Below are 45,514 nucleotides of genomic sequence, written 5' to 3' on the forward strand. Positions count from 1 at the left end.
GAATTTGATATTCAAGTAAACTCCGTAACCCGTTGCGCGGTCACGACCTTCCGAACCACCAGCGCCTACAGGCTTTCCGGTAACCACGTGAAGATTGCTAGAACGCTCGTTGGGAGACTTGGTAGACATATAGGTGTCCAAAATCCAAGCCATCGTTTGAGGGTTAGTATTCACATCAGGAGCAGGAATATCCAACTCGGGCCCGATGTTATCCCCAAGTGCATAAGTGAAACGTCGGGTGATACGCTCCAGTTCGGATGCTGAATACTTAGACGGGTCTAACTGTATCCCTCCTTTGGCGCCTCCTAAGGGAAGTCCTGCCAATGAGGTCTTCCAAGTCATCCACATCGCCAAAGCTCGCGCTGCGTCGATGTCTACCGTAGGGTGATAACGAAGCCCTCCCTTGTACGGTCCTAAGGCATTGTTGTGCTGTACACGATAGCCTGTAAATACCTCGACCTCTCCATTGTCCATCTTTACAGGAAAGTGAACCACCAACTCGTTGTTGGTGATACCAAGTATCTTGCGAATGTTAGAGTTCAACCCGATGATATCGGAGGCGTGATTAAACTGACGCATCACATTATCGAGCATACTCTGCTTCTTTTGTTGTTCTTCTTTTGCAATCATCGTTTTGTGTGTTGTGTAATATTTAATAGATTAATTTTTCAACTTATAATCTTTTAATCAAACCCAAATCAGGTCTTAGATCAACTACAAAATAATTTAAATATTATCTATATTTGACATTCCAATTCTTTTTTTAGAGACATACCAATCATGTATTATAATTTCAAAAATCTGCTTTTTAAAGACGGTTTTACAGAGCCCAATGGCAAAAGTGTCTACTACAACCTCTACAGCGCATTGAAAAATGCTATAATGAGTAAAGAAATACCTGATAATTTTAAGTTACCTCCTTCCCGAGTACTGGCAAACGATTTGAATTTATCTAGGAGTACTGTAATCAAGGCTTATGAGCTACTTGTATTAGAGCATCTGATTGTCTCTAGGCAAGGATCGGGTTATTACACCAACAAACTTCAGGACAATCTCGATCATAGAGAGGGAATAAGGCTTCAAAAAAAAAGCCCTAAGGTATATCCTAAAATTTCCAAACTCGGCAAATCCTTTATTCAGCATTCGGAATTCAATGTGGGAGAAACTTATTTGGAACCGGTTTGTTTCAGACCCGGCCTACCTCCTTTAGACCTGTTTCCCACAACGGTATGGCAAAAACTGACCAACGAATACTGGAAACACGTAAAATACTCCGATTTATCTTATTCCGATTCCCTCGGAATGGAGCCGCTCCGAACCAATATTGCAAAGTACTTAAAAATTTACAGAAACATCACCTGCGACCCCGATCAAATTGTAATAACTACCGGCTCTTTGCACTCGCTCTACTTGATTTCTACAGCCCTGCTAAACGCCAACGATCCGGTGATACTCGAAAACCCGACATACAAAAAAGCCTACAACCTCTTCAAGAGCTTAAAGGCCAATGTTCAAACTGCAGGTTTGAGTGACGACGATTTTGACATCTCTTCGCTAAACGAAATAGCCGCTAAGCTGTTGTACGTTATACCCTCTAACCAATATCCTTCCGGAAAGAGAATGTCGCTACACCGCAGAAGTGAATTGTTGGATTTTGCGACGAAAAAAAACATTCTCATAGTAGAAGATGACTACGACCACGAATTTAGCAACTGGGACAACCCTATTTCATCCATATTCAGTCTAGACATCAACGACAGCGTGGTTTACCTCGGAACTTTCAACAAATTGCTACACCCTTCACTGCGTTTGGGTTATATGATTATTCCCAAATTCCTGATTAGCCCTATAACCGCAATAAGCAAACAGACGTTTCGGTTTGTACCACCAAGTCTACAGAATGTAATGGCAGAGTTTATCTCACACGACTACCTAAACAAACACCTCAGAAAAGTAATCAAAACCTCCAACCAGAGAAAACAGGTATTTATCAATCACTTCGAGACCTTGTTTAAAGACGAGATAAGCCTAGAAGTAAACAATACCGGACTACATGTTATCGCCATACTAAAAGACGAGGTCAAAGATTTCGAATTCTGTAATTACCTGTTGAAGAACAACATTATCACCTTCCCTTTGAGCAGTTATTACGTAAGCGAAAACTACCGTAGAAACGGACTGGTAATGGGGTATTGTTCGGTAAATAAGACCTGGATAAAGAGAAACTTAGACAAGATGCACACCCTTTATTTTCAATACTTATCAGAAAATACCTGAGCACAGGCGTACAATACAAGCTTGTTGTTAATCTTCGGAGACCTTAGGGTCGTTCAGTTTCCCTACCGACTTAGCCACTACAGTAGCTACGGCGGCATCACCGGTAATATTAATGGTAGTTCTGCACATATCCAATATACGATCTACCGACAGTATCAACGCAATACCCACAGGAAGTTTTTCCGGAGGAAAATTGATGGATTGCAACACGATAATAAGCATAATCATTCCCACTCCCGGTACACCAGCAGTACCAATAGACGCCAGTAATGCTGTAAATACTATGGTCAGCTGATCGCCAAAAGTGATGTCAAAATGCAGGGCTTCGCAAATAAAGATGGTAGCCACGGCTTGGTAAAGACTGGTACCGTCCATGTTTATAGTAGCCCCTACGGGAAGTACAAAGCTACTCACCTCTTCATCCACACCTATATGTTCGTGTACCCTTTCCATATTTACCGGAAGGGCCGCTGCACTCGAACTGGTGGAAAAAGCGAGAAGTTGTACAGGACTCATCTTTTTCAAAAACCAGATGGGGTTCTTTTTAGCATACAGGCTTACCATAAGCATATACACCACCACCATCAATGCCAAACCGGCAAGTACTGTAAACGAATACTTGAGTAGTGCCAGCAATACATCTACGTCGTCGGTGCCTACCACCACATTGGCGAGCAGGGCAAATACAGCAATAGGTGCTATTTTGATAATCAGATCTACCATTTTCAACACCGCATCGTTAAGACTGTCGAAAAAGCGCTTAAGAGGAGCTGCCTTCTCATCCCCTATAATCAACAGGCTAATCCCGAGCAGCATCGTAAAGAAGATGACTTGCAGCATTTGGTTGTTGTCTCCCAAAGCCGAAAAAATATTATCCGGCACTATACTCACAAGGTATTCTACAAAGTTGGTGTCTTGAGCTTCACTGTCGCTTATCCTTTGGCTTACTATACTAGTGGTCTCCGCATCGCTAGTAAGCTGTGCGATAGTCTCTTCTGATATTCCAGAGCCCGGTTTTACTATATTGGCAATAGTTAAACCTATCACTATGGCACAGGTTGTAGTAAAGATGTACAACGCCATAGTGCGTATCCCAATACTAGACAGCTTGGAGATATCTTGCATATCGCAAATCCCCTTGATAAGTGAAGCTACTATAAGTGGGATGGCTATCAGTTTCAACAAATTGATAAACAACTCACCAAAAGGATAAATCCAGTTTTCTATAAAGGGTTTTCCCCAATCAAAATTTGCTAAGAGGGCACCAAACACACCTCCTAAAACCATTCCTATAATAATCTGCCAATGTAGTGCTAATTTAATTTTCATGTTGTTTTGATATTGCTATTTATTCCAAAAACTTACCCCTGCTTTTCCCATTTGTAAAAAGCAGGGATAAGCGGAATTCCACAAAGATAATATTATCTTTATTTCTTTAACTGCTTGTTAAAAAAATCTACAGTCGCCTTACTTATTTTTAACAAATTTTCATGTCGCATCCAGTGGTGAGTGTCGTTGGGAATAATCAGGCTTTCGAAATATACTCCTTTTCTTTTCAGTCGCTGCGAGAGATCTACACTGTGTGAAAACCCTACATTGCGGTCTTCATCGGCGTGAATCAAGAGCACCGGAGAAGTCCAGTCTTTCACATATGCATTGGGAGAAGACTTCCAAGAAACGCGATCTACGAGTTCTTTATCGGGTGTACTTTTATAAACAGATTTCGGCACCCTGTTATGCACTCCGTGTATGTCTACTCCGGCAGCAAACAAATCTGAATTTTTACCGAGAGCCAGTGCGGTCAGGTATCCACCATAAGACCCACCATAAACTCCTATTTTTTTAGCATCTACGTCTTTTTGTTCCGCCAACCACTCTCCTGCAGCCTGTATATCCTGATATTCGGATGCTCCGTATCTACCGGCTTTTTTAGGGTTGTCGAAGTCGTAACCATATCCTATACCGAGCCTGTAGTTTACAGAGAGTACCACATAACCTTGATTTGCCAGATACTGGTTTAGGGCATAGGTGTGTGCGTAATACCCGCGATGATCCCAAGCCAGGAACATCTGTCGCGAAGGTCCGCCATGTATAAACAGTATAGCAGGTTTTTTACCACTGCTGTTTTTACTTTTAAACAACTGCCCGTGTACCTTTGTCCCATCTTTAGATATGATAATTACCTGCTCTGGTGTCACCATCTTGTCCTGAGGCAGTGTAGCTGGTATATTTTCGGCAGCTATAAGCGTTATTTTGCCGTCTTTTAAATATGCAGGCACTGCAGGACGGCTGGTGGTTGAGCTCAGGAAGGCAACGGTATTCTCCAGAAAAACCGGACTTGATTCCACACCCTCTCCTTCGGTCAGGAGAGTCATATCGGCCTTGTTTACAGATACTATACCGATATGCCTTCTATCTATATCTTTCTCATCTTTACCGGTATTTGTACTAAATATCAGCTTATCTCCTTTTGCATTCAGGCTCACCTCTTCTACCATAAAATTTCCGGGAGTGAGCAATAGCTCTTTCCCTCCACTTGCAGGCACCGAGTACAAATGTTGTCTGCCGTCTAAATAAGATCGGAATACTATACTGTTGTTGGCTGCCCACTGTATTGAGTTTCCTACAGCATTTTTAAACCCAGCTTTACGTGTTTTTGGAGCCTTCCAAATCACCTTAGACCCTTCCCCGGAAAGATCGGCAACCCTCAGTTCCCAAACATAGGAGCTGTACTTCAACTTCACATTCCCCGGTCTTCGTACAAAGACCAGCGATTTGCCGTCGGGAGACCATTTGGGGAACATATCTCTTGAAAAATCGGGAGAAACCCACTTGAGCGAACGCGCCCCAAATTCGTATACCCCGATAAAAGAATGCGTCCCTCTGTGGGAAGTAAATGCTATTTTTTTACCGTCTGGCGACCAGCTCAAATGCCTTACATTTCCGTTATCTGCAAAGAGTTTTCTCGCCTCTCCACTGCCATCGATATTCACTACCCATCTTTCGCCCAATTTAGTAAAGACAACCTTGTCGCTATTGGGTGACACTGAGATAAAGCTTCCTCTTTCCGACAGTAGCTTTGGCTCACCTCCGGCAAAAGGCACGCTCCACACCTGTACTGCAGCTCCATCTACATCGGAGGTCGCATTTACCGGTTGCGAGCCCGACCAGTTACCCCCGTGGTCTCCACCTCTTACGTATACCACCCATTTTCCGTCGTTGGAAATAGATAGTTGAGTGATTTCCTGCCCGTCGTCTTCGAGATAGGGAGTCAATCGCCTCGGCTTAAAATCGGGTGCTTCAGCCACATATACATTTCGCTTCCCTTCTTCGTTGAAAGTCCAAGCGAGCTTGTTGTTACTACTAGTCAGGTTTCCCGGCTCCGGATAGCTCAAAAAAGCATCTAGGTCAGTCTGCCCAAACAGGCAGCTTATTCCCATAAACAGGAATACGCTAAAGAGCATCTGCCTTAGGTGTAAACTGTGATTGTTCATTTTTTAAATTTTGGTTTAATGTTACTTTTATTACTTATTTAAAGAAACTCCCTTCTTTTAAATCAACTTGAGCTGATTTATAATATTCTGGAGGGAATCTTTGGCATCTCCAAACAGCAGGCTACAGTTGTCCATACCAAAAAGATCATTGGAGACCCCTGCATAGCCCTTACTCATTCCTCTTTTCATAACCACTACCTGTTTGCTTTGATAAGCTTTTACAATTGGCATCCCGAATATCGGACTGTCGGGGTTATTTTCTGCAGCCGGATTTACCACGTCGTTTGCCCCGATAATCAGCACTGTATCGTAATGAGCCATATCGCTATTTACCTCGTCCATTTCTTTCAGGTGCTCGTAATCTATATTAGCTTCTGCCAGCAAGACGTTCATATGTCCGGGCATTCGTCCAGCAACGGGGTGAATGATAAAATCTACTTGGGTCTCTCTCTTTGCCAGCAATTGCTGCAATTGTCCGCAGAGGTGTTGTGCTTGCGCCACTGCTAGTCCATAACCAGGAATTATGGCTATCTTACTGGCAAAAGACAGCTGCATGGCAGTTTCGGAAACAGTGATTTCCTTGATATTTTGAACTTCGGTATCGGCGCTTGCCTTAGTCTTTTTAAACTTCCCTGCAAGTACTTTTATCAGAGATCTGTTCATCGCCTTACACATCAAGAGGGTAAGCAAAATACCCGCTGCACCTACAAATATACCCCCTGAAATCATCGCCTTGTTTCCGTAAACAAAACCTGCAAGCGCTGTAGCTATACCGGTTATAGAGTTTAAGAGTGAGATTACCACCGGCATATCGGCACCGCCTATAGGTAGAACAAATACCACCCCGTATACCAGAGCGATAATCGCCAACGCGTAGGCAGTAGACTCAAAAGAAATAGGTAACAGCCCTACAAAATACAGAAGGGGTAACAACAAAATAAGCCCTAAGAGTATTCTAGAACCGAATACAACGGCAGCTCCTTTGTTGTCTTTGGTTTTCCCTGCGAGTTTGCCGTAAGCTATCGCACTCCCGGAAGCGGCAACAGCCCCGGTAACCAATCCTAAGAGCAATAAGAGTTGCATTCCGATGTTCGGATCGCCTATTCCCTGTTGTTTGGCTTCTACAACGCCCAGTAACACGGCACATCCACCTCCGGCACCGTTAAACAGCGATATCAATTGCGGCATAGCAGTCATTTCCACCTTGTCGGCCATCAACTTCCCTATCACAGTTCCCAGTACAATGGCCACAGCAATAACGATGATATTTGTGGTCGGTACGGTTTGTGTTTTAAGGGCGATAAACGTACATAAAACAGCGAGTATCATTCCTATAGCTGCCACGCTATTACCCAGTCTAGCACTCTTTGGAGAACTCATAAACTTCAATCCACCCAAAAAGGAAACAGTGGCTATCAAATAGCCTACATCAACTAATACGTTCATCCTTGCCTATTTTTTGGTATTGAACATTTTTAACATTCTTCCGGTGACAAAAAAGCCTCCGGAAATATTCAGTGCACCGAAAAATACGGCAATTCCGCCCAAAGCGAGAGTGACGTAATTGGTGGGAGGAACCTGAGATATCATAATCACAGCACCTACCATGATGATTCCGCTAATCGCATTAGCTCCCGACATCAAGGGAGTGTGAAGAATAGCCGGAACATTGGCGATTACTTCTATACCGATAAAGACACAAAAGATCACAAAATATATGATCTCAAGATTATTGTGGATAAATTCCATAATTAAACACGTTCTGGTTTGTCAGTTAATAAAGGGTTAGTTATAACTCCGTTGCCAATCACCCTGCTCTTATCCAATAAGAGGTCTTCTTCTTTGGTCGATTGAACTAGGTATTTCAAAAAGTTAAAATAATTGGCAGACAGTAACTGTGAGGCGGCTTGCGACACCTCTCTCGCCAAATGCGAATCGCCTACCACGGTCAATTCGTTGTAGGTAATTGTTTTTCCGGCTTCAGTCACCTCGCAATTTCCTCCCTGTTCGGCGGCCATATCTACAATCACCGATCCGGGATTCATAGCATCAACGGTTGCCTTTGCGAGTAACAAGGGGGCTTTTTTTCCCGGAATATTTGCGGTACAAATCACAATATTGGCATTGCGTGCGCGATCGTGAATGAGTTCCTTTTGCTTTTTCAAGAACTCTTCAGATTGTGCAATGGCATATCCACCTGCATCTTTTGCCTCCTGCGCTCCTTCTACCTCAACAAATTTAGCTCCGAGACTTCTCACCTCTTCTTTGGTAGACGACCTGACATCGAAGGCCTCTACTACAGCACCCAGTCTTCTTGCGGTTGCTATAGCCTGCAAGCCTGCTACACCTGCCCCTAACACCAGTACTTTGGCCGGGGTAAGTGTTCCGGCCGCAGTGGTAAACATAGGGAAGGAGTTTTCGTAATAACCCGCCGCCTTGAGTACTGCCCTATAACCAGCAATAGATGCCATAGACGATAATACGTCCATTGATTGTGCCAGAGTAGTACGGGGCAACAGATCTAAGCTGTATACCGTTGTATTTTTACCGAGATACTTTTCGGTTCGCTCGGGGTAAAACAACATATTGAATATCCCGATCAATACTCGCTGCTCTTCACCAGGAGTAAAGCCTTCAATCTCGTTAATAGTCAAAAGTGTATCTGCAGTACTTAAAACCTCCGCTCGAGATTGCATTTTAACTCCTGCATCTACATAGGCACTATCCGAGATTCCCAAATGCTTCGCATAGCCTTCTTCTATCAAGACCTCCAGCGACAATTGCTTAATAAGGAGTGAAGCTTCTTTGGGTAAAAGACATACCCTAGTTTCAAATTCCGGTTCCTTTACCAGTCCTATAGTTTTCACTTGATATTGGTTAATTTGGTTTGTGGTTTTTAGTTCTTAGTTCGGAGTTCTTAGTTAGTAGTTTGTGGTTTCAAACTACAAATTCATCTACTTTTCGTTTAATTTCAGTGCTTTTCCGGGTAAATTGCCCTGCCATTGGCCGTCTTTTATAACCAGTTTCCCGTTTACAATAACATAAGGAACTCCTGAGGCGAGCACTTCTCCGTTGTCGTAGTTGCTGTTGTCTTTGATGGTGTTGGGATCAAACAATACAACATCGGCATAATACCCTTCCTCTATGGCTCCCCTGTCTTTTATATTCAGTGTTTTTGCCGTGAGATAAGACGATTTGTAAATGGCTTGAGAAACAGACAACACTTTGTCGTCTAAGGCGTATTTTCTGATTTTTCTGGCAAAGGTTCCAAAGCCTCTAGGGTGGCCACTACCTCCGTCAGAGCCTGTCATCACCCAGGGTTGAACCATAAAGTTGTTGATATCTTCGTCTTTCATCATAAACGAATGTACCGAAGGCAGACTGGTAGAACACACTTTAATCACCACTTCTTCGGGCGATATATTCCACTGTTCAGACAGATCTTGAAGCGATTTTCCGTGTAATTCCTTATTTTTTTTACTGGCCAAAACCAACTTAGAAGGATCGGCAGTTCTCGCCTCGATATTTTTGGCAATTCCTTTTAGTATGGAATCTCTCAACTCCGGTTGTAGAAATCTTGCTCGCATGGCCTTAATCCCCCCGTCTCTTACCCAGGGTGGCACCAAGGCCGAGCTAAGTCCGGTTCTCGACGCCTCATAAGGATACTGATTGGCAGTTACTTTAAGTCCTTTGGCCTGCGCTTTCTCGATCATATCGATCAATACATCACTTTTACCCCAGGTTTTTGGCCCAGACACTTTGATATGCGAAATATGGGCGGGAATTCCGGCCTCTTCAGCTATTTTCAACACCTCTTCGGTAGAGGCTACCACCCCTATGCTTTGCGAACCCTCATCTCGTTGGTGGGTGTCGTAGATACCACCGTGTGAAGCTGCCACCTTAGCAAGGGCCACAACCTCATCCAGCTCTGCGTAGTTCCCGGGAGTGTAGAAAAGTCCTGTAGAAAGTCCGAATGCTCCTTCCTTCATCGCGCGATCTACCATATTTTCCATGGTCTTTAATTCGTTTGCTGTAGGCTGTACATCTTCATCACCCAGCACATTTCGCCTTACAGTATTATGCCCAACAAACAATGCGGCATTGGGGCCTATCCCGGTTTCTTTCCATTTGTGCAGGGTTTCCCCTATAGGCCAAGGGCTACCTCCGTCGTTACCTTCAAAAACGGTAGTTACTCCTTGCATTAGTGCTCGGAGAAGCGCGCGTTCTTTCTCATCCTTGTTATTTAGCTGACGTTTGTAATGTGTGTGCGGATCGATAAATCCCGGCGATAAGTATAGCCCAGTACCGTCGATAAGTGTTTTAGCTTTAAACGATTTCGTCGGCTCGCCGACATAAACAATGCGTTCTCCTTTTATCCCTACATCATACAGTACCGAATCTTTTCCGGTACCGTCGAAGACATAGGCTCCCTTGATCAGGATATCAAGCTTTTTAGGTTTGTTGTCTTGAGCCCGTACCGACAGCGACAGCAGACAGACTGCCATCGATGCCAATAAGTGCATGGTAATACGTTTCATGTTTGTTAGTTTGTGTTTAGTGTTTGTGTTTAGTGTTTGTGTTTAGTGTTTGTGTTTAGTGTGAGTTTGTGTGTTTGTTATTAATTATTGAATTAGTACTAATTAGTATCTGGACTATCACCTATATCGTGTGATATTTACACTAAATTACAACTTCAGCTTTTCTACAAAATCGAAATAAGCTTTGGCCACAGATTCAGCAAATATAGTAGTATTTGCTCGTGAATCCCTAGCTTTTCTATAATGCATTTCTATTTGAAACCCAAATACATTAGGATTGTCGGCCGAGGTGTACCTTCTGGTGTTGTATCCTCCGTTAAAAAAAGCCTCTCCCGCCACCGGATGAGGGTCTTGTTTGGCCGGGGTAGCAGGAACACCTTGGTTGTTTACTAAAGTTCCAAAGGCATTTTCACCAAAGAGCAACTCCCAGATATCTGCATCGGGGTTCTTTTTTAGGTAATTTGCCATAGAAGATTTAGCGGCATATTTTTCGAGATCTTCTTTTTTATAGGCCTTTTCCAAATCCTTTCTCCCGAGAGAATATCCGAGCTCTAAGCGCTGATTGAGGTGGCCGTGCCCATGCAAATCGATATAGAGGGCGTAACCGAATTGCTTTTCGGCGTGATCTAAAGCAGCATCGGCGGCATCGTGAAAGTTATACCATGCCTCCTCTCCCTTGGGATCTCCACAAACATATTTAAGCGCCCTGTTTTGGTCTACCTTACGGCGAGCCACGTGATTGATAACCATATAGGGCCGCTTATTGTATTTTTTCACAAAAGCATCCTGAATATAATGGGCTACTTCTACGGTATAGCTGTCAGTTCCTCTTACGATCCGCCCTGCATTATCCTTACAAGTACGGTCGGCCATTCCCTTGGGTCTTTTTGTACCTCCGTGTGGAACCGTGATAACCAGCGGAATGTCTCCTACTATAACCTCTGTCCATTCCCCATCGTCGAAGTGAACCTCTCCCACTACCCACTTGGAAGTGTCCAAATTCATAGTACTCTTCTGCGCCCGAACGGTTGTTAAACTCAACAGGCCTATCATCAACATCAGTATCGATCCGATTTTTATATGCTGTAATGTTTTCATTCTCTATTTAAATTGGTGACAATTGTCTTGTTTTTTTATCTGGTTTCTCTATTCTCCTACTGTAATCAGGTCGAGTTTTATATAGCCTCGATAACCTTCTTTAACTTCAATCACCTTAAAGGCGGCATAAAGGCCTTCCCGGTATCTCGATTTAAAATAGATCAGTTCGTTTTCCTTTAGGCGTCGCAGACGATTACTACTCGGTCCGTGCGATGTCAGTTTGTAATCGGCTCTGTCTTTTACTACTTTCAAACCAGTTTCATAAGCTTCTTTAAGCTCGCCCACCGTCTTTATTTTTTTAAAGGTTTTTTGGTTTTCCTTAGTATCCGGAAGAGCGATAAAGGTTCCTCTGTTAAGTTCGGTCCACTTGTGGAGACTCTCTCGATATGTCTTTCCGAAATAGTCTCTTTGGCGTGAAGATACTGATATAACATTCGATTTGGTGTTTTTTCCATAACCGTAAAGCATATCTATTTGCTCCTGAATATCTGTAGCTTCGTCTAGGGTATACACCTTCCCTTTTTGAAGGTCTACAAAACCGCCATAAGGTGCAGCGCCACTCTTGGCACCCTGTGCTCCTACCATTATCTTTTTTCTGTGCACCGGCTGATCGTCTTGCGCCAAAGCCGGCAAAGACAATAAACAAGTGGTCACAAAGGCTATAATACTGTTGTTTAATAGTTTCATTATTGTTTGTTGTTTGTGGTTTAGTTACTCGCGGCTACTTTAAATTCTATTTTAACCTGACCGGCATATCCTTTGGTGATACTGCTTATACGTCCTATGGCGAGAATTTCCTGCTCCTCCGAATCTACCATAGACAGTATTCCCTTTTCTCTCGAATTGATGAGGAGGAATACAATATCACCTTCTTTAAAGCCGTAAACTCGTGAATTTGGGCCGTGAACGGTGCGCTTGTAGCCTTCTCTGTTTCTCACCTCTTTCAGTGCCTGTTTGTAAGCTTTTCTAAGGTCGATATTGGTTTTGATACCTTTAAACCTCTTGCTGTTGTCGCTGTTCCCTTCCAACAGTAACAATGCACCGTAATTTTTGTGAGCCCAGTCTTCAAAAACTTTCTCTTTGTAAGTCTTTCCAAAAAACTTCAGTCCACTACTGGCCGGAACCATCAAGTTTCCTCCTGTCTTACTGCCGTAGGTATACACTAGATCGGCTTCTTGTTGATGAGCAGAAGCCTCCTCTAAGTCCATCACTTTTTCAGCTTTCAAATCGGCAAAATTGCCTTTGGTCGCCTTTATGCCATGTGCACCCAATACCAAGGTAAAGCTGTTGACATCTGCTTTTTCAGCTGAAGGGGCTTTAGCAGGAGTTTGGCCTATAAAGTGATCGTACAGTATGGCAGTAATACGAGATCTGAAATCGGGATCAGACAACTCAAATCCACTAGCCATCATTACCATACCGAATTTTTTTTCAGGGTCAAACATCATAGCACTCCTCATACCATAGGCGGTACCTCCGTGCCCTATGAGGTCTACTCCCGGCACAATTACCTTGTCGTGCCTCAGGGCAAAGCCGTAGTGCCTGAGACTGTCCATACGAGCGTGAGGTTGCTGCATCAGCTTGGCGCTCTCTTCAGAGATGATTTGCACACCGTCTAGACTACCGTAGTTCATATGCATCATCATATACTTGGCCAAGTCGGGAGCAGAAATCTTCATATTTCCGGTGGGCGACAATTTGGCTGCGCTATAACCCATTTTGTAGTTTTCAAGCCGACTTCTAAGCGAACGATAGGCCGCGGTAGATTTTTTGTTTTTACCGGTTTTAGTGTCATAACGGTAGAGTTGTGCAAATTTACTGGCATCCATCTCTCCTGGAAGATAGCCCCCGTAGAGTTTTAGAGGATCTAAAATATGTTCTTTGATATACAAGTCAAAACGCTGACCCGACACCTTTTCTACGATAGCTCCTATGGTATTGTAACCCAGGTTGCAGTATCTGTATTTTGTTCCAGGAGCGTAATCGGCATAGCTCTTTGCCCAATCGGGATTGGTCTCGGGATTGATGATGTCGAGACTGCTGTACTTCTGTTTATCGGTAAGCGAAGAGGTGTGAGACAACAACATCTTCAAGGTAATCGGCGTATCGGGAAAATTGGGGTTGCGATAGGGAAATCCTATAAGATCGCTCACCTCATCGTCTAACGACAATTTTCCCTGCTCTACCAACTGCATAACTGCGGTAGCTGCAAAAGACTTTGAAAGCGAAGCAATACGGAACACATCGTCCTTCTCCAAAGGTATTTTTGCTTCCAGATCCTTCCATCCAAATTGATTGGCATAGATTATCTCATTGTCTTTTACCACAGCCACCGCAAGGTTTACCGCGTGGTAATCTTCCATTTCTCTTTGGAGTTGCTCTTCAATGCTCTGGGCGTATGTGGCTGTTTGAAAAGCGTATGCCACAGTCATACAAAGCAGCCATTTTCCTGTTTTTTTTAATATGCTCATTTTATCAATATGTTGGTTTTATTCTGTGAATCGCAAATTGTAGACAATTTGCGATTAGAATTAATTTATGGTTCTACCGCAGTTTTAAAATCGATAGTTATTTCTCCACCGAAGCCTTCTTTTAAATTAACTACGCGCCCTACAGCGAGAATTTCCTGCGATTCCGGGCTAGTGATAGACAGTATTCCGTTGTCTCTTGAATTTACGAGCATGAATACGATATCCCCTTCTTGCAAACCGTAAATCCGAGAATTAGGACCGTGTTTTACGCGCCTATAACCTTCTCTGTTTTTCACATCTTTTAAGGTCTGTGCATAAGCTTTCCTCAGGTCGAGATTAGTTTTTACCTTTTTAAACAACTTGTTGTTCTCTTCACTTCCCTCAAGAGCCATCAGCGATCCAAAATTTTTGTGATACCAGTCTTCATATAAGTTCTCTCTGAGTTTCTTTCCAAAAAGTCGCACACTCTCGCTGGAGGGAAGCATCAGGTTGGCAGCTGTTGTCTTTCCGTAGGCATACAACAAATCTGTTTGCTGTTGATGAGCTGAGGCTTCTTTTAAGGTCATCACCTCTTCCTTCTTCAAATCGGCAAAATTACCTTTGGTTGCTTTGGCACCATGGGCACCCAAGATCAAAGTAAACTCATTGACTCTAGCTTTTTTAGCCGAAGGAGCTTGAGCAGGAGTATGCCCTATAAAGTGATCGTACAGTACTGTAGTAATACGCGATCTGAAATCAGGGTTCGACCCCTCAAAACCACTTGCCAACATAACCATTCCGAATTTCTTTTCAGGATCGAACATAAAAGCTCCTTGAAAACCGTAGAGGGTTCCGCTGTGTCCTACCACCTCTACCCCTGGCACTATAATCTTGTCGTGACGCAAGGCAAAGCCATAATGTCTTAAACTATCCATACGGGCATGGGGGTACTGCATCTGCTTGGCACTTTCCTCAGAGATAATTTGCACACCGTCTAGATTGCCGTAGTTCATGTGCATCATCATGTATTTAGTAAGGTCGGAGACCGAAAGTTTCATATTTGCAGTGGGCGACAGTGTAGAGGCGCTGTATCCCATCTTATAATTTTCAAACTTGGGTTTGAGCGAGCGGTATGCTGCCTTAGCTTTTTTATGTGTTTTAGTCTTGCTGTTATAGCGGTAGAACTGTGCAAAGCGAGTGGCGTCGAGCTCGTCGGGAAGATACCCTCCGTACAAGCCGAGAAGATCTAAAATGTGTTTTTTGACGTATTTATCAAAACGCTCACCAGACACCTTTTCTATGATGGCTCCCATGGTGTTGTAACCCAGGTTGCTGTAATAATACTTTGTACCCGGAGCGTATTTGCCAAATCCTTTTGCCCAATCCGGATTGGTCTCAGGGTTGATAATATCCAAGCCTTTAAAAACAGAGGTGACCACCAATGAAGAGGTATGCGTAAGCAACATTTTTACGGTGATGGGAATATCGGGAAATTTAGGGTTGCGAAAAGGAATCCCAAGCAAATCGCTCACATCGTCGTCTAAAGACAGTTTCCCCTGCTCTACCAATTGCATAACCGCAGTAGCCGCAAAAGATTTAGACATAGAAGCAATCACAAAAAGATCGTCTTTCTCCAGCGGAATCTCCTTCTCTTTATCCTTCCATCCAAAACTGTTGGTATAGATAATTTCATTGTCTTTTACAACAGCTACTGCAAGGTTTACCGCGTGGTATTCTTCCATTTCCTTTTGGAGGTGTTCTTCAATGCTCTGTGCATTTACAGCGGTTTGAAAAACACATAGGGCAGCTGTACACAGTAGGCCTTTTAGTATTTTTTTAAATATTTTCATTCTATCAATTTTTTGGTTTTATCCTGTGAATTGCAAATTGTAGTACAATGGCAATGCAACGTCTCTACAATGGCATTGCATTTGTTTGGCGGGGTTTTATCACAGTCCCAGGGTATTGGCAAAATTATAATAGGCTCTACCAAAGGCCTCGGCAAAAAGCTTCATATTGGCTTTGGAATCTCGTACCTTTCTGTAATTTGATTCAATCTGAAAACCAAAAACATTGGGATGCTCAGACGAAGTATATCTCCTAGTGTTGTAGCCTCCACTAAAAAAGCGCTCATCACCTACCGGATGCGGGTCTTGCATGGCCGGAGTGGCGGGAAGTCCTTCTTTACTTATAAATGCTCCAAAACCCTGTGCTCCAAAAAGCAATTCCCATATATCCGTATCGGGATTTTTCGCGATGTAGTTGGACATAGAAGACTTAGCAGCATACTTCTTCAAATCTTCTTTTTTAAAGGCTTTCTGCAATTCCTCTTTAGTGAGATTGTAGCCCAATTCCAGTCGCTGATTCTCATGTCCGTGGGCGTGAAGATCGATATAGAGTGTATGCCCAAATTTCCTCAAGACATCGGCTATGGCCGAATCGGCAGCAATATGGAAATTATTCCAGGCTTCTTCTCCTTTTTCATCGCCACACACGGCTACGATATCTCTGTTCTGATCTACCTTGCGACGGTGTACGTGATTAATTACAAAATAGGGGCTCTTATTGTATTTTTCCAAAAATGCATTTCTTATTGCATGCGCCATATCTGCGGTATACCTATCCCATCCTCTCACCAAACGTCCTTGCTCGTCTTTACAAGTGCGATCGGCCATCTCTTTGGGTTTTTTAGTACCCGAATGTGGCACGGTGATTACCAGCGGAATATCTCCCGCAATCACCTCTGTCCACTCATGTTCGTCAAAATGTGATTCTCCGGCTTTCCAGTTCGGAAAATCAAGTGTAATAGATGTATTTTGCGCTCCGGCAACCGCAACGCTCAACACGGCCAGCAGCGACATTATTACTAAACTTTTTATCTTGTGTTTCATTATTTTAGTTGTTTAAAGATTGGCTGAATGTTCTAAAAGGCCGTCTTATATTTAATTACTCTCGCTAATCAAATCGATTTTTATATAGCCGTTATAGCCCTCCTCAACTTCGAGAATCTCAAAAGCAGCATACATATCCTCATCCCTACCGTAAATAGACTTAAAATAGATGATATCACCTACCTTTACGGTTCTCAAACGGTTTATAGACGGTCCGTGAAGGGTACTTTTGTAACCCGGTCTGTCTTTTACCGTTTTAGCGGCCTGGACATACGCCTCTTTCAATTGCTCGGCTGTCTTTATTTTTTTGAACTGTTTGCGCAATTCTTTATCAGCCGGAAGCGCCACAAACGACCCTCGATTGAGCTCTGTCCATTCATGCATTCTTTTGGTGTAACGAGGACTGAAATAGTTTCTGGTATACGAAGAAAGAGAGATGATATTTCCCTTGGTTTTTTTTCCGTATGAATAGAGCATGTCGATCTGATTTTGAATTCCAGAAGCCTCGTCTATACCGTATACTTTTCCTTTCTTCAAATCTACAAAACTACCGTGCTCTGAACGCGTACCTTGCCCGCCTACAGTTATTGTCTTCCGGTGAACAGGCTGTTTGTCTTGTGCCGAACTAGGTAGGGAAGACAAACAGATCAGTGAAAAACACAGTACATTGATAAATAGCGTTTTCATAATTGTTGTGTTGTTAATAGTTTAAGTCGGCAAATATTTATACTGCCCATTAGGGCTCTACTGCTGTTTTAAAATCTATGGTAATCGTACCCCTATAGCCTTCGTCAATACTCCTCACACGTCCAACAGCGAGAACTTCCTGTTCTTCCGAACTGATATACGACAGTATCTTTTCATCTCTGGAATTGATGAGTAGGAATACGATATCTCCCGGCTGTAATTTGTAAATACGGGTATTGGGTCCGTGAATAGAACGCCGATACCCTTCTCTTTTATCAACCTCTTTCAAGGCTTGGGCATAGGCTTCTCTCAGGTCGATATTGGTTTTGATATCCTTAAACAATTTGCTGCTTTCCCGGCCGCTTTCCAAGGTGAGTAGTTCTCCCAAATTTTTGTGATCCCAAGCTGAATACACTTTCTCCCTATTGGCTTTGCCGTAAAATCGTAAGGATCCACTAGCGGGAACCATCAGAGTAGATCCGGTCGATTTTCCAAAGGCGTATACCAAATCTGTTTCCAACTGATGTGCGGTGGCTTCTTTTAGGTTCATCACCTCCTCTTTTTTTAAGTCGGCAAAGCTCCCTACACCATTCTTGGCACTTTGAGCAGACAGGGTCAATGAAAATTCGTTCACCGGCACTTTTTCGGCTGTGGGTGCCTTGGCCGGAGTTTTCTTGATAAAGTGATTGTACAGTATAACATTAACTCTAAATCTAAAAGTAGGATCAGCGGGAATAAAGCCATTGGTAATCACTACTATCCCATACTTTTCTTCGGGATTGAACATCATACTGCTGTTGAGTCCGTGAGCCGAACCAGTATGCCCTACTATATGAGCACCGGGAATTACAGTTCCGTCGTATATCCCCAAAGCAAAACCGTAGTCGGAGTTTTTGCGTATAGGAGTCTGAGGCTGTTGCATTTGCTTAGAGCTCTCTTCTTTTAGGATTTGTACACTATCTAAACTACCGTAGTTCATGTGCATCATCATATATTTGGCCAAGTCGGTAGCCGACAGCTTCATACCTCCGGTAGGAGAAAGTGCAGCGGCGCTATAACCAATTTTATAATTCTTTAGCACCTCGGCATAACTTTTATAGGCCGCAGCTTGCTTCTTGTACTTTCTGGTCTTCCAGTTATAGCGATACAACTGTGCAAAACGGCCAGCATCGAGCTTCTCAGGCAAATAACCTCCATAAAGTCCGAGAGGATCTAAGATATGCTCTTTGATATACAAATCAAAACGCTGACCGGACACCGCTTCTATAATAGCTCCAACGGTATTGTAGCCTAAGTTGCTGTATTTGTACTGCGTCCCCGGAGCGTAATCGGCATAGCTCTTTGCCCAATCTTCATTGGTTTCTGGATTGATAATATCTAGACTCCCGTAACGCTGTTTGTCGGTAACCGAAGACGTATGTGTGAGCAGCATTCTCAAGGTGATGGGCACATTTGGAAATTTAGGATTGGAATAAGGAATCCCCAACAAATCGCTCACCTTGTCGTCGAGCGACACTTTTCCCTGCTCTATCAGCTGCATAATGGCTGTAGCCGAAAAGGATTTAGAAATAGAGGCGATGCGAAAAACGTCGTCCTTTTCTAGCGGTATTTTTGCCTCAAGATCCTTCCAACCGAATTGGTTGGTATAGATAATCTCGTTGTCTTTTACCACGGCCACAGCCAACCCTACGGCTTCAAATTTTTCCATCTCTTCCTTGAGCCGCTCTTCGATGCTCTGCGCGTAAACCGCAGTTTGAAAAACACATAGGCCTGCTGTATACAACAGCCCTTTTCCTATTTTTTTTAAAATTTTCATCATTTCAGTTTGTTGGTTGTATTCTGTGGATGCCGAACCGTAGAGACGTTGCAGTGCAACGTCTGTACTGCAACGCCTGTACATCCAAAATTTAGGGTGTTATTGCAATTTTAAAATCTATTGCGATTTCACCGTTAAAGCCCTCGGTAATACTGGTTATTTCACCTACCGCGAGAATTTCCTGTTCTTCAGAACCGATAAGTGAAAGTATGCCCTTCTCTCTCGAGTTGATAAGCACAAATACAATATCACCTTCTTTCAATTTGTTCAAACGCGCGTTGGGACCGTGGTCGGCACGGTAGTAATCTTCCCTTTGCTTCACCGCTGTCAAAGCTTTTTCATAAGCTGCCTTCAGCTGCTTGTTAGTCTTGATATCTTTATACAACTGCCTGTTCTCCTTATTGCCTTCCAAGGCTATCAATTTACCCCAGTTTTTATGACTCCAACCTTCGTACACCTGTTCTCTCAGCTTCTTTCCAAAGAAATTCAAGCCTGTACTTATAGGCAGCATCAAGTCGGCCTTTGTACTCTTTCCCCAAGTGTATACAAGATCTACGTCCTTTTGGTTGGCAGAAGCTTCTTTCAGACTCATCACTCTTCCCTTTTTCAGATCGGCAAAACCGCCATGTGTTGCCTGCGAACCCTGTGCTCCCAACACCAGTGAAATCTTATTCACATTTACCTCCTCTTTTGCAGGAATTTCAACAGGGGTTTTTTCGATAAAGTGATCGTAGAGTATGCCCAACACATGGGTTCTAAAGCTGGGATCTCCGGGAAGAAATCCGCTGCTTATCGCTACTAGTCCGAATTTCTTTTCCGGATCAAACATAATAGCACTGTTGAGTCCCGAAGCAGAACCAGTATGTCCTACGAGATCTACACCTGGAATCATTCCTCCCCCATTGTATATTCTCAGCGCATATCCGTAACTGGTCTTTGCATCTATTTTGGCATGTGGCGTTTGCATCTCTTTAGCGCTCTTTTCACTGAGGATTTGCACATCACCTAATCTACCGTAATTCATGTGCAACATCATGTATTTGGCCAAATCGGTTACCGATATTTTCATACCTCCAGTAGGTGAGAGACGTGCACCGTCGTAGCCCAATTTATAGTCTTTAAGTCGGTCGTTGAGCAGACGATATGCTTGGGTCGACTTTTTGTATTTTCCTGCCTTTCTGTTGTAGCGATACAGCTGCGCAAAACGGCTGGCGTCGAGTTCGTCGGGTAGGTAGCCCCCGTACAAACCAAGGGGGTCGAGGATGTGTTCTTTGATATACAAATCAAAACGCTGACCCGAAGCAGCTTCTATAATAGCTCCTATGGTATTGAATCCGAGATTACAATATTGATATTTGGTACCCGGAGCATAATTGGCATAGCTCTTTACCCAGTCGTCATTGGTTTTCGGATTGATGATGTCCAGACTGTAATAACGCTGTTTATCGGTAAGTGAAGAGGTGTGAGTCAGCAACATCTCCAAAGTGATGGGCTTGTCGGGAAACTTTGGGTTTCGTATAGGAAAGCCCACCAAATCGCTCACATCATCATCGAGGGATAATTTTCCCTGTTCTATCAATTGCATAATGGCTATAGCCGAAAAAGACTTGGAAATGGAGGCGATGCGAAACACATCGCCCTTTTCCAAAGGAATTTTTGCCTCCAAGTCTTTCCACCCAAATTGGTTGGTGTAGATAATCTCGTTGTCTTTTACCACGGCTACCGCCAGACCAACCGCATCAAACTCTTCAATTTCTTTCTGCAGTCGCTCTTCAATACTTTGCGCATGGAGTGTTGTATGAGCGACAAATAGCGCAATTGCACTGCAAGCCACAGCTATCCGGAGCAGTGGTTGCACAAGATTCTTTAGTGTTTTCATTGGATTTTATCGCTGGCCGGAACCTCTTTCATTTTTGGGTTGTGGCTGTTAAATTCTGTGATCATTTTAAAGGTGGAAGGAATAGAAGTCTTCAACCTTTCTACGATATCATCAGGAATATTTTGTTTAGTAAATGGCACTCTTTTTACGTACTCCTGAATGTTTCCAGCATCCCTTCCGTATTTGTAATCGTAAGTGAATTTCCCTACTTGGTCGAGAGCTGTATTTGGGTTGTCTATATTGGGTACTGAGATATAAAATTCGCTATCTGCAAACATATCGGCACTGTCGTTTACCAAATCTCTTTCTTTCAGTACATCATAAAGCTCTTTTGCCACATAAACGGCTGGGTCAATAATTTTTACATCCTCGGTCATATAATCGCGGTACACGTAATCGTCGCCATTTCCTTTGTAGTTGTACAACTCGTTGAACACCTCTTTTATAGTTTTGGTCATATAAGGATAGTGTGTACACCCGAGCACCAAAGCTTTAAGCGGTTGTGGATTTTCAGACTTTCTGATTTTTTCCATCAGGCTCACCAGGTGATAGCGTATATAATTTTCCGTATCGTTGATTTGCATGATCTGGCAATCGTCGGTGTTTTCGCTGTCACACAACATTTTGCTGTGATCAAAATCAAAATTGTACACATCGAGTAGAGTACGATCTATGGCGTATTCTTTACTGTTCAGTCCGGGTCCTCTATAGTTGTCTCTAGGCGCTGTTGCCTTTCTGTCTATAAAATCAGGTTCTCCGTCTATAGCTTCGGCTACACCGTGTCCACCCTGATTAAACACCTGAATATTCCCGGTATATCCCAGCGCTTCTTTTTGTCTGATAATGGTATTCTCATAACCTTCAGAAGCAATGGTTCCCACAGTAGCAAATACCCCTATGGCTCCAGCCTCATCTTTTTCAAATTCGGCCAATACTCCTCTGGCTCCCGCATCGATAACCCCTATTACAGGAATACCGAGATCCGTCTTTTTAAGAAAGGCTTCTATCTCTTTCATTCCGTAGGCAGTCGCTGTATTACAAGCTACTACTACAGCTTTAATTTTCGACTTGTCCTCGCTTCGTTCTTTCTTCTCTGCTGTGGTGTAATAACTATCAGACAACAAGAACTGTACATCTTTGATAATATGCTCCTTTAACAGATCAGATTTGTCGGCACTGAAATAATTCCCGTAGGGCATATTGGCCTGATCTGCCAGATAGATAAATTTTTCGTTGGTAAAGTCGAGAGTTCCGTCTTTGCCCTTCTCTCCCGATTCGTTGTTGTTTTCGTCATATCTCACCAATGCGTCCAACACGGTAAGTCCCCCCGTACCAGAATCGAAAACACCGATGGGCAGGTTTTTATCTATATCCCCGTAATTTTCTACATCGATATAGAACGGACTCTGTTTGTCGTTCAAGATTGCCAGCTCTATGGGCATATTTTCTGTCTGAGCCGACTGTTCTGTAGAAGTCTGTTGTTCACTGTTTTGCTCCTGTTTTTCTCCCGGTTTGTCCTTGCATCCAACAACCAGCAAAAGCAGGCAGACAAAGAGAGATGATAATTTTTTCATGGCTATGTAATTTATTGTGTTATACTCAATATTCAACAGGCAAGATAAGGGTTCTTCCGATCAGGTAAAAGCACAAGCACAATCCTTTTTCAACAGGTATTGTTCCCGATATCCATTCCTTTTTCAAAACTTCGCCGTTTCGCTTACAAAATTCCAAGGCGTTGATTTCTTCTGTCTGTCTGTACAAACGAATTGTGACAAAACTCTCTTCTTTAAGCGATCTAGAGGCATTTATTACCTTTTCCAGAAACATCTTTCCACTATTGAGAAACGACATCACGTATTGTACGCCCTCTGAATAGTAAAAACATTCTGAAAAGACTGGATAGGTATGCAATTTTCCTGAACTCTTAAATACTTCCATTCTTTCCTTAAAGGCAGCGATATAATCTTCCGGCTCCCTGTGTGCAATAGCTTCCATAATTTTAACGGTTTTGGTGGGTGGTTAATAAAATTGCGGGGTAGCTTGGATTATATTATGTCAATACATTACTGTTACTATTTTTATGGGCGATACGTGCGCACCGCATTTTTTATTACTTCTTCCTTTTTGTAGATCACCGGTTTCATCTTGTTTTCGGTAAACATTTCCAGTTGGTCGGCATAATAAGGAGAGTCTTCTTTATTGCTGTTCCCGTAAGGCAGTACAGAATAAGCTCTTGGTGTCTCCCCAAATTCCACAGCGAGAATCCAACCATCGCCTCCATAGGCTTGGCTTTTCTTTCTGTCTTCTGTATGTCGTTTAAACCACATCACTCTAAAGGTTCCCATATCTCCGGTGGCCCCACCTACCGGAAAATCGTAATCTCCTATATGTGCTCGATTCACCTCTCCTTGTTTTACATCCCAGGCGCCATAGCGTTTTTTAGTGTGCTTAATCGCCCATTCAAAGGCCTCCACAGCTAGATCCTTACTCGCCAGCCCATAAGGGGTGTTTGTAGGGTCTGAGGGTGTCCAAGGCTGTGTAAACAACTTTTCGGCAGGAGCGTTATAACCGGCAGATTCCGGCGTACCAGGAATTTCTTTTTTTGTACCTCTCACCAGTCGCACATATCGCTTCCACCACTGTTGGAACAGTATGCCACCGCGACTCTCCCGAGCTACGGTATTGTCCCATTTATCAATCATATCAATGGCGTCGAGCACTTCTCCGGTGGGATTTGTAGCCCTAACAGCCTTTACCAAATCAGGTTTCACCCGATCGCCGAGAATAGCGCGCATACTGTGCTTGCGCTTCACCACCTCTTCCAATGACAGTTTGTCGTCACCGCCTATCAGCTGCAGCGACAACTGGCTTCGAAGTCGCAAGCGCGCTTTAGGAAAATTACTCGGAAAATCCTTTTCATCGAACACCTCGTTGAGGTTGGTGTAGTGAAAGGGATCGTTCTCGTTGTGTAAATACCCTCCTTTCGGATTGAGCAGCTGCGGCAGCTTGTCGAAAGGTATCAGATCCTTCCATATCTGGTCGCTACGCTTTACATATAGAGCTGTAGTATCGTTACCTGAAGCATGTGGCAACTTTGGCACACTTCCGTTCCACACATAAAAAATATTACCGTCGGCATCGGCATAGGTGAAATTAGAGCGCCCACGTCCGCGAAGGCTCATAGCCGCCTTCCACTCGTCCAAATTTTTGGCCATCATCATAGACAAAAACTGCTGATTTCGGATATAGGAATACCTACCCTCTTCTCCCGATCGGATGATATAGATATACTTATCTGTCCGTTTTATCACATCGCCAAAAGGTGTAGACCATATCGTATGTGAGCGGGAAGCTATGGTATTGTCTTCTGTGATATAGCTCACTGGGATTTCATCTTTAAGCATGGGGTGCGACTTCCCGTCTATTATATAACGGGTTTTGTCGTTCGGATCGCGTTCTAAAGCGTACACCTCATCAACATCGGGGTAATTGTTGGTGGTAGACCAGCCCAAGTGACGGTTGAACCCACCTACAATGCCCAAAGGTCCTCCAACTCTAAAATCACCGTAAAAATCGAGGGTGTCGGGAACTACTATATGAGCTTCATAATATCCGCCCTTCCAGTTTAAGTGGGGATTTCTCATCAAAATAGCATGACCAGAAGTAGTGCGCTCCGGAGCCAATGCCCAAACATTTGAACCCGTATCGGGATGAGGAATTTCTTCTATAGATGCCAGTCCTCGCCACATCTCCTCTATTTCGTCCACAGAAGCGGTAATCACGGGATTTTTTCCATTTCCTGTCTTTTCCCATTCTTTCAATCTGTCGAGAAACTTTTTTGCAGTAATCGGACTCACCTTACCTATGGCTCCAGCATGTACATCGGCGGCAGTAAAATCGGGTTCTAACCAATCGGGAAATTCGTCGGGATGCTGCTCGATATAGCGGTTTACCCCGGCTGCAAATCCCTCCATCATGTCTTTGGTCTGTTGGTTCAGCAGGTAATAACTTTCTAAAGACTGCTTATAACGGCGTCTGGCACGAGCATCAATCCACAAATAGAGATTTTGTTTAGAAGCCTCTTGCTTGTTGTGCAGCGTCCATTCTCCTCTCGACTTTAACAAGGTCCTGGGTGTACGCATACCGTAATCTTCCAGCTGTAGGTATCCCATAGCGTAAAAGGCCGCTTTAATATTATCAGCCATAATATGAGGAACTCCTTTTTCAGTGCGGTGAATCACCACCTGATCAGAAAGAGACTGAGCCGATACCGGCAGCACCCACGCCGTCATTAGCATTGCTACAATTCCGATCTTTAGTTTAGTTTTCATTTTAGTTGTTTAGTTTGTGGTTTGTAGTTTGTGATTATGGTTTTACTAACATCTAACATCTATTCCACCAAGCCTTTTAACCTCATGTATTCCACTATGGTCTTAGCCATTTTTCCGGCGTATTTTTTACGGCCCTCATCGCTTCTCACTTCTCTGTTGATCTCTACTTGAATACCGTGTACTTTCGGGTAGTCGGGGGTGGTATAGTGTTGGGTGATATAGCCTCTGCTCAAATATCGCTCTCCTTCTTTGGGGTGAGGATCTTGTTTACTGGGCACTGATCGCACACCGTTATTCTCTGCCAGTGTTCCAAAGGCATTTTCTCCGAAGAGCAATTCTTGCAACTTTTGTTCTTCACCAATTGGAATGAGATTCTGCACCGACGATTTTCTGGCCAATTCTTGTAGCTCGTTGCCTTTATAGGCCTCAGCTATTTTTTCTCCACCGATAAGGTATCCCAACTGAAGTCTTTCAATGCGAATAGCATGTCCGTGCATATCGAGCAGCAGGGCATTTTTGTGTTTTTTCAGAACTTCTTTAAGGGCGGTATCTACGTAGTTGTGATATTGTTGCCAGGCGGGTTTTGCCTCTTCATTGCCGCAGGTTCCGCGTTCTATAGCTCTGTTGAGGTCTACTTTTCTCCTCGAAAGATTACTCACCACTACATGAGGTTTAACACCGTATTCTTCCACCAGTATTTTTTGGATTTCACGGGTGAGCTCTATGGTATGAGTATCTCTCCCCAACACGGCTCCTTTGCAACTTCTATCCGGAATATCTAGGGGATTCATAGTTCCTCCGTGCGGAACACTGAGGACGAGAGGAGCATCTCCTACCAGGTATTCACTTTGATAATGCTTGTCGGCATAGGTGACATCCACCTGCCAGTCTTGTTGTGCGTTTGGACTTTTTTCGACAAAGCCGTCGCTCGCTGCAGTAGCGTTTTTGTCGTATTTTATATCGAAGGTTATACTTCCATCGGCACCAGGAGTGAGATTTCTTACCCTTATGGCTACAAATGTTTCCTGACCGAATAAATGCAGGAGTATCACATCGCCTTCACTTATCTTTTGAAGGGCATCTGCGGGACCTTGCTCCGACACCTCATAGCCCACTTTCTCATATACCTTGTTTCGATACTGTCCATAGGCTTTACTGATGTCAGAAAGCGAATTAAACCCCAAAAAAAGCTCGTGAGCATCGCCTATATTGATCATCTGCCCTTCCTGCCGATGGCTCCAGGCGTTAATTCTCTCCTGAGCGGATTTTGCATACCTCCGAATGGCACTACTTCCAGGCAAAAAGAAATTGGCCTTAGAGTTTTTGCCGTACACATACATCAACTGTACATCCTCCGCATTGCGGGCAGCTTGAGCGTTCTGATATATTTCAGATGAAAATATATCGAGATAATTGCCGCGATCGGAAGATTGACCTCCCAACCAAATCGAGGCAGAAGACAGGGTTTGTTTCTTGTCTTTTTCTCCACCTCGCAATACATGGCAAGTTGCCGAAGTGCTCCACACTGCTATCAACAATACAGTAAACCTAAGCCTTAATTTCATTTTTAGTTTGTTGTTTGTTGTTGTTAGGTAAAAGCCCAAGACATTGATAAAAACCAAATGTTTGGGATAAAGCGCCAAGGATTGCGCTGGTCAGAACCCTCTACCCTCGCTGCGCTTGGCACCTCCTTTCGTCTAAAGGGAGGTGTTTTTCACTTATTATTCAATACCTCAATACTAAAATCTCAGTACTAATACCTCATCACTCTCCACCCTGTCTCTTCAAGGCTTTACCGGCCAATACGCCTGTATAGCTACCATTTTCTATGGCGAGTTTTCCGTTTACCAATACGTACTTCATCCCTTTGGAATAGGCCGCGGGATCTTTAAAGGTAGATTCAGCTTTTAGCGTATTGGGGTCGAAAACGATAATATCGGCATAACGACCTTCTTCTATGAGCCCTCGGTCTTTGAGGTTAAATACTTCTGCGGTGAGTCCTGTAGCGCGGTGTATACCCCAAGCCATAGAAAACAACTTTTTCTCCAGCACGTATTCCTCCAATATGGTAGTAAAAGTAGCATAGGTTCTAGGATGGGCGCCACCACCGTCTGATCCTGTCATCACCCAGGGCTCTTTCATAAAGTTAGAGATGTCTTCTTCAGACATAGAAAATGAGATGGCGCTCAATCCGGGATACATAATGAGAAGACGTCTTACGGTCTCACCGTAATCGGTATCCCATTCCTGACCGATATCGTAGAGCGACCTTCCGTTAAAATCTTCTAATCCTGCTACTCTTGAAGAAGAGATAATCACATTTTTACCTGATTCCGGGTCTCTTTTGTTCAGCTCGTCCATGATCTTTTGCGAGAGCTCCGGATCTTTCAATCGCTTCACCATAGCTTTCGTTCCTCCCGACTGTCCCCATCCGGGTACTGTATTGGCGCGAAGGCTGGTCATGGAAGCTTCAAACGGATATTGATTGGCGGTAATATTCACCCCTTCTTTTCGAGCTTTTTCGATCAATTCGATCGCATTGTCCGAATTACCCCAATTACTTTTTCCGGCCGATTTGATATGGGAAACATGTACCGGCATTCCGGCTTCCCTTCCAATTCTTATGGTTTCTTCAATACTGTTGAGCAGCTTAGAGGTCTCCGATCTCATATGAGTGTCGTACATACTCCCTTTGTACTTTGCCGCTACCTTAGCCATCTCTATGACTTCTTCGGTTTCAGCATATCGCTGAGGAGCGTAGAGCAAGCCTGTAGAAAAACCTATGGCTCCTTCTTTCATTCCTTGGTCTACCAAGGCTCTCATCGCTTCCAGTTGTTCTTCGTTCGGATCTACATCCTTACTTCCCAGCACTGCCCTTCTTACAGACGACAGCCCTACATACAGGTAAAAGTTTGCTCCGAGGCCAATTTTTTCGTACTCTTTGAGCTTTTCGCCCACTTTATACGTACCAAAACCGTCGTTTCCAGCAAAGAGGGTAGTAACACCCTGATACAACCAGGGCAATACAGCATTGGTACGCGTTGCCGGGGTTACCGGTCCCATATTTTGCACCACCCATTTATCGGCATGAGTATGAGTATCGATAAATCCCGGAGCGAGGTACAGTCCTTCGGCATCCAAAACCTTTTTGGCCTTTACGGCATCGGAAGTTCCGATATAGCTAATTTTTTCACCGGTTACCCCAACATTGGTACGCACCGAGTCTTTTCCGGAACCGTCAAATACCCAGGCTCCTTTGATCAGCAGATCAACTTCTCCGGGCTGTTCCTGTGCTGTGACGGCCATAACCGTACACAGCGCAAGAAATAGCACCGGAATATATTGTTTTATCATTCCTTTCATCCAATTGTTTTTAGTATCCTGCGGCACTGTCGTCACCTCTCTTATCGGCTACTCCTTCTATGCCATTTTCGGTAATCTTGATCACTTCAGTTCTACCGATAGGTCTTCTTTCTTCAATGGTGTATCCCATAGCTTTCAAACTATCTCTTACCGCCATAGGGAAGTCTTTCTCTACATAGATAAGATCTGGCTGCCACTGGTGGTGAAACTTAGGCGCGTTTACCGCCTGTTCTACAGGTAGGTCGAATTCTAAAATATTGACCAGTGTTTGGAACACTGAAGTGATGATGGTAGACCCACCCGGTGTTCCCAACACCAAATAAGGCTTGTCGTCTTTCAGTACTACAGTAGGTGTCATTGCGCTCAGCATTCTTTTTGAAGGCTGAATCGAATTGGCCTCTGTACCGAGCAGTCCGAATTTGTTGGGCGCTCCCGGCTTGGCGCTAAAGTCGTCCATCTCGTTGTTCAGGAAAAATCCGGCACCACCTACTACTACTCTACTTCCGTACACTCCATTGATGGTAGTGGTTAGCGATACGGCATTCCCCTCTGCATCGATTACAGAAAAGTGTGTAGTTTCTTCTTTTTCTACGGCAGCTTTAAGTCCGGGACCTACTTTATCACTCGGCGTAGGAACCCCCGGAGTAAAGTCGGCCATACGTGCTCTTACATAGGCGCTGTCTACCAACTCTGCTACGGGAACATCTACAAAGTCAGGATCTCCCATATACTCTGTACGGTCGGCAAAGGCACGTCTCTCTATTTCGGTCATCAGTTGTATTGCCTTAGCACTGTGAAAACCGTATTCACTAATCGGATAAGGCTCCAACATGGCGAGCATTTGCTGTTGCATAATTCCCCCACTTGAAGGAAGTCCCATCGAGATAATGGTGTAATCTTTGTATTTAAAGCTAACGGGGGTACGCTCTTGTGCCTCATATTGCTTGAGGTCTTCTTTAGAGATTATCCCTCCGCCTCTTTCCATTTCAGCTACGATCAAGTCAGCTGTTTCACCTTCGTAAAAACCGGCTTGACCATTCTCTACAATGCGCTTCATGGTCTCTGCCAAATCTTTTTGCACCAGTATATCGCCAGCTTTCCACTCTCCTTCTTTTTGGAAGGCGGTAGGCTGAGTGTTGTATTTTGCAAAATCATCGGCATAGTTATTCAACGCTCGAGCTTCTCTTTCGGTAATAGCAAATCCTCGTTCGGCAAGAGCTATTGCCGGGCGGATAAGCTGCTCCATAGGTAGTTTTCCAAATTTGCGGTGTGCCAAGAAGGTACCTGCTACCGTCCCTGGAACCCCAGCTGCGAGGTGACCGTTTCTACTCCAGTCGGGCACGGCATTGCCCAGACTGTCTAGGTACATATCTTTATGCGCTTTTAAAGGCGCTTTTTCCCTGAAATCTATGCTGTAATTTTCCCCTTGTTTGGTGTGAAAGACCATAAAGCCTCCTCCACCGAGGTTTCCTGCATTGGGATACACCACTGCGAGTGCATATTGAACGGCAATAGCAGCATCTACCGCATTTCCTCCCTGTTGGAGTATATCTCTTCCCACCTCACTAGCCAGCGGGTGAGCACTCACCACAGCACCGTTGTCGGCTTCGATTTTTTTAGTAATGGCATATCCTTCAAAAGGTGATGTTTCAGCCTGTTTGCTTTCTTTACACGAATTCAGTAAAAAAAGAATAGATACAGAAAACAGTATTTTTTTCATAGCAGTTTTTTGTAATAGGGTATTTTAAAAATCAGTTTTATAATCAAAAAAAACGACCTCGGCTGTATGTCTCAGGCCGAGGTCGCCAATAATGTTTTACGGATAGAAGGCCTCGACAAACTCAAAGTAAGACTCGCAGAAGGCCTTAGCTGTCGCTGCTCGACTTTCATCGCTATTTCGGAAATTTATTGTAGATTCTATCTGCCAACCGGATACATCAGGATAGTTTGCATTGGTATACTCCCTGCTGATATAGCCACCGGTAAAATAGGGTTCTCCGGCAGCGGCATAAGGGTCTTGCTTGCTCGGCACCGAAGCCATCCCCTTATCGCCCATTATAGTTCCGAAGGCATTGTCGCCCATAAGGAGATCATGTATGTTGTAGTCTATGTCGTCTATCAGGTTTTTTAGACTTGATCTATTGGCGTTCAGGTTTAAATTTTTTCCCTCATAAACCTCTTGCAACTGTGCGGTGGTAAGGGCATACCCTATTTCCAGTCTGTGTTTGGTATGCGCAGTAGCGTGTAAGTCTACTAATAGAGTTCTACCATAGTTTTTAGAAGCAAGCTTTACCGAGGTATCTAAGAAATTGTGGTAATCTTCATAAACCTTGTTTCCAGCGGCGTTATTACAAGTAGCCTCTGGGAGATCTCTGTTGAAGTCTACCTTAGTACGGCGGAGATGGGAGAAAACAATATAAGGGGTTTTGCCGTATTTCTCTTTCATCTCCTTTTGTATAGCTCTGGCGAGCTCAATAGTATAAGTGTCTTTTACAGTAGTAATCCCTGAACAAGATCTGTCGGGAATTTCAGTAGGTTCGATACCTCCACCGTGAGGTACGCTAAGCACCAAAGGCATATCACCTACCACACATTCCACCCAATTATTTTCGTCAAAGAAAACGTCACCTACCTTCCAATCGGGCAGGGGTTCTTCGTCTTCAGGGTCAGTTTCATCATCATCACCTGGATCGGTAGGATTTACAATATAACCATCGTCGTCGGTTGTTTCTGCAGGGCCGTCGTCACTACCACAACTGTAGAAGCAAAAAACCCCAAATAACAGAAGGTATAAACTTTTAATTTTCACGTTTAACTTTTTTAATTTATAACTCTATTTACTCTTTTTAATTCATTGTTAATTATACTTTTCGACAGTACAACTCAAACCTGAGATTCCTTCCTTCCTCCTACGGCGGACAGGCTCTATCGTCGGAATGACATTACGACTCTACAGTACTATCAAGAAGAGATTCCTCCTACCGTCGGAATGACAAGTTTGTCATTCAGAGCGTAGCGAGGAATCTCCCCTTAGATCAAAAAATCCCTCGCCAGCAATTATTGCTGTATAGCTCCGGGATAGAAGGCGTCGTAAAATTCAAAGAACGACTCACAAAAAGCCTGAGCTGTAGTCAATCGTTCAGCATCGGTATCGTTGCTGGCTCTATGAAAGAATCCCATTACACCCGATACGTGAGGGTATTCAGGTACCGCATATCTATTCAAGGTAGTAGTACTAGTGGTATAAGACTGTCCTAAAGTAGGATACTGATCTTGCTTGCTAGGTACAGAGGCAATCTCTCTATCGGCCATAAGAGTACCGAAGGCATTATCGCCGATTACTACATCCTGAATATCAAACTTTCCTTCGTTATCCTCCAAGAGGTTAATCATACTAGACAATGGTGCTATATCTTCCAGTTCGTGCCCTGTAGAAATCTTACCGATCTGGTTTCTGGTCACGCTATACGCCAATTCCAGTCTTCCGGTTACTCGAGCATGGGTGAGCACATCGATAAAAAATGCACTTCCAAAGTCTCTTACTGCCATTTTCAGGGAGGTGTCTATAAAATCGTGATATGCCTCATAAGCCGGAATCACCTCTGGATTGTAACAAGTACCCTGATCGATTTCGCGGTTTACGTCCAACTTGGTACGTTTCAAGTGATTGATCACTACAAAAGGAGTTTTTCCGTAGGTATCTTTCATTTCCTGCTGAATAGCTCTTGCAATTTCCAAACTCTGAGGATAAGCTGCCGTGCTTATACTCGGACAATCCCTATCCGGAACTTCTTCGGGTTCAAGGCTCCCTCCTGCAGGTACGGTAATCACGAGCGGAATATCGCCCACAACGAGCTCTACATACTCATTTTCGCTATAAACTACATCCCCGGCCTTCCAGTCGGGCAGTGTAATATTATCTCCGGAGTTGTCGTCGTCACTACAGCTATACGTAAACAGTACTCCAAATAATACGATTAATGTGGTTCTTATTTTCATGTGTTTATTTTTTGATTGGTTTTTATAACGCTAATTTGCTAATGTACTCCATATAAGAGGCTGCGAAGGCTTCGCCAAACCGCACCCGGCTGGCATCGCTATTTCTCACTCCTTTGTAGTTACACTCTATCTGCCATCCGAACACCTTAGGATATTCGGAAGAGGTATACATTCGGGTATTATCACCTCCGGAAAAGAACTTTTCTCCTTCAACGGGATGAGGATCCTGCATGGCTGGTGTGGCTGCTATACCCCTATTTTGCATCAGCGTACCGAAAGCATCTGCCCCGAACAACAAGCTGTGAAAATCGGTTCCTTTTTCAGACACCAAATTTCGCAGAGAAGATTTCTGAGTCAACTTTTTCAAACCGTCTTTTTTATAGGCTTTCTCCAGTTCTTCACTAGTCATATTATACCCGATTTCGAGACGTTGATTTTTATGTCCGTGCCCGTGAAGGTCGATATAAAGTACCCATTCAGAATCTTTTTGGGCGTATTTTATCGCCCGGTCTACCGCATTGTGAAAGTTATTCCACGCCTGTATGCCCAAGGCATTGCCACAAGTGGCTAAGTCGACCTCTCTGTTCTGATCTACTTTTCGACGCGAAAGACGAGATATAACGATATAAGGCGTTTTGTTGTAGCGCTCGCGAAACACTTGTTGTACAGCCCTAGCTGTAGCTATAGTATTGGCATCGCTCACCGTTACCACACGTCCTTTGTCGCTGCATTCCCGATCGGGAATGTTTTCGTCTTCAAAGTAACCTCCGTGAGGAACGCTTATCACCAGGGGCATATCGCCTACGATAACTTCAGTCCATTTTTGAGTGTCAAAAAGCACTTCTCCCGCTTTCCAGTCTGTAGCCTCGATGGTTCGCTCTTGAGCAAATACTGTATTTACGGCAAGCAGTACAAACAACAATAGTGTAGTAGGGAGCGATTTTAACCCATGTCCTCTGCGATATGACAGCTTATAGCTCATTAGTAAAAATGTTTTATACAATCTGGTATTATTATTTCTGTTGATCACCGTTGGTTTTATCAAAAAGCGGTTATAAGTTCTTTTGGTTGGCGTTTGCTCGAGCCGGGGCTTCGATACACTCCCGATGAATCGGGAGCACTCAGCCACCTTCGCTTTGGCTTTTCGGTTTCAATCCGAAAAAGACGCCCCTGAGGTGGCTGAGTTCCGGAGCGAAAAGAACTTACAACCTCAAAACGCTTTTTACAGACTAGCTATCAACTATTTAGCAGATATTTTCCAGTCTACAGTGATGGTACCGCTATAGCCTTTGGCGTGATTTACAATCTGACCTACGGCATAGAGATCCTTTTCAACAGATCGGAACACGATAAGGTCTCCTATTTCCATTCTGGTAAGGCGTACTCCAGGTCCGTGACGAAGTCTTTCGTAATCATCTCTCAGTGTTACAGCTCCGGCAGCTTTTTTGTACACCTCTTCAAGAGCTTCGCGGTTTTTAGCTTTGCGGAAGGCTTTCTTTACATCCTTTTCTTTGCTGGAAACAGCAATGAGTATTCCTTTGTTTTTGGTGTCCCAACCTTCGTATATCTTCTCCCTCATATTCTTTCCAAAATGTCTGATACTGCTGCTGGATGGTGTCATGATATTCACGCCCGTCTTGCTTCCGTAACCGTAAACGATATCTATATCTCCCTGGTGTAAGGTAGCAAAATTCATATCGTAAATCTTGCCGTTGGTCAGGTCTACACAGTTGCCTTCTTTAGCATTGGTGCCGTGAGCCCCAATTATCATAGACTCCTTTTTTAACTTTTGAGCATGAGTTTGCGATACTCCTACAAAACAGCATACTGCCACACTCAACATCACTTTTTTCAACATACTTCCCCTTTCACTTTTTACACATTTCATACTTTGACTTTTTTAGTTTGCCGTTTGTGGTTTATGGTTTGTAGTTAAAACGATAAACTACAAACCACAAACCATAAACTGACAATAGTTAATACTTAAATTATTCCTCTTAACAATTACTCTGCGGGAGATAATTTATATCGTATAGTCATTCCTCCATCATTATCCGCTGCCATAACTCTTACAGCTACATATCTCACTCCTTCCAGACGGAATATCTTCATTATGACAATATCTCCGGCAGCCAATTGTGTCAAACGGCCGTCATCGTCATCGTCATGTAATACAGGAGCTCCAACCCCAGACTCAAAGGCATCTATATAGTCTTGGCGATTGTTCTGATCTAAATCTTTCCAAGTCGTTGTTGCAACATCTCCAAGGTTGACCATTTCCGCCTTATTATTCGTAGGGAAATCCTCAATACGCTGTCTGAATGCCACAGACCAAGCTCCAAAACCATTGTCTCCTTGAGCAATCGATATAAAATTGTGGTTAGTATTTGAACCTCTCAAATGAGCTACATCAATATTTTCAGATTCCAACTCAGCTTCTCCTACTAACAAAATTCTACCTGTAGAGAAATCGATAAAATCAGCTGTTGATGTTCCTACCCCATTGAGTTCGAGATACCTTTTAGGTGGAGCTGGGATAACGACTTCTTCAGATTTATCTACTTTGACTTCAAAAGCTAATTTTCCTGCTCCTCCACTGGTAACTTCGGTAAGAAGCATCATACCATAGGTATTTCTATCTACTGATTTAAATAAAATCAAATCTCCTGCATTTTCTATCGTCCTAATACGAGTCCCTGGACCATCGGCGGCCTGGCTGTAATCTTCCTGTTCGGTTACCGCCTGAGTCGCGTAATCATAAGCCTTCCTCATCAGTTCTTTATTATAGGTATACATATATAAAGAATCTGTTATTTCAGATGCTTTGAGACGTATAAATTCGGTGGCATTTCTTTGCAACCATCCGGTTGCAACATAGTCTCCTGAATCCCAACCCGTCACAGACGATTCACTAGGACTCATAATAGTATATCCGGTTGAAGAAGCATTATAGAACAGCATATCTATCTTTTCTTGGAAGAGGAAACCATCATTTTCCAGGGGAGCGACAATACTCGAACCAAATTGATAGGTATTTCCGGTAGAAAAATCTATATACCGTTGTGCATTGGCATAACCCGGGCGGCTGAGTTCTGCCTCATAAGCAAAGAGTCGATTCACCTCGTCAACCGGAGTAACCGGAGTTTCCTCCCTATTGTCCAATCTTATGGAAAGCGTTATACTTCCCGTAGAGCTCGCCACTACAGTACTTAGTTGTAAAGCACCATAAACCCCATCGCTGGTTTTAGCAAGTACTAGATCTCCTTCTTCCAACATTCGCAATGAGATTGAGGGACCGTAGACACGCTCGTCATTCGCTTCATCAGCTTCCAATTCTTGCAATGTACTCTCGTACAAGGCTTTTACCTGATCTTGACTGATCAAGCCCTCGTAAAGGGCATCAGTTTCAGCTGACGCCCCAATTTTTACAAAGGTCGTTTCGTTTTTAGTCAGATAAGTTTCATTCATGGTTCGCCCCGATGCCCATTCCGACAGGCGCCCAATATCGCTGGGTGAAATAAAATTCAGGCCTGAAGAACTTCCCCACAACATGATAAAATCCATCTTTTCCGGAATCGACTCGGCATCGGCAGAGGTAAAGACCTCCCCTGTGCTTATGTCTATCAAGCGGTTGCCGGCTACGGCACCGGGACGGGTGAGCTCTGCTGCAAACATCGGCAGGTCTCTCCCGGTATTAAATTCATCAGATTCACCGGTCACCCCATCGTTATCACAAGCTTGAAACAGCGATATTCCCATTAAGAAAAACGCAAGCTTTTTTATATTTCTATTCATCTTCTGGTTTTTTAAGTTTTGGTCCTTTCCTATCTTCAATAAGAATCTACGGTTCAGACACCTTATACTCTATAGTTATGTGCCCGTCAATTTCGACATCGACAACTTTTATAGCTATGATAAGTCCTCGATCTTCAGAATGGAGAATAATGATATCGTCACCTTCTCCTACATGCTGTAGGCGTCCGTTAGTACTAATAGTTCCATTAGTTTCTGCGTCCGCGAGCGCTGCCTCCATGGCGGCACGATCGTTTTGATCGAGGGCGTCATACATATCGATTGCCGCTTGATCAGAACCCATAGAGATTACTGTAGCCTTGTTCTGTACGGGCCAAGCCAATACACGATCTTCTAAAGATTGAGCCCAAGCGGAAAGAGTAAGCGCCCCATTGTCGATAGAAATAAAGTTGTGCTTACTTCCACTACCTCCAAGATGTATAGCATCTATATTTTCAGGCTCCCTAGCAGCAACACTTTCTTCCAGAACAACTCCCCTCTTAAAATCTATAAAACTCGCAACTCCTGAAGCTCTTCCTGTCAGTGTCAGCTCTTGCCGTCTATCCTCGGGAACCAGACCGGTTTTCATTTCACCACTGATATATCCGGTAGAAGAATCCAAATGGTCTTCAATCCTCATAATGCTGAAGTGATGTCGATCTACACCCTGTGATTTGAACAACAATAAATCTCCCCCACTTGCATGCCTAGTTCTTGTAGAAGGACCTTGTTCAGACCAGCTGTATCCTCCTGTGCTACTTACATTTGTTATAAGCCTATCGTAAAGCGCCCACAAATCTTCTGGCGATTCTGCATCGTTAAATTCCTGTATATCTTCTGCCATGGCACCAGTTATACGGGTGATAACACCATTGTTACGGACAGTCCACTCTTCTGCAATATGACCAGCGTCGCTAGGCCAAGCCGTAACAGCGCTATTACTAGGAGTAAGCAGGTTCAGTCCACTACCAGCTCCTGAGCGCAATATGACAAAATCTATCTTATCCTGATTATTTCCAGCTCCAACTTTACCATAAGCCCTTCCGGTCTCCATATCGACATAGTTTCCTACATTATCATTGTCATGAGCCCCGAAGGTAATATCTTTAAAGTAGGTAATACCGTTCAGCTCCTCTACAGTAGAAGGATCGGGAGCAGTAAACGGAAAGCGTATCTGTACTCCGAGTTGGTGATATCGGTCCAACACTCCTATATCACCAGTCTCCACCAACTGTACCACCAATACGGGGCTACCTCCACCGGTATCGTTAAGAATCTCTATTTCCAACCAGCCAAAACTGTCGTTGGCGGGGATAGTCACTTTCTTACCGTGGGGGAACCTGTAATCGATGCCCTCTCTTGCCGTGGTTTCTTCCACCACTATCCTGACCTCTACTTCGCGGTCTACATCCGCCTGTTCGCCGGTCATATTAACCCTGTATTTCAGGGTTCCCACCTCAGAGTCAATAGGCCCTAAAATAGGGAATGTTTTACTCCCCGTATTCGAATTGATTACGGCATCTTCAAACTCCACCCTGTTATCTGTAAACAGATAGCGCTCTTCATAGTCCTTAAAACAACCGGTAAAAGCTGTTATACACAAACAGTAGAGCAGTATTATAGAAAATTTTTTCATTGTGTTCTTTTTTTGGTTTGGTATCGCTTATTACCCCTTTTAGTATCCTCTGTTTTGCTGTAAAGCAGCATTGGCATTAATTTCTCTCCACGGAATTATAGACAGTATTCTGTAATCGCTCCACAAGAAAGTAGTTCCATTGGGTTTTTCGATATCCTGTCCCAGCCTTTTATAGTCAAACCAGCTATGCCCTTCGAAAGCGAGTTCCAATTTTCGCTGTTTTGCAATTTCGTCAAGCAAAAGTTCTTCAACAAGTCCTGTAACAGGAGTAAGTCCAGCTCTCTCCCTAATCAGATTGACATCAGCTATGGCTTCGGCTTCCATTCCACCAACTTTGGCGTAAGCTTCGGCTCTGTTTAGATATACTTCCGAAAGGCGTATTACCGGAACATTGTCTAAGTTGGGTGCCCCACCACGGCTAAAGAATTTAGTCATCTCGTTCGCATCAGAAGCGGTACCTAGTCCTTTCATAATAAGCTGCTTGCGCACATCGTCATCTTCGTATAGCTCAAACAACTGATCGCTTACCACAGCATCTCCATTTCCGTTTTGTACAGTTCCTTCTTCATTCACTCTAGTGGTAAAGGCCGAACGAATAGAGTTGGTAATACCAATGTTCTGGTCTACCTTAAACTCTACTTCAAAAAGAGATTCCGGATGAGTTTCAGCTCTCCAGTCTGAGATATAACTGTCATGCGTTGAAAAACGAGCTACTCCAGACTCTATAGCCTTATCGGCCCACTCAATTACTGTAGGATAATCTCCGTTGTATAGTGCTACTCTGGTCATCAATGCCGCAGCGCCACCGCTGGTGGCAAAGTGAGGCCCGGCACTGGTAGGAGTGCCTTGTAAAAGCTCGTAAGCTTTTTCCAGATCTTCATACAATTGAGCGTACATCTCTTCTTGAGTGGCCCTTGGTGTAGGCACAATTTCAGAATAGGTCTTGATACTGGTCAAAACCAACGGTACAGTACCTCTATTAGTTGCCCCTATAGCGGTAGGATCGTAACCATAAATACGAGCTAAGTTGTGGTAGTACAGTGCTCTTAGAAAATAGAGCTGTCCGGCTATACCGTCTTTCCACTCCTGGCTACCCTCAAAATCTTCAAGAGCTTCCAGTATTTCGTTGGCAGCAGTAATGGCTTCATAGGCCAATTGCCAACCTCCCATATGAGTACCTCTGGCGTTGTTGGCTACTGTTTGGTTATTAGACCTCCTACCAGAATGGGCAGCCGTATTTCCCATCAGCTCAGGGTAAACGATATATTGTCTACCGTAAAGACTGGTACTTCTCAGCTGAGAATAACAACCCACCGTAGCAGCTTCTATAGATTCTACAGAACTCAAGGCGGTCTCAGAATCTACAGAAAGCATAGGGTCTGTTTCCAGCAGTGATTCACACGAAGTCAGGAAAAGTGAAAAGATCCCGACAAACGCTATTGTTTTAAATGAACATGTCATAGCTGTATATTTTTTTATTAATTAAAAAGAGAGATCTACACCGAATATAAAGTTCCTCGTCTGCGGTATCTGACCGGTATTTGAGGTAAAGTTACTATCCTCTATATAGAACTCTGGGTCTAATCCTGTCCACTTAGTCCAAGTAATCAGGTTGGTAGCTGTAGCATAGATACTAAGAGAGCTAAGCCCTTTTATCATATACTTTTTAGGCAGGTTGTATTTCAACATCACCTGTTTAAGTCTGATATACGACGCATCTTCCAGGAATCTGTTTGAAGATCTGTAATGACTTTGAGAAAGCTCTTCTATACCACCGTCGATAAATCTCGGGAAGGCAGTAATTTGCCCTGGCTCTCTCCAGGTCTGTTCGTAAGCTCTAAGCGAAGAGTTTGCCTGCTGTGAACCATTCCGATAAATTCTGGTATTGGTGCTGTTGTACAACTCCCTACCCATATCGTATTGGAAGAAGATATCCAAGGTAAAGTCTTTATAGGTAAAGGTATTGCTCAGCCCTCCCCAATAATCAGAGAGACGGCTTCCTCTTCCATGAGGGGTATAACTACCTCCACCCTGTGCACCGGGAGCATAAGAGATTCTGTCTACTCCAGACCACCACATAGGCTTACCGGTAGCTGCGTTGACCCCGGCATATTGGTGACGGAAGTTGGTTTGCAACGGCCATCCTACTCTAATACCTGGAGCACCGGGAAGAGACACTACAGCCTCTGTTAATTGCTCTCCTGTTTCATCTTCAGACTCCACCACTCCTTCGTAGAGCTTAGTTACTTCATTTTCTAAGAAGGCGATATTGAAATTGGCACTCCATTTGAAATTCTTAGTATTTATAATATCAGAATTCAAATCGATTTCCAAACCTTCGTTTTTAACTTCTCCTACGTTTCTGTAGATGCTTGCAAAACCACTGTGCCAAGCCAAAGGAGTCTGAATCAAGAGGTCTTTACTCAACCTTCGGTATACATCTATAGAACCGTACAGTATCTTTTTACGCAGTGTAAAATCGAGTCCTAAGTTATAACTCACGTTTCTTTCCCAACGCAAGTCGTCGTTTGCCAATTGTGTTTTTACAGTTCCAGGCAAACCTCCGTACGAACCACTGCCGTCCCACAAAGCTCTACTAGCAAAGTCTCCAATCGAGCTGTTACCAGTTTCCCCGTAACTTGCACGGAATTTTAATTGGTTGATGATGTTTTGCCCATCCATAAAGTTTTCTCTCGCCACATCCCATCCGGCAGAGATAGAAGGAAATAATCCGTAGCGGTTATCTGCACCAAACCTAGAAGAACCGTCGTAGCGCAATACTGCACTCAACATATATTTCTTTCTGTAGTTGTAGTTCACCTGACTAAATACACCAGCTCTTTTATTATCAGTTCCGTTTTCGTAGGCATTCAATATCGTTGAAGCTGAAGACATATAGCGGAATTGATAGGTAGGAAATCCTTCTGAACTGGCTCCTACTCTTTGTCTGTGATAGCTTCTGTACTCCGCACCTAATAAGGCATTTAACTGATGACCTCCGGTAAAATCGGTATTGTAGGTCAAAGTAGTAGAGTTGGTAAAAATGGTAGAGTTTTGGTAACGGAAAGATTTATACCCAGCTCTGTTACCTCCTTCTTGTGAACGAGGATCTATATAAAACTCGGTATCGTAGTTTCTGTAGTTCAGACCAAACCTAGACTGAAACTGCAGCTTATCACTTATTTTATACGTAAGTCGGAACACGCCAAAAAGGGTACGGGTTCTAGCGAGCTGCGTATTGTATTCCGCTGCTTGAATGGCGTTGTAAGGGTGATCGCCCGGCAAACGAGGCGGAGCATTCCAAGAGCCATCCTCATTTTTAAAAGGTATAAAAGGCGCTATAAGCGGAGCCATATACTGAGGAGATGAGTGGTAAGCATAGGAACCGTAAGAACGATATCCCGCATTACGAGTCACCTGACTCAAAGAAGTGCTCAACCACAAATTCAACTTATCGTTGACATCGTGATTAAGCCTTACATAAAGTGATCCCCTTGTAAAGTCGTTGGGAGCAATAGCAGCTTCAGCTTTCTCATAAGAACCGGATACTCGGAACTTGGTTCGATCTGATCCTCCAGTCATAGCTACATTTACCTTGTCGGAAAATGCAGGCTTAAAAGCTTCTGCCTGCCAATCGTAAGTAGGCAGGGCTGCAATTTGAGCATCGGTAAGGTTAAGCGGCAACAAACTCTGACGCAACACTTCACTACGCGCCTGCTCATAAGTCCAGCTAGGATTTAGATTGGCAACAGCCTCCATACGACCGTGCAGATATTGCTGCGTGTTTTGCATCTCCAGAAATTCGAGAGGTGTCACCACTCCTTTTTTATAACCTACGGTAAATCTTGTAGGCCCAGATTTTGCACTTTTGGTAGTAATAAGTATTACCCCATTTGCCGCCTGAGCTCCGTAGATAGAAGCGGCAGCAGCATCTTTCAGTACTTCAATAGATTCGATATCGTTGGGATCCATAAAGTCGAGCGGGTTGGATGCCGAAACGTTATTCGCAGAGTCTTCAGAGTTAACTTCCACACCGTCCACAATATAAAGAGGGGAGTTTCCAGCACTTATAGAACCTTGTCCCCTAACCATAACACTCATTGGCCCTCCGGGAACACCAGAAGCACTTTGAATTAAAACCCCTGCAACTCGACCTTGCATAGCCTGGTCGAAAGACTGTACAGGTATATTTTGAATAACTTCAGATTTCAATGAAGACATCGCTCCTGTAATGGTTCTTTTTTCTTGAACCTGATATCCGGTAAGTACAACCTCATCCAATTCAGTTGCAGCTTCTCTCATCGTGATGTTCAAGGGGCTGGAATCTTTCACAGTAACCTCTTGATCGAGCATTCCGAGATAGGTAAAAACGAGAACATCACCCTGAGCGGCGTCGATACTAAAGTTACCGTCAAAATCGGTCACTACACCTTTGGTAGTACCTTTAATCAAAACACTTACTCCGGGTAGAGGACCTCCATCGAGATCTTTTACAGTTCCTCTTATTTCAGACTGAACTGCACTAACAGAAGAAAGATCGTCGTTTTTTGACATGGAAACGACAATCTGTTTGTTGACAATTTTAAAGGCATAATCCGGACTCAATACTTCCCGAAGGATTTCGACTACCGATTTATTTTTGGCATTGATAGACACTTTGCGATTGCTGTGCTCTACCATATCGGTATAAAAGAACACATAGTCTGTCTTGCTTTCTATGTTCTCAAAAACCTCTTTCAGATCGGCATTCCGAACTTCAATATCAATTTTTGTTTGTGAACGGGAGTCTTCTGCATACACACTACTCAATCCGAAACAAACACATAAAACAAAGATTCTGATCATGTGCCATAATAATCTTTCTACGCTTTTTTTAAAGGGATAAAAAAAGGACAATAGTAATTTATTCATAATTTTGTTTTGTGTTAATGGTTGGCGAACCGTTAAACTGTAATTAAACGATCAGGGGATGCAGCAACATCTCCTGATTTTTTTTGATTTACCCTGAAGTCTAATCTTTCATACTTTTCCCATACTTTAGTTTTAATTGTTATTTGTCAGTTAGTTAGTAATATTTTACCCCCCTCTCTCTCATAACTGAAATAGAGTGGATCTTTTATCAAATCGAGTACATCCTCTACAGAAGGCTGCATATTGAGACGTCCGGAATAGGTCGTTACATTTTGAAAATCCCCATCCAATTCAATCTCCACTCCGTAGTAATCGGACAATACTTTCGAAATTTCTTTCACATTCTCATTTTCAAACACGAAAATCCCCTTCCTCCAGGTCATATAAGTTTCGGCATCCACATCCATTCTCGTCACCTCTTCACTTCCCTTATCCAACATCACAAGTGTATTGGGCTTTATCCGAACATTCTTGGAGGCTTTAGGATAATCGACTTCCACACTTCCTGTTTTCAACACAGTTCGAGAAAAATTTTCTTTGGGATAAGCTCGAACGTCGAAAACCGTACCCAATACTTTCACCACCTGATCCGGACTCAATACATAAAAAGGTTTCTTTGCGTCGTGAGATACATCAAAAATAGCCTGCCCCTCGAGGTAGACTTCCCTTCTGTTTTTTGAAAATCGAGAAGGATACATCAATGTAGACCCTGCATTGAGCCAAACCCTAGTTCCATCTGCCAATCTCACGGTAGAACGTTTACCGTAAGGCACTATCACGGTGTTGTAATCACTTTCACCTTCCACTTCCTGATGTACCGCCTTGCGCTCGTTAATATCGATGCGCTCTCCCGACTCCGAATAGGAGATTACAGGAGCTTCTTCTTCTATAGCAATCTCTTCACCATCTACAACCAACTGCACACTCTTTTCGCGATAGGTAGGCTGCACATTCCCTTTGAGGTTGGAATACTTCTCCACAGAAGGCGGCATCTGAGCGGTGTAATCAAAAAATCTCAATCCCAACGCAACTACCAAACAAGCCGCAAGACCATAAAGCACCTTCATCCTCCTTCTGCGTACTGCCCGGTATTGACCAAGCTTCGTGTCACCAGTTCCGTCATCCGGAGCAACACCCTCCTCTCTAAAGCCATCTATATCACCCCTTAACTCTATAACCCGACCTTCTCCAGAACGAATTTTTTTCATAATCGACTGAAACAAAGCCGCTCTCCTCTTATTTCCTTTTGGAGTATAAGACAAGCCCGACAATTTGTGATGCAACCTCACATAGGTTTCAAATTCTTTTTTCGAAACCTTATCCGTCTTTAACAGCCGATCTAACTTTAACATCTCCTCATCAGTAATCTCATTAGAGAAGAACCGACGTAATAAATATGACAAATAAGGGCGAGACATTTTGCTTTTTTATATGTTTGTACCCTCAAGACGTAATTATTTCCGAAAACCCCTATTCGAAATTAATTTTTTTTCAATTTTTGCATATGAAAAGTTATCATAACTATTCATTCAGTTAAAAAAATGAGATACTCACTCCAAAATAGCGTGGATTTAGTGAAGGATTTGCAATCTGGAGATGAAAGGGCTTTCGAGTATCTCTTTAATTCTCTATATGACGATCTCACCTATTTTATTCTCGGTTTTTGTAATGATGTACAAACCGCAGAAGACATAGTGCAAGCAACCTTTATTCGCCTTTGGGAAAAAAAGGAGAGTATTTCATTTCACACCTCCCTTAAAAGTTATATGTACAGCGCCTGCTACAATCAGTTTGTAGACCATTTCAGGAAAAACAAGAATATAACAAGCGTAGCCATCGACCTCTATCAGGAAATCCTCGTGTCGGAAGACGAAAATCAAGAGCATCGCGAGGCCATGCAACAAAAGTTAAAAAACGCCATCAACACCCTACCCGACAAATGCAAGGAAATAGTTATTCTTCACAAACTGAAAGGCTACAAATACCAAGAAATAGCCGAAATGCTGAATATTTCAAAAAAAACCGTCGAAAACCAATTGTGGAAAGCTTATAAGATATTGAGATCCTTTATAAATAGCAAAGACTAAAGGGACGCGGTGAAGTGGTGATGCTCCTCACCTCCGTGTCCCCCCATCTCCGCGTCTCCTCAATATTTTCCCAACAACTGTTGACACAGGGTTGTCACAATGTGGGTTTAGCTTTGTATTAAACTTTATTGAGTTATGTATTTAAGTTCTGTGTAATTTGATATTGATATATGGGTTGATGTTTTACCATCCTTTCAATAGCTTTATGAAAAATGGTCTGTTTGGATTGTGAACGATTTAACCTAAAAGCAAACTCGTTGAGGTA

The 45,514-nt window shown here is 43.4% G+C and carries 32 protein-coding genes and 1 pseudogene; 2 read left to right on the plus strand and 31 right to left on the minus strand.

Features of this window, described 5'->3' with window-relative positions; translation table 11 throughout:
• Positions 1–630, minus strand: a 630-nt coding sequence (locus tag ACYZZR_RS10735) for a Glu/Leu/Phe/Val family dehydrogenase (RefSeq protein WP_461534006.1), incomplete at its 3' end; no start/stop codon positions are given.
• A gap of 150 nt (positions 631–780) precedes the next feature.
• On the opposite strand from ACYZZR_RS10735, the gene pdxR reads away from it, so the two are divergent.
• Complete coding sequence (pdxR, locus tag ACYZZR_RS10740) at positions 781–2,277, plus strand: MocR-like pyridoxine biosynthesis transcription factor PdxR (RefSeq protein ID WP_461534007.1); 1,497 nt, start codon at positions 781–783, stop codon at positions 2,275–2,277.
• Positions 2,278–2,304: 27 nt separating this feature from the next.
• Here pdxR and ACYZZR_RS10745 read toward each other — a convergent pair whose 3' ends face one another.
• From ACYZZR_RS10745 to ACYZZR_RS10885, 29 genes are all read right to left on the minus strand, one after another.
• A complete protein-coding gene (locus ACYZZR_RS10745) occupies positions 2,305–3,606 on the minus strand; it encodes a dicarboxylate/amino acid:cation symporter (protein WP_461534008.1) in 1,302 nt (433 codons plus the stop codon).
• Positions 3,607–3,704: 98 nt separating this feature from the next.
• On the minus strand, positions 3,705–5,771 hold the full coding sequence (locus tag ACYZZR_RS10750; RefSeq protein ID WP_461534009.1) for a S9 family peptidase: 2,067 nt from the start codon (positions 5,769–5,771) through the stop codon (positions 3,705–3,707).
• A gap of 57 nt (positions 5,772–5,828) precedes the next feature.
• Complete coding sequence (locus ACYZZR_RS10755; protein WP_461534010.1) at positions 5,829–7,217, minus strand: NAD(P)(+) transhydrogenase (Re/Si-specific) subunit beta; 1,389 nt, start codon at positions 7,215–7,217, stop codon at positions 5,829–5,831.
• 6 nt (positions 7,218–7,223) lie between these two features.
• A complete protein-coding gene (locus ACYZZR_RS10760) occupies positions 7,224–7,520 on the minus strand; it encodes an NAD(P) transhydrogenase subunit alpha part 2 (protein ID WP_461534011.1) in 297 nt (98 codons plus the stop codon).
• Positions 7,521–7,522: 2 nt separating this feature from the next.
• On the minus strand, positions 7,523–8,638 hold the full coding sequence (locus ACYZZR_RS10765; protein ID WP_461534012.1) for an NAD(P) transhydrogenase subunit alpha: 1,116 nt from the start codon (positions 8,636–8,638) through the stop codon (positions 7,523–7,525).
• An 87-nt stretch (positions 8,639–8,725) separates the two neighbouring features.
• Positions 8,726–10,309 (minus strand): N-acyl-D-amino-acid deacylase family protein, encoded by a 1,584-nt coding sequence (locus tag ACYZZR_RS10770; RefSeq protein WP_461534013.1) that lies wholly within the window; start codon positions 10,307–10,309, stop codon positions 8,726–8,728.
• 147 nt (positions 10,310–10,456) lie between these two features.
• Positions 10,457–11,407: a hypothetical protein gene (locus ACYZZR_RS10775; RefSeq protein WP_461534014.1), complete on the minus strand. Its 951-nt coding sequence runs from the start codon at positions 11,405–11,407 to the stop codon at positions 10,457–10,459.
• A 48-nt stretch (positions 11,408–11,455) separates the two neighbouring features.
• Positions 11,456–12,094 (minus strand): hypothetical protein, encoded by a 639-nt coding sequence (locus tag ACYZZR_RS10780; protein ID WP_461534015.1) that lies wholly within the window; start codon positions 12,092–12,094, stop codon positions 11,456–11,458.
• A gap of 20 nt (positions 12,095–12,114) precedes the next feature.
• Positions 12,115–13,878, minus strand: coding sequence for a serine hydrolase domain-containing protein (locus ACYZZR_RS10785; RefSeq protein ID WP_461534016.1), 1,764 nt, complete (start codon positions 13,876–13,878; stop codon positions 12,115–12,117).
• Between the two features lie 65 nt (positions 13,879–13,943).
• On the minus strand, positions 13,944–15,707 hold the full coding sequence (locus ACYZZR_RS10790; protein ID WP_461534017.1) for a serine hydrolase domain-containing protein: 1,764 nt from the start codon (positions 15,705–15,707) through the stop codon (positions 13,944–13,946).
• 99 nt (positions 15,708–15,806) lie between these two features.
• Positions 15,807–16,748 (minus strand): N-formylglutamate amidohydrolase, encoded by a 942-nt coding sequence (locus ACYZZR_RS10795; protein ID WP_461534018.1) that lies wholly within the window; start codon positions 16,746–16,748, stop codon positions 15,807–15,809.
• Positions 16,749–16,799: 51 nt separating this feature from the next.
• Positions 16,800–17,435: a hypothetical protein gene (locus ACYZZR_RS10800; protein ID WP_461534019.1), complete on the minus strand. Its 636-nt coding sequence runs from the start codon at positions 17,433–17,435 to the stop codon at positions 16,800–16,802.
• 49 nt (positions 17,436–17,484) lie between these two features.
• The gene (locus tag ACYZZR_RS10805) at positions 17,485–19,335 is read right to left on the minus strand and encodes a serine hydrolase domain-containing protein (protein WP_461534020.1); all 1,851 of its coding nucleotides are present in this window, start codon (positions 19,333–19,335) and stop codon (positions 17,485–17,487) included.
• A 7-nt stretch (positions 19,336–19,342) separates the two neighbouring features.
• Positions 19,343–21,130, minus strand: coding sequence for a serine hydrolase domain-containing protein (locus ACYZZR_RS10810; protein ID WP_461534021.1), 1,788 nt, complete (start codon positions 21,128–21,130; stop codon positions 19,343–19,345).
• A complete protein-coding gene (locus ACYZZR_RS10815; protein WP_461534022.1) occupies positions 21,127–22,704 on the minus strand; it encodes a glutamate racemase in 1,578 nt (525 codons plus the stop codon). The genes ACYZZR_RS10810 and ACYZZR_RS10815 overlap by 4 nt, the downstream gene beginning before the upstream one ends.
• Before the next feature lie 25 nt (positions 22,705–22,729).
• Positions 22,730–23,125: a hypothetical protein gene (locus tag ACYZZR_RS10820; RefSeq protein WP_461534023.1), complete on the minus strand. Its 396-nt coding sequence runs from the start codon at positions 23,123–23,125 to the stop codon at positions 22,730–22,732.
• 83 nt (positions 23,126–23,208) lie between these two features.
• Complete coding sequence (locus ACYZZR_RS10825; RefSeq protein ID WP_461534024.1) at positions 23,209–25,461, minus strand: penicillin acylase family protein; 2,253 nt, start codon at positions 25,459–25,461, stop codon at positions 23,209–23,211.
• Between the two features lie 59 nt (positions 25,462–25,520).
• Positions 25,521–27,026 (minus strand): N-formylglutamate amidohydrolase, encoded by a 1,506-nt coding sequence (locus ACYZZR_RS10830; RefSeq protein ID WP_461534025.1) that lies wholly within the window; start codon positions 27,024–27,026, stop codon positions 25,521–25,523.
• 199 nt (positions 27,027–27,225) lie between these two features.
• Positions 27,226–28,824 carry an N-acyl-D-amino-acid deacylase family protein gene (locus ACYZZR_RS10835; protein ID WP_461534026.1) on the minus strand — a complete coding sequence of 533 codons (1,599 nt, stop codon included), beginning with the start codon at positions 28,822–28,824 and terminating at the stop codon, positions 27,226–27,228.
• Between the two features lie 10 nt (positions 28,825–28,834).
• Positions 28,835–30,544: a gamma-glutamyltransferase gene (gene ggt, locus ACYZZR_RS10840; RefSeq protein ID WP_461534027.1), complete on the minus strand. Its 1,710-nt coding sequence runs from the start codon at positions 30,542–30,544 to the stop codon at positions 28,835–28,837.
• A gap of 96 nt (positions 30,545–30,640) precedes the next feature.
• Positions 30,641–31,633, minus strand: coding sequence for a hypothetical protein (locus ACYZZR_RS10845; protein ID WP_461534028.1), 993 nt, complete (start codon positions 31,631–31,633; stop codon positions 30,641–30,643).
• Positions 31,634–31,881: 248 nt separating this feature from the next.
• Entirely contained in the window at positions 31,882–32,823 is a 942-nt protein-coding gene (locus ACYZZR_RS10850; RefSeq protein ID WP_461534029.1) for a hypothetical protein, read from the minus strand.
• Positions 32,824–32,845: 22 nt separating this feature from the next.
• Positions 32,846–33,805: a hypothetical protein gene (locus tag ACYZZR_RS10855; protein ID WP_461534030.1), complete on the minus strand. Its 960-nt coding sequence runs from the start codon at positions 33,803–33,805 to the stop codon at positions 32,846–32,848.
• Between the two features lie 258 nt (positions 33,806–34,063).
• Positions 34,064–34,711: a hypothetical protein gene (locus tag ACYZZR_RS10860; RefSeq protein ID WP_461534031.1), complete on the minus strand. Its 648-nt coding sequence runs from the start codon at positions 34,709–34,711 to the stop codon at positions 34,064–34,066.
• A gap of 116 nt (positions 34,712–34,827) precedes the next feature.
• Entirely contained in the window at positions 34,828–36,618 is a 1,791-nt protein-coding gene (locus ACYZZR_RS10865) for a hypothetical protein (protein ID WP_461534032.1), read from the minus strand.
• A gap of 46 nt (positions 36,619–36,664) precedes the next feature.
• Entirely contained in the window at positions 36,665–38,251 is a 1,587-nt protein-coding gene (locus ACYZZR_RS10870) for a hypothetical protein (protein ID WP_461534033.1), read from the minus strand.
• 39 nt (positions 38,252–38,290) lie between these two features.
• Positions 38,291–39,712, minus strand: a complete 1,422-nt coding sequence (locus tag ACYZZR_RS10875) for a RagB/SusD family nutrient uptake outer membrane protein (RefSeq protein ID WP_461534034.1) — start codon at positions 39,710–39,712, stop codon at positions 38,291–38,293.
• Between the two features lie 21 nt (positions 39,713–39,733).
• On the minus strand, positions 39,734–43,096 hold the full coding sequence (locus ACYZZR_RS10880) for a SusC/RagA family TonB-linked outer membrane protein (RefSeq protein WP_461534035.1): 3,363 nt from the start codon (positions 43,094–43,096) through the stop codon (positions 39,734–39,736).
• A gap of 212 nt (positions 43,097–43,308) precedes the next feature.
• Complete coding sequence (locus ACYZZR_RS10885; RefSeq protein ID WP_461534036.1) at positions 43,309–44,565, minus strand: FecR family protein; 1,257 nt, start codon at positions 44,563–44,565, stop codon at positions 43,309–43,311.
• A 138-nt stretch (positions 44,566–44,703) separates the two neighbouring features.
• Here ACYZZR_RS10885 and ACYZZR_RS10890 point away from each other — a divergent pair, with 138 nt between their 5' ends.
• Complete coding sequence (locus tag ACYZZR_RS10890; protein ID WP_461534037.1) at positions 44,704–45,249, plus strand: RNA polymerase sigma factor; 546 nt, start codon at positions 44,704–44,706, stop codon at positions 45,247–45,249.
• Positions 45,250–45,382: 133 nt separating this feature from the next.
• On the opposite strand, the pseudogene ACYZZR_RS10895 reads toward ACYZZR_RS10890, so the two are convergent.
• Positions 45,383–45,514: pseudogene (locus tag ACYZZR_RS10895) on the minus strand (IS1595 family transposase); the annotation flags it as partial.

This window comes from Sinomicrobium sp. (assembly GCA_029266035.1).
Classification (GTDB): Bacteria; Bacteroidota; Bacteroidia; order Flavobacteriales; family Flavobacteriaceae; genus Sinomicrobium.

Coding starts and splice junctions, on each gene's coding strand:
- pdxR (WP_461534007.1), top strand. CDS start 781: ATGTATTATAATTTCAAAAATCTGCTTTTTAAAGACGGTTTTACAGAG.
- ACYZZR_RS10815 (WP_461534022.1), bottom strand. CDS start 22,704: ATGAAAAAATTATCATCTCTCTTTGTCTGCCTGCTTTTGCTGGTTGTT.
- ACYZZR_RS10775 (WP_461534014.1), bottom strand. CDS start 11,407: ATGAAAACATTACAGCATATAAAAATCGGATCGATACTGATGTTGATG.
- ACYZZR_RS10800 (WP_461534019.1), bottom strand. CDS start 17,435: ATGAAAACGCTATTTATCAATGTACTGTGTTTTTCACTGATCTGTTTG.
- ACYZZR_RS10870 (WP_461534033.1), bottom strand. CDS start 38,251: ATGAAAAAATTTTCTATAATACTGCTCTACTGTTTGTGTATAACAGCT.
- ACYZZR_RS10830 (WP_461534025.1), bottom strand. CDS start 27,026: ATGAAATTAAGGCTTAGGTTTACTGTATTGTTGATAGCAGTGTGGAGC.
- ACYZZR_RS10760 (WP_461534011.1), bottom strand. CDS start 7,520: ATGGAATTTATCCACAATAATCTTGAGATCATATATTTTGTGATCTTT.
- ACYZZR_RS10850 (WP_461534029.1), bottom strand. CDS start 32,823: ATGAAAATAAGAACCACATTAATCGTATTATTTGGAGTACTGTTTACG.
- ACYZZR_RS10745 (WP_461534008.1), bottom strand. CDS start 3,606: ATGAAAATTAAATTAGCACTACATTGGCAGATTATTATAGGAATGGTT.
- ACYZZR_RS10750 (WP_461534009.1), bottom strand. CDS start 5,771: ATGAACAATCACAGTTTACACCTAAGGCAGATGCTCTTTAGCGTATTC.
- ACYZZR_RS10810 (WP_461534021.1), bottom strand. CDS start 21,130: ATGAAAACACTAAAGAATCTTGTGCAACCACTGCTCCGGATAGCTGTG.
- ACYZZR_RS10855 (WP_461534030.1), bottom strand. CDS start 33,805: ATGAGCTATAAGCTGTCATATCGCAGAGGACATGGGTTAAAATCGCTC.
- ACYZZR_RS10790 (WP_461534017.1), bottom strand. CDS start 15,707: ATGAAAATATTTAAAAAAATACTAAAAGGCCTACTGTGTACAGCTGCC.
- ACYZZR_RS10890 (WP_461534037.1), top strand. CDS start 44,704: ATGAGATACTCACTCCAAAATAGCGTGGATTTAGTGAAGGATTTGCAA.
- ACYZZR_RS10835 (WP_461534026.1), bottom strand. CDS start 28,824: ATGAAAGGAATGATAAAACAATATATTCCGGTGCTATTTCTTGCGCTG.
- ACYZZR_RS10770 (WP_461534013.1), bottom strand. CDS start 10,309: ATGAAACGTATTACCATGCACTTATTGGCATCGATGGCAGTCTGTCTG.
- ACYZZR_RS10780 (WP_461534015.1), bottom strand. CDS start 12,094: ATGAAACTATTAAACAACAGTATTATAGCCTTTGTGACCACTTGTTTA.
- ACYZZR_RS10795 (WP_461534018.1), bottom strand. CDS start 16,748: ATGAAACACAAGATAAAAAGTTTAGTAATAATGTCGCTGCTGGCCGTG.
- ACYZZR_RS10820 (WP_461534023.1), bottom strand. CDS start 23,125: ATGGAAGCTATTGCACACAGGGAGCCGGAAGATTATATCGCTGCCTTT.
- ACYZZR_RS10875 (WP_461534034.1), bottom strand. CDS start 39,712: ATGACATGTTCATTTAAAACAATAGCGTTTGTCGGGATCTTTTCACTT.
- ACYZZR_RS10865 (WP_461534032.1), bottom strand. CDS start 36,618: ATGAATAGAAATATAAAAAAGCTTGCGTTTTTCTTAATGGGAATATCG.
- ACYZZR_RS10860 (WP_461534031.1), bottom strand. CDS start 34,711: ATGAAATGTGTAAAAAGTGAAAGGGGAAGTATGTTGAAAAAAGTGATG.
- ACYZZR_RS10825 (WP_461534024.1), bottom strand. CDS start 25,461: ATGAAAACTAAACTAAAGATCGGAATTGTAGCAATGCTAATGACGGCG.
- ACYZZR_RS10805 (WP_461534020.1), bottom strand. CDS start 19,335: ATGTACAGGCGTTGCAGTACAGACGTTGCACTGCAACGTCTCTACGGT.
- ggt (WP_461534027.1), bottom strand. CDS start 30,544: ATGAAAAAAATACTGTTTTCTGTATCTATTCTTTTTTTACTGAATTCG.
- ACYZZR_RS10755 (WP_461534010.1), bottom strand. CDS start 7,217: ATGAACGTATTAGTTGATGTAGGCTATTTGATAGCCACTGTTTCCTTT.
- ACYZZR_RS10785 (WP_461534016.1), bottom strand. CDS start 13,878: ATGAGCATATTAAAAAAAACAGGAAAATGGCTGCTTTGTATGACTGTG.
- ACYZZR_RS10880 (WP_461534035.1), bottom strand. CDS start 43,096: ATGATCAGAATCTTTGTTTTATGTGTTTGTTTCGGATTGAGTAGTGTG.